Below are 57,671 nucleotides of genomic sequence, written 5' to 3' on the forward strand. Positions count from 1 at the left end.
TGGGGCTGGGACCCACCGGGGGGAGGGGGCCGGGGTCGCAGGAGGGGGGTGTCCGGACGTAAAGCGTGGGAGCGCTAGCGATCGAGCAGTCCGGACACCCCCCTCCGGAGGCCCCGGACACCGGAACCAGCCGGACGGGCCGCAACCCAGACCCCGCGGCCTCAACGGCCGTTAAACGCGTCCTTCAGGCGTGAGAAGAGCCCCTGTTGCCCCGGTTGAAACTGGCCTGTCGGCCGCTCCTCACCCCGGAGGACCGCTAGCTCCCTGAGCAACCTCTCCTGCTCGGGGTCCAGTTTCGACGGCGTCATGACCTCGACATGGACGATCAGGTCGCCGCGCCCGCCGCCGCGCAGGTGCGTGATGCCCCTGCCGTGCAGCGGGATCGACTGGCCCGACTGGGTGCCGGGGCGTACGTCGATCTCCTCGACCCCGTCCAGCGTCTCCAGCGGGCACTTCGTGCCCAGAGACGCCGCCGTCATCGGGATGGTGACCGTGCAGTGCAGATCGTCGCCGCGCCGCTGGAACACCGCGTGCGGCAGCTCGTGGATCTCCACGTACAGATCGCCCGCGGGGCCGCCGCCGGGGCCGACCTCGCCTTCGCCTGCGAGCTGGATGCGGGTGCCGTTGTCGACGCCGGCCGGGATCTTGACCGTGAGCGTACGGCGGGAGCGGATCCGCCCGTCGCCCGCGCACTCGGGGCACGGGGTCGGGACGACCGTGCCGAAGCCCTGGCACTGCGGGCACGGCCGCGACGTCATGACCTGGCCCAGGAACGACCGCGTCACCTGCGAGACCTCACCGCGGCCGCGGCACATGTCGCAGGTCTGCGCCGAGGTGCCGGGCGCCGCGCCCTCGCCGTTGCACGTGGTGCAGACGACGGCCGTGTCGACCTGGATGTCCTTCGTGGTGCCGAAGGCCGACTCGTTGAGGTCGATCTCCAGCCGGATCATCGCGTCCTGGCCGCGGCGCGTGCGCGACCGCGGGCCGCGCTGCGACGCCGTACCGAAGAACGCGTCCATGATGTCGGAGAAGTTGCCGAAGCCGCCCGCGCCGAAGCCGCCGGCGCCACCGCCGCCGCCCGCCGACAGCGGGTCGCCGCCGAGGTCGTAGACCTGCTTCTTCTGCGGGTCCGACAACACCTCGTACGCGGCGTTGATCTCCTTGAAGCGCTCTTGCGTCTTGGGATCGGGATTCACATCCGGATGCAGCTCGCGCGCGAGCCGCCGGAATGCCTTCTTGATCTCGTCCTGCGATGCGTCGCGGCGCACGCCGAGAACGGCGTAATAGTCCGTGGCCACTTACGACTCCGCCAGGATCTGTCCGACGTAACGTGCCACTGCGCGTACCGCTCCCATCGTTCCGGGGTAGTCCATGCGGGTCGGTCCGACCACGCCGAGTTTGGCGACTGCCTCGTCGCCCGAACCGTAGCCGACCGCGACGACGGACGTGGAGCTGAGGCCCTCATGGGCGTTCTCGTGCCCGATCCGTACGGTCATGCCCGGGTGTTCCGCCTCACCCAGCAGCTTGAGGAGCACCACCTGCTCTTCGAGCGCCTCCAGCACCGGCCGGATGGTCAGCGGAAAATCGTGTCCGAAGCGGGTGAGATTGGCGGTGCCGCCGATCATCAGCCGCTCCTCGGTCTCCTCGACCAGGGTTTCGAGGAGGGTCGCGAGCACCGTGGAGACGGTCCCGCGGTCCTCCAGCTCGAAGGAGTCCGGCAGGTCCTGCACGAGCTGCGGCACGTCGGCGAACCTGCGCCCCACGATCCGGCTGTTGAGCCGGGCCCGCAGATCGGCCAGCGAGGTCTCGCCGAACGGCGCCGGGCAGTCGATCATGCGCTGCTCGACCCGTCCGGTGTCCGTGATCAGCACGAGCATCAGCCGGGCGGCGGCGAGCGACAGCAGCTCCACATGACGCACCGTCGAGCGGGTCAGTGAGGGGTACTGGACGACGGCGACCTGCCGGGTGAGCTGCGCGAGCAGCCGGACCGTACGGCCCACGACGTCGTCGAGGTCGACGGCGCTGTCCAGGAAGTTCTGGATGGCGCGGCGCTCCGGCGACGACAGGGGTTTGACGCCCGCCAGCTTGTCCACGAAGAGCCGGTAGCCCTTGTCGGTGGGGATGCGGCCCGCGCTGGTGTGCGGCTGGGCGATGAAGCCCTCGTCCTCCAGCACCGCCATGTCGTTGCGGACCGTGGCCGGGGAGACCCCGAGCTGATGCCGCTCGGTGAGGGCCTTGGAGCCGACCGGCTCTTCCGTGCCCACATAGTCCTGGACGATGGCGCGCAGCACTTCAAGTCTGCGTTCACTGAGCATCGCGCACACCTCCAGCTCTCGTCCGTCGTACCCCGTCGGTCCTCGCTTGGCACTCGTTGCGGGGGAGTGCCAACATTCCCCGAGCCAGTGTACGGCCGTTCGGTACGGCCGTAGCAAGGCAGCCGCACACGCTGCCCGTGCCGCCCGTTCTGTCCCGGATCTTGCCCGGGTCATGTCCCGCGTGATGTCCCGGGCGGGGTTACCTCACCGCCGGGACCGGGATTAAGGTCGTCGGCATGATGCTCAAGCAGCTCTACGGCTGACACGACGGAAGTCCGAGGACCCGCCGCCCCGGGGACAAGCCTCCCCACGCGCCCGGTCCTGTATGCGGGTGTGGCGTCTCTTCGCCGACCCGGTCTCCGTCGTGTTTGTTTCCCGCGGCCTTCCTGACCGCCCGTAGAGCTGAAGTGAGTGATCTGCCATGTCACGCTTGCCCCGTCGCCATGTCGCGATGATCGGCGTCCCCGCCGTCAGCCACATCCTGCCCAGCCTGGAGATCTTCCGGGAGCTGGTGGCCCGCGGCCACCGGGTGTCGTACGCCAACGACCCGTCGGCCGAGGAGCTGGTCACCGGCGCGGGCGCGGAACTCGTCCCGTACGACTCGCTGCTGCCGGCCGACAACAAGTGGCCGGACGATCCGATCGCGGCGATGACGATCTTCCTGGACAACGGCATCCGGGCGCTGTCCGCGCTGCGCGCCGCGTACGACAGCGACCCCGCCGACCTGTACCTGTACGACATCGGCGGGTATCCCGCGCGTGTCATCGCCGAGGCGCAGGGCCGGCCGTTCATGCAGCTCTCGCCGACGTATGTGGCCTGGCGCGGCTACGAGCGCGAGGTGGCGGCGCAGTTGTGGGAGCTGCCGGGCGCCGACGCGTACCGGGCGAAGTTCCGTACCTGGCTGGCGGGGTCGGGGGCGACGACCACCGACCCCGACGTGTTCGGCGGCCGGCCGGCGAACACGCTGGCGCTGATCCCCCGGGCCATGCAGCCGTTCGCCGACGACGTCGACGAGGAGACGGTGACGTTCGTCGGGTCCTGCTTCGGGCCGCGCACCGGGCAGGAGGAGTGGGTGCGGCCCGTCGGCGCCGAGAAGGTCCTGCTGGTCTCGCTGGGGTCGGCGTACACGGGGCAGCCGGAGTTCTACCGCGCGTGCCTGGCCGCGTACGGGGATCTGCCGGGCTGGCACGTGGTGCTCCAGATCGGCCGGCGGACCGATCCGGGTGAGCTGGGTCCGGTGCCCGGCAATGTCGAGGTGCGGCCTTGGGTGCCGCAGCTCGCGATCCTGGAGCAGGCGGACGCGTTCGTGACGCACGCGGGGATGGGCGGCAGCAGCGAGGGGCTGTTCACGGGTACGCCGATGATCGCCGTACCGCAGGCGGTCGACCAGTTCACCAACGCCGACCGGCTGGTGGAGCTGGGGGTCGCGGTACGGATCGACACGGCGGACGCCACGCCGGAGCGGCTGCGCGCCGCCCTGACCGGGTTCGCGACGGCGCCGGCCACGCTCGGGCGCGCGGCGGAGCTGCGGGCACGGGCGCGGGCGGAGGGCGGTACGACGCGGGCGGCCGACCTCATCGAGAAGTTGCTCGACTGACCGCTATCGTCGGCGGATGCGCAGCTACAGTCCCGATCTGACGCCGCCGTGGAAGAAGCCCACGCCCGCGCCCGAGGTCCCCGCCGAACCGGATCTGGTGGTCGAGGAGGTGTCGACGGGCTTCTGCGGCGCGGTGATCCGCTGCGAGAAGACGGCCGAGGGGCCGACGGTGACCCTGGAGGACCGCTTCGGCAAGCACCGGGTCTTCCCACTGGTACCGCGCGGCTTCCTGCTGGAGGGCCGGGTGGTGACGCTCGTCCGCCCGTCGGCGGCGACCCCGCACCACCCGGCCCGCACCGCCTCGGGCTCGCTCGCGGTGCCGGGGGCGCGGGCGCGGGTGGCGCGGGCGGGCCGCATCTATGTGGAGGGCCGGCACGACGCCGAACTGGTCGAGAAGGTGTGGGGCGACGACCTGCGCATCGAGGGCGTGGTCGTGGAGTACCTCGGCGGCATCGACGACCTCCCGTCGATCGTCGCCGACTTCGCCCCGGCCGAGGACGCGCGGCTGGGCGTCCTGGTCGACCACCTGGTGCCGGGCTCGAAGGAGTCGCGGATCGCGGCGGAGGTGACGGGCGCGAACGTCCTGATCGTCGGCCACCCGTACATCGACGTGTGGGAGGCGGTGAAGCCGTCGTCGGTCGGCATCCCGGCATGGCCGACGGTCCCGCGCGGCCAGGACTGGAAGACGGGCGTGTGCCGGGCCCTGGGCTGGCCGGAGAACACGGGCGCGGCGTGGCAGCGGATCCTGTCGCACGTCAGGTCGTACCGGGACCTGGAACCGGCGCTGCTGGGGCGGGTGGAGGAGCTGATCGACTTCGTCACGGTCGGCGGTGCCGTTTGACCGGGGGCAGGGTCTGGAACTCAGAGGTGTCAAGCGTGACGTCCAGCAGGTCCAACGGGACGGACAGGCCGAACTTCACGGTGTTCTCCACCTGGTAGTCGGCCGCCTCGCCCTCGCCTGTCGGCTCCGTGAGCAGTATGCAGTGGGCTGCCATGGGGTCGATGACGAGGTAGGCGGGGACCTTGCCCGCCGCGTAGATGGACCGCTTCTCGCCGTAGTCCCGGTCGACGCTGGTCTTGGAGACGACTTCGACGACCAGGGTGAGCACGTCGGAGGGCAACAGCCGCCCGGACTCGGGACCGCCGCCGCGTTCGAGCACGACGAGGTCGGGCTGGGGCTCGCTCTGCTCGCCGGGGATCGCGATGTCCTGGGTCTGAAGACGCTCGAAGCGGCTGTACGGAATCTGGTCCTGGACGGACTGCACGATTCGGTTGTGGACCAGATCCGGCCCGGCCATCATCACGATTTCCCCCCGCAGGAGCTCCGCCACGTATCCCTCGGGGACCTCGAGGGCCTCGAAGAATTCGACGACGTCGTCAGTGATGGGTCGGTCATCCACAGCGGTCATCTCCGTGGCCCTCCGCTTTCGCCATCGCCGGGTACGACGGCAGCCTAGGGACAGCGTAGGCAGGTCCCGCCCCCTCCTGCACTGATTCACCCGTCCGGGTGATCAGTTGTGTGATCAGTCGACCAGGTCCCTGACCACTGCGTCGGCCAGCAGTCTGCCGCGCAGGGTCAGGACCGCGCGGCCCTCGGCGTGCGGGGCCGGGGCCAGGAGGCCGTCGTCCACCGCGCGGGACGCCGCCGCCAGGCCCGTGGGGGCCAGCAGGGAGAGCGGGACGCCTTCGGCGAGGCGCAGCTCCAGGAGGACGCGTTCGACGCGGCGGTCCTCGTCGGTCAGCAGCTCGCGGCCCGCGCCCGGGGAGCGGCCCTCAGCCAGCGCCGCCGCGTACGCGCCCGGGTGCTTCACGTTCCACCAGCGGACGCCGCCCATGTGGCTGTGCGCGCCGGGGCCGGCGCCCCACCAGTCGGCGCCGCGCCAGTACAGCTCGTTGTGCAGGCAGCGGGCGGCCTCCGAGGTCGCCCAGTTGGACACCTCGTACCAGCCGAAGCCGGCCGCCGCCAGCACCTCGTCGGCGATCAGGTAGCGGTCGGCGTGCTCGTCGTCGTCCGTCATGGGGACCTCGCCGCGCCGGATGCGCCGGGCGAGCTGGGTGCCCTCCTCCACGATCAGGGCGTACGCGGAGATGTGGTCGGGCCCGGCGCCGACGGCCGCCGCGAGTGAGGCGCGCCAGTCGTCGTCGGTCTCGCCGGGGGTGCCGTAGATCAGGTCCAGGTTGACGTGGTCGAAGCCCGCCGCGTGCGCTTCCGCCACGCAGGCCTCGGGGCGGCCGGGGGTGTGGTTGCGGTCGAGGACCTTCAGCACGTGCTGCTTGGCGCTCTGCATGCCGAACGAGATCCGGTTGAAGCCGCCCTCGCGCAGCGCCGCGAGATACGCCGGGTCGACGGACTCCGGATTCGCCTCGGTGGTGATCTCGGCGTCGTCGGCGAGCCCGAACTCGTCGCGGATCGTGCCCAGCATCCGCACCAGGTCACCGGCGGCCAGCAGGGTCGGCGTCCCGCCGCCGACGAAGACGGTACGCACCGGCCTGGGGTCGTCCCCCAGCACCTTCCTGGCCAGCCGTACCTCGTCGGCGAGGGTGTCGGCGTAGTTGTCACGCGAGGCGAGCACCCCGCCCGAGCCGCGCAGCTCGGTCGCGGTGTAGGTGTTGAAGTCGCAGTAGCCGCAGCGGGTCGCGCAGTACGGAACGTGCAGATAGAACCCCAGAGGCCGCTCGCCCGCCCCCACGAGGGCATGCGCGGGCAACGCGCCGGTCTCGGGCATGGGCTCACCGTCGGGCAGTGCGGAAGGCATGCCCCCATTGTCCCGTACGGCGGAGGTGACCCGTACGGGCCGAGGACGCGCCGCACGGGACGGCCCGCCGCGCCCGCGCGCGGGGCCGGGTGGCGTCGGCTGGGTCATTCCGCCTGGAAGACCAGGAGTGCCAGGTCGTCGCCCGGTGGGGTGCCGTCGAAGTCGTGTACCGCGCTTCGTATCCGGTCGGCGACCTGCTGGGCCGGTAGGCCCACGCAGGACGCCAGGACCCTTGCGAGGCCGTCGCAGTCGTCCAGGAGGTGCTGGCCCGAGCGGCGTTCGGTGACGCCGTCCGTGACGCAGAGGAGGGTGTCGCCGGGCTGGAGGTCGAAGGTGTGGCTCTCGTACGCGACGTTCTCGACCACCCCCAGCAGCAACTGCGGTTCGGCGGCCGGGCGGACCGAGCCGTCGGGGCGCAGCAGCAGCGGCAGTGGGTGGCCCGCGCTGGCCAGCGTGCAGCGGACGCCGCCGACCGGGCCCGGCAGGGGCATCAGCTCGCCGTAGAGCAGCGACAGGAAGCGGGGCTGGCTGCCGTCGGGCAGCGTCTGCGTCCCGTCCGCCGGGCCTGCCGCCGAGGCGACCATCAGGGACGCGGCCTCCGCGGCCTCCGTCGCGTCGTCCAGCAGCAGCCGGTTGAGCCGGTCGAGCACCTCGCCGACGCGGTAGCCCTCGCGGGCCAGCAGCCGCAGCCAGGGGCGGGCCAGGCCGGTGACGACGGCGGCCTCGGGGCCGCTGCCCTGGACGTCGCCGAGCATGAAGCACCAGCGGCCGCCGGGCGGGCAGGGGAAGACGTCGTAGAAGTCCCCGCCCGCGAGGCCGTCGTCGCTCGGCTCGTACACCAGGGAGCTGGCGACGCCGGGGATCCTCGCCACCTGGCTGGGCAGCAGTCCGCGCTGGAGCACCCGGCTGATGGTGGCCTGCCGGGTGTAGCGGCGGGCCGCGCCGATCGCGAGCGCGACGCGGCGGGCGAAGTCCTCGACCAGCGAGCTGACTTCGTCGGGCACCCGGGCCCGGCCGTCGAGCCTGCCGAGCATCAGCGTGCCGATGGCGCGGCCGTTGGCGACGAGCCGGTAGACGAAGGCCGTCCCGTGGGCGGTGTCCCCGGGGTTCGAAGGGTGCGAGGCGTTCTCGTCGCCGGTACCGCCCGGGTCGCCCGCCGGCGACACCGCTCCCCCGACCCGGACCGACACACCCGGCCGCGCCGCCTCTGGCGGCCGTGGCATCTCCTGCTCCAGCACCGCCCGGAGCTGGTCGATCCGGGACTCGTCCAAGTGCCAGACGCGGGCGAGCCGGGGCGGCGCGCCCGCGGCGCCGCCTTCGGCGTCCAGCCAGACGGCGCACCAGTCCGCGAGGCGCGGCACCAGGAGCTGGCAGGCGAGCGCCGCCACGAGGTCTTCGTCGAGCTGTCCCGCCAGCAGGTCGGACGCTTCGGCGAGGAACGCCAGGGCGCCCCTGCTGACCCAGTCGGGATCGTCGCGCACGGTGCGCCGCGACGCGGGCGCGAGGATCTCCGCCGCGCGCAGCTCGCGCCGCAGCGCCGGCCCCGTCGCCTCCGACTGCGCGGCGCCCGACACCGCTCCCCCGCCCGGCACGGCCGGTTCCCTGCCGTCGAGCGGCAGCCGGGCCCAGACGGTCTTGAGGCCCGAGCGGTACGTGATGCCCCAGCGTTCGGCGAGCGAGCCGACGACCTGCAGCCCGCGGCCGTACTCGGGCGCACCGGCGGCGGATCGTTCCTGCACACCGCCGCGCACCGCCCGCGTGGGGTGGTGGTCGGAGACCTCGACCAGCAGCCCCGCCGGGTCGCCGTCCGGCTGGGAGGGGTCGTCGGGTTCCGTGGCGTCCTCCAGCCGGCACAGCACCTCGACGGTCGTGCCGGCGTGGACGACGGCGTTGGTGACGAGTTCGTTGAGGACCACGACGGCGTCGTCGGCGAGCAGGTCCGTGCTGTGCTGCCCGGTGAGGCAGCCGCCCGCGCCCGCCGCGCTGCCCTGGCAGAACGCGCACGTGGCGAGCAGCCCGAGGCTCGTCCAGTCCGCCAGCGCCGCGCGGGCGAACCGGCGCGCGGCCGCGGGTGCGAGCGGATTGCCGGGCAGGCTGGTCCGTGCGGCCGATCGGGCGTCCTTCCGTAACGGCCCCTGGAGTGCGGGGCGTTGGGCAGTCTCTCGCGGGATCGGAATGGGCCCCACTCGGCGGCTCCTGGTCCGGTTGTGGCATTGCGCCGCTTGCGACCCCGACAGAGTGACAGACTGGGCTCGCCCATACGCACCGAGTTAGCAAAATGGGCGGGAATGCACCAAGGACAGCGCCTGAGTGGGCGTTTCGAGCCGCCCGCTGTCTGCCGCCCGGCCTTCCAGGTCCCCGAGGGCGCAACCCCCCGATGCGACCACGAACGATCACGTGAGGCATTCACCATGGGCACTCAGGCAGCCGCCACGGACCGGGCGAGCATCCTCCTGGTAGACGACATGGAAGACAATCTCGTCGCGCTGGAGGCCGTACTGGCCTCCCTGGACGAGCCGCTCGTCCGGGCCAGATCGGGCGAGGAGGCGCTGCGCGAGCTGCTGCGGCAGCAGTTCGCCGTCGTGCTGCTCGACGTGCGGATGCCGGGCATGGACGGCTTCGAGACGGCGGCCAACATCAAGCGCATCGAGCGGACGAAGGACACCCCGATCATCTTTCTGACCGGGGCCGAGCCCGACAGCGGGTACGCCTTCCGCGGTTACGCGACGGGCGCGGCCGACTTCCTGACCAAGCCGTTCGACCCGTGGGTGCTGCGCGCCAAGGTCAGCGTCTTCATCGATCTGCACCGCAAGAACCGGCAGTTGGAGCGGCTGCTGGCGAAGGAGCACGAGCAGCTCGACGCGATAGCGGACCGGCTGACGTCGATAGAGGACGAGCTGCACCGCACCGACCCGAACGACGCCGCCGTCCTGCGCCACCAACTGGCCCGGATAGAGGATGCTTTGGGCGAGCTGCGGCGCGGACGGGGACGCTGAGCGGGCAGTGCGGGCCCCGCGCGTGCGTCAGGGCTTGCGTGAAGGCCCGTCAGGCTTCGCGTGAGCCCGCGTACATGTCCTCGATCAGGTTCTTGTACTCCCGCTCGACCACCGGCCGCTTGAGCTTGAGGCTCGGCGTCAGCTCGCCGTGCTCGATGTCGAGGTCGCGGGGCAGCAGCCGGAACTTCTTGATGGTCTGCCAGCGCTGCAGCCCCTCGTTGAGCCGGCTCACGTACCCGTCGATGAGCCGTACCGTACGCGGGTCGGCGACGACGTCCGCGTACGACTTGCCCGCCAGGCCGTGCTCGGCGGCCCAGTCCAGGATGGACGGCTCGTCGAGCGCGATGAGCGCGGTGCAGAAGTTCCGGTCGGCGCCGTGCACAAGGATGTTGGAGACGAACGGGCAGACCGCCTTGAACTGGCCCTCGACCTCGGCCGGCGCGATGTACTTGCCGCCGGACGTCTTGATCAGGTCCTTCTTGCGGTCGGTGATCCGCAGATAGCCGTCGGGGGACAGCTCGCCGATGTCGCCGGTGTGGAACCAGCCGTCGGCCTCCAGCACCTCGGCGGTCTTCTCCGGCTGCCCGTGGTAGCCCGCCATGATGCCGGGGCCGCGCAGCAGGATCTCGCCGTCGTCCGCGATCCGCACCTCCGTGCCGGGCAGCGGCTTGCCGACCGTACCGGTGCGGTACGCCTCGCCGGGGTTGACGAAGCTGGCGGCGCTGGACTCCGTCAGGCCGTAGCCCTCCAGGATGTGGATGCCGGCGCCGGAGAAGAAGAAGCCGATGTCGGGCGCGAGGGAGGCGGAGCCGGAGACGGCGGCGCGCAGATTGCCGCCGAACGCCTCGCGGAGCTTGGCGTAGACGAGCCGGTCGGCGACCTTGTGCTTGGCGCCGAGGCCCAGCGGCAGCGAAGCGGTGCCGGTGCGCCGGAAGTTGTCCTGGGAGACCTTGGCCGATTCGCGGGCGACCTCGGCCGCCCACAGGAAGATCTTGTACTTGGCACCGCCGCCGGCCCGCGCCTTCGCCGCGACGCCGTTGTAGACCTTCTCGAAGATCCGGGGCACCGCTGCCATGTACGTCGGCCGCACGACCGGCAGATTCTCGATGATCTTGTCGACCCGGCCGTCGACCGCCGTGACATGGCCGACCTCGATCTGGCCCGAGGTCAGCACCTTGCCGAAGACATGGGCGAGCGGCAGCCACAGGTACTGGACGTCGTCCTTGGTGATCAGTCCGGTCGACACGGTGGCCTTCGCCATGTAGGACCAACTGTCGTGCAGCAGCCGTACGCCCTTGGGGCGCCCCGTCGTACCGGAGGTGTAGATCAGGGTGGCGAGCTGACCTGAGGTGATCGCGCCGACCCGCTCCTTGACGGCGGCCGGGTTCGCCGCGAGGTGGTCGGCGCCGCGCGCCTCCAGGTCGGCGAGGGAGAGCACCCAGCCGTCGGGGTCGCCTTCGGCGGCCAGCGCGTCGGCGGCCTCGATCACCACGACATGCGCGAGATGCGGCAGCTCGGCGCGGCGCTCGCGCGCCTTGGCGAGCTGCGCGGCGTCCTCGGCGATCAGCACCCGGCTGTCGGAGTCCGCGAGGATGAAGGCGGACTCCTCGACGTTGGTGGAGGGGTAGATCGTGGTGGTCGCGGCGCCCGCGCACATCACGCCGAGGTCGGCGAGGATCCAGTCGACCCGGGTGGCGGAGGCGAGCGCGACCCGCTCCTCGGGGCGCACACCGAGGCTGATCAGTCCCGCCGCGATGGCGTACACCCGCTCGGCGGCCTGGCCCCAGGTCAGCGAGGACCAGTCGTCAGGGCCCTCGCCCGACGAAGGGGGGACCGGATAGCGATACGCCTCGGCGTCGGGTGTGGCTGTCACGCGCTCAACGAAGAGGGTCGCCACGGAGGACGGCCGGTTCTCGATCAAGTTCTGTGTGTCGCTCACGACATCCTCCGGGCCCACGGCTGTGCTGCGTGACTGACTGACCAGATGACTGTACAACTAAGTGACTCGCGAGTAACTAACTGACGAGTAACTACCGAGCAGTGATCAGGGTAGAGGCCGCCCGTCGCCCGCGTAAGAGGCCGTACGGGGCCGCTTCATAACGAACGGTCCCGGCCCGCCCCGCCGTCCTCACCCGCCACGCCCCGCCCGCCGGGTCCCTGCGCCGCGGCGCAGGGACCCCAGGGGCGGTCCGACGGGCCCGGCGCGGGCGCCGGACGGCTACTTCTTGCCCACCGGACCGCTACTTCTTGCCCTTGCCGGCGGATTCGTCGCTCGACAGCACCGCGATGAAGGCTTCCTGCGGAACCTCCACGCTGCCGACCATCTTCATCCGCTTCTTGCCTTCCTTCTGCTTCTCCAGCAGCTTCCGCTTACGGGAGATGTCACCGCCGTAGCACTTGGCGAGGACGTCCTTGCGGATGGCCCTGATCGTCTCGCGCGCGATGACCCGCGAGCCGATGGCCGCCTGGATCGGCACCTCGAACGCCTGGCGCGGGATCAGCTCGCGCAGCTTGGCGACCAGCCGTACGCCGTACGCGTACGCCTGGTCCCGGTGGGTGACGGCCGAGAAGGCGTCGACCTTGTCGCCGTGCAGCAGGATGTCGACCTTCACCAACTGGGCCGACTGCTCGCCCGTGGGCTCGTAGTCCAGCGAGGCGTAGCCGCGGGTCTTGGACTTCAACTGGTCGAAGAAGTCGAAGACGATTTCCGCGAGCGGCAGCGTGTAGCGGATCTCCACCCGGTCGGCCGAGAGGTAGTCCATGCCGAGCAGGGTGCCGCGCCGGGTCTGGCACAGCTCCATGATCGAGCCGATGAACTCGCTCGGCGCGAGGATCGTGGCCCGTACGACCGGCTCGTGCACCGAGTCGATCTTGCCTTCGGGGAACTCGCTCGGGTTGGTGACGGTGTGTTCCTTGCCGTCCTCCATGACCACCCGGTAGACCACGTTGGGGGCGGTGGCGATCAGGTCGAGGTTGAACTCGCGCTCCAGCCGCTCCCTGATCACGTCGAGGTGCAGCAGCCCGAGGAAGCCGACCCGGAAGCCGAAGCCGAGCGCCGCCGAGGTCTCCGGCTCGTAGACCAGCGCCGCGTCGTTGAGCTGGAGCTTGTCGAGGGCGTCGCGCAGCTCCGGGTAGTCGGAGCCGTCCAGCGGATAGAGGCCGGAGAAGACCATCGGGCGGGGGTCCTTGTAGCCGCCGAGCGCCACGGTCGCCCCCTTGTTGAGGGTGGTGATCGTGTCACCGACCTTGGACTGCCTGACGTCCTTCACCCCGGTGATGATGTAGCCGACCTCGCCGACGCCGAGCCCGTCCGCCGCGGTCATCTCCGGGGACGAGACCCCGATCTCCAGCAGCTCGTGGGTGGCGCCGGTGGACATCATCCGGATCCGCTCACGCTTGTTGAGGCTGCCGTCGATGACTCGTACGTACGTCACGACGCCCCGGTACGAGTCATAGACCGAGTCGAAGATCATCGCGCGCGCCGCCGCGTCCGCGTCGCCGACCGGCGGCGGTACGTCCAGGACGACCTTGTCCAGCAGCGCGTCGACGCCGATACCGGTCTTGGCCGAGACCCGCAGGACGTCCTCCGGCTGGCAGCCGATGAGGTTCGCCAGCTCCTCGGAGAACTTCTCGGGCTGGGCGGCCGGCAGGTCGATCTTGTTCAGCACCGGGACGATGGTGAGGTCGTTCTCCATCGCCAGATACAGGTTGGCGAGCGTCTGCGCCTCGATGCCCTGGGCGGCGTCCACCAGCAGCACCGTGCCCTCGCAGGCGGCGAGCGAGCGGGACACCTCGTACGTGAAGTCCACGTGGCCCGGTGTGTCGATCATGTTCAGGACATGCGTCCTGCCCTTCTCGTCACCCGTGGTGGGCGCCCAGGGCAGCCGGACGGCCTGGGACTTGATGGTGATGCCGCGCTCGCGCTCGATGTCCATCCGGTCGAGATACTGGGCGCGCATCTGCCGCTGGTCGACCACTCCCGTGAGCTGGAGCATCCGGTCGGCAAGCGTCGACTTGCCGTGGTCGATGTGCGCGATGATGCAGAAGTTGCGGAGCAGCGCCGGGTCCGTACGGCTGGGCTCGGGCACGTGGATAGGGGTCGCGGGCACGCAGGGTCCTGATTCTTGAGACGCGCGGCGTCTCGTCTCGGGTCGACATCGGATCGATACGTAGCCTCCATCGTCCCACGGGCGCGGGGCTGCGCCCGGTTTGGGCCGGTCGGACGGTGACTGGTAGCCTGAATAGCTGTGTCTTGACACGGCACTGTCGTAGATCATCCAGTTTCATCGAACCTGAAAAGGCTCTTTCGTGGCGAACATCAAGTCCCAGATCAAGCGGAACAAGACCAACGAGAAGGCGCGCCTGCGCAACAAGGCCGTCAAGTCGTCGCTCAAGACCGCGATCCGCAAGGCCCGTGAGGCCGCTGCCGCCGGTGACGTCGAGCAGGCCACGGTGGCCGCGCGCGAGGCGTCCCGCAAGCTCGACAAGGCTGCCTCGAAGGGTGTCATCCACAAGAACGCGGCCGCCAACAAGAAGTCGGCGATCGCCGCCCGGGTTGCCTCCCTCCAGGGCTGAGCGCTTCCCGCTCTCCGCTCTATTGATTTGAACCAGTGATTTGATCGCCGGAAGGGACCCAGCGGGCCCTCTCTACCGCTCCTGACCGGCATCACCGGAGCCGCACACCGAACTGCGTTCGCCACGCGGGTGCGGATCCACAGGGTTTTACGCCGAAGGCCCCGGCACCGTCCTCCCCAGGACGGCGCCGGGGCCTTCGGCGTGTCCGGCCGGGGCCTCCGGCGTGCGCCGTCGTCTAACGGCCGGCGCCCGAGCGCGCGGCTGCCGCGATGGCGACGACCGCCTTCTCCAGCGCGTACTCGGGGTCGTCACCGCCGCCCTTGACCCCGGCGTCGGCCGCTGCCACGGCGCGCAGGGCTGCGGCGACCCCGTCCGGGGTCCAGCCGCGCATCTGCTGCCTGACCCGGTCGATCTTCCACGGCGGCATCCCCAGCTCCCGCGCGAGGTCGGCGGGCCGGCCGCCGCGGGCCGACGAGAGCTTGCCGATGGCCCGTACGCCCTGGGCCAGCGCGCTGGTGATCAGTACGGGCGCCACTCCTGTCGACAGCGACCAGCGCAGCGCTTCGAGCGCGTCGGCGGCCCTGCCCTCCACGGCCCGGTCGGCGACGGTGAAGCTGGACGCCTCGGCGCGGCCCGTGTAGTACCGGGCGACCACCGCCTCGTCGACCGTGCCCTCGACGTCCGATGCGAGCTGGGAGACGGCGCTCGCCAGCTCCCGCAGGTCGCTGCCGATCGCGTCCACCAGGGACTGGCACGCCTCGGGCGTCGCCGACCGGCCCAGCGCCCGGAACTCCGACCTGACGAAGGAGAGCCGCTCGGCCGGCTTGGTCGTCTTCGGGCAGGCGACCTCGCGGGCGCCGGCCTTGCGGGCGGCGTCCAGCAGGCCCTTGCCCTTGGCACCGCCCGCATGCAGCAGGACGAGGGTGATCTCCTCGGCCGGATTGTCGAGATAGGACTTGACGTCCTTGATCGTGTCGGCGGGCAGATCCTGCGCGTTCCGTACGATGACGACCTTGCGCTCGGCGAACAGCGACGGGCTCGTCAGCTCGGCGAGGGTGCCCGGCTGGAGCTGGTCGGGCATCAGATCGCGTACGTCGGTGTCGGCGTCGGAGACGCGGGCAGCCGCCACCACCTGCTGAACGGCGCGGTCGAGCAGCAGATCTTCCTGGCCCACGGCGAGCGTGAGGGGGGCGAGGAGGTCGTCGGGGGAAGTCTTCCTGGTGGCCATCGGGATCCAGGATGGCACGCCCCACTGACAGCGCGGCCCGCGGTGGGGGGACGGAAGTGCGGACGCACGGACCTGGGGACGTACGGCCTACGGCGCTTCCCGCCAGCCGTCCAGCTCGGCCGCGAACGCGTCGAGCGCCGCGGCGTCCAGCCGCTCCTGCGGGTCCTCCACGACGACGAGCCACTGGGCGTCCTCGGCGTCGTCCTCGCCGGCCAGCGCGTCCCGTACGAGCTGCGGCTCGTCGCTGACGCCGAAGCGGTCACCCAGCTCACGCGCCACCTCTTCGGCGGCGTCGCGGTCGGGCAGCACCAGTACGTGTCTCATGGGTCGGCAGGATATCCGCGGCTCAGGATCCGGCGGCTCGGGGGCGCGGCGGGCTCAGGCTTCGCCGGTCTTGGGGACGATCTGGATGTCGAGGTCGATCCTGATGCTGGAGCCCACGACGGCGATGCCGCGCGCCAGCATGGACTGCCAGTTGACGGTGTAGTCCTCGCGGTGCAGCTCGGTCGACGCGCGGATGGCGGCGCGGGTCTCGCCCTCCATGCCGCTGCCGAGCCCGAGGTACTGGGCTTCGAGGGTGACCGTGCGGGTGACGCCGTGCAGGGTGAGGGCGCCGTTGATCGCCCAGTTGTTGCCGCCGCGGTGCGTGATGCGGTCGCTGTAGAACTCCAGCGTGGGGTAGTTCGCCACGTCGAGGAAGTCCGCCGAGCGCAGGTGGTCGTCGCGCATCTGCACGTTGGTGTCGATGGAGGCGGCGCCGATGACGACGTGCATCGCGGACTGGTCCATCGTCGGGCCGATCCGGATCGCGCCTGCGAAGTTGTCGAAGCGGCCGTGGACCCGGGCGAGACCGATGTGACGGGCGATGAAACCGATCCGGGAGTGGGCCGGTTCGATCTCCCACTCGCCGGGAGCAGGCAGCGGGAGCGAGGGCGCTATCTGGAGCGTGATGTCGCCGAGTCCGACGAACTGCCCGCTCTCCGCGACCGACACACTGCCCCGGTGCGGGCTGAAGCTCTCCGCCGAGACGGCCAGCCGGTACTCCCCGACGGGGACCATCGCCACGATCGTGCCGAAGGGGTCGGTCTCGCCGCTGACGATCTTACGGCCGTTCTGATCACTCAGCGTGAATTCGGCGTTCCTGACCGGCTCCCCGACGGGATCGATCACCCGGCAGGTGAAGAGTCCCGCGCCGTTCGGTACGGACAGCCCGGCGAGCGGGTTGTTCTTCTGACTCGCGGCCGTCTGTCGGCCGAGCAAGCGGCTGATCATGGTGTGCGTACCCCTGTGCTGTTGGCCCTGCGAGGCCGCACCGGGCTCTCGACGTCGTCGTCGGGGCGGCGGCCCTTGACGAATAGGCATTCGATCACTCTTGCGTTGTTCGAGGCAAACGTACCGCCAAGTAGAGATCCCGACCGTTACGAGGTGTTACCTGTCCGTGGCCGTACGACGGGCACCCGGTCGAGCCGCAGCCCGAAGTGGTCGCGGTAGGCGGCCAGCACCGCCGCGTCGTCGGGCAGCTCCCGCTCCCGGCGCTCACCGCGCACGGTTGTGACGAGCTTGCCGCCGCTGAGCGTCACCCGGCCGTCCCCGGTGAGCAGCGAGCAGACCAGCGAGCCGGTGAAATGCGACTGCGGCGAGGTGCGGTGGTACCAGGCCCCGGCCGCGAAGTCCGCGAGGACGCGGGGCCGTTGTTCGATCCGGTACTGCGGCACCCCGTCCCTGACGATGTCCAGATCCCCCTTCGCGGCTGCCTCCGCGCGGTCGGCGATCCGGAACGTCCCTGCGGGGTCGCTCTGTTCGTCGCGCCGGTCCGCTTCGAGGGGATACTGGCTGTGGTCTCCGAAGCCGACGTCAGCGAACAGCCGGCGGCTGCCGCCGTCCTGCTCGGTGGTCTCCACGAGGAGCACGAGATGGTCGTACGGAATGCCGGGCCTGCCGTCGGCGTCCAGCACCCGCGCCTGGAGCAGCGTCACCCCGAACCCGAGGTCACGCAGCAGCGCGCCGAACGCCCCGTTGAGTTCGTAGCAGAAGCCGCCACGGCCGCGCTCCACGATCTTCGCGACGAGCGCGCCCTCTTCGAGCACGATGTCCTCGCCGAGATGCACCGAAAGGTTCTCGAACGGCACGGATCTCAGATGCCGTAGCTGAAGCTCCCGCAGGGCCGCCGCGTCGGGCCGCGTCGGGACCGTGGCGCCGATCCGGTGCAGATAGGCGGTGGTGCGCTGCGAAAGGTCCATCGTCCAAGTCTCCTTCAGCCGACTGACAGGTCCTCTCCCCGGGGCACCGCCCGCAGGTCGCGGCCCGCGCCCGTGACCGCGATCGGACCGTTCTTGTCCGTGCGCAGCACGGCCGCTCCCCCGGTGGTGAGTGCGGCGAGCGTCCTGGGCGACGGATGGCCGTACACGTTGTGCCTCCCCGAGGAGATGAGTGCCAGCCGGGGGCGGAGCTGGCGGAGCAGGCCCGGGTCCTGGTGTGCGGAGCCGTGGTGGGCGACCTTGAGGACGTCCACCGGCGGCAGCCCCGGGTTGTCCCGCAACAGGCTCTGCTGGGCGGTCGGTTCGAGGTCGCCGGGGAGCAGCAGCGTGGGGCCGCCGGTGATTCGTACGAACAGCGCGACGCTGGAGTCGTTCGGCTCGCCCGTCACGGGTCCCGGCCCCGCGCGCGGCCACAGCACCCGCCAGGAGAGCGGCCCGATGCGGCGCTGCTCGCCCGGCGCGACCGGCACGACGGGTACGCGCGCCGCCGCCGCGGTCCTGCGGACGAAGGCGGTCTGCTCCCGGGGCTCGGCGAAGGTGGTCGTCTCGACGGCGCCGACCGCCCGCCCCCGCAACACCCCGGGCAGCCCGGTGACATGGTCGGCGTGGAAGTGCGTGAGCAGCAGCAGCGGGACGCGCGTGACACCGAGGTCCCGCAGGCACCTGTCGACGAGGGCGGGCTCGGGCCCCGCGTCCACCACCACCGCCGTGCCCTCGCCTGCGGCGAGCACGGTGGCGTCGCCCTGGCCGACGTCGCACATCGCGAACGTCCAGCCGGGCGGCGGCCAGCCGGTGACGATCCGGGTGAGCGGTGGGGGCCGCACCACGGCGAGCAGCAGCAGCACCGTGCACCCGGCTGTCGCCCAGGGGTGGCGGGGCACATACCGCGCGCCGTACACGGCAAGCACCGTCAGTACGGCGAGCAGTGCGCCGCCTGGCCAGCCCTTGGGCCAGTCGAGCCGCGCGCCGGGCAGCCCGGCCCCGGCGCGCGCGACGGCGGCGATCCACCCGGCCGGCCAGCCGGCGCACCGGGCAAGCACCTCGGCCACGGGCAGGGCCACCGGCGCGAGCCCCAGCGCCGCGAAGCCGAGAACGGTGGCCGGGGCGACGGCCAACTCGGCGAAGAGATTGCACGGGACGGCCACCAGACTCACCCGCGCGGCGAAGACCACCACCACGGGAGCGCACACGGCCTGCGCGGCCCCGGCCGCCGCCAGCACCTCGGCGAGCCGCACCGGCACCCCGCGCCCGCGCAGCGCCGCACTCCACCGGGGTGCGATCGTGAGCAGGGAGCCGGTGGCCAGTACGGACAGCAGGAACCCGTAGCCCCGCGCCAGCCAGGGGTCGTGGAGCACCAGCAGCAGAACGGCTGCGGCGAGGGCGGGGAGCAGGGATCTGCGGCGCCCGGTGCCGATGGCGAGCAGCGTGATCAGTCCGCAGGCCGCGGCGCGCAGCACGCTCGGCTCCGGGCGGCAGACCACCACGAAGGCCAGCGTGAGCACCCCGCCGAGCAGCGCGGTCGCCCGCAGCGGGATCCCCAGCCGGGCGGCGAGCCCGCGCCGCTCGGCCCGCAGCGCCAGCCCCGGCGGTCCGATCAGCAGCGCGAGGACGATCGCCAGATTGGCTCCGCTGACGGCCGTCAGATGGGCGAGGTCGGTCGCCTTGAACGCCTCGTCCAGCTCCGGCGAGATCCGCGAGGTGTCACCGACGACCAGCCCCGGCAGCAGGGCGCGTGCGTCGGACGGCAGCCCGTCGGTCGCTTCCCGCAGTCCGGCGCGCAGCGCACCGGCCCGGCGCTGGAGCCCGGTCGGCGGCCCGCTGACCGCCGGCGGTCCCGCCCCCTCGGCACGGAGCACCGCCGCATAGCGCACATCGCCGTCCATGGGTGGCTCCAGCCGTCCGGTCACCCGCAGCCGGGTGGAGGGCAGCAGCCCCTGCCAGGACGCGAGATGGTCGCCGGGCGTGGCGAAGACCTGGAGCGGGGTACGGCCGGCCGTGGCGCGCCCGTCGGGCGCCGTCACCAGGACGGCGTCGGCGTCGAGCATCACCCCGCCGTCGGAGAGCTGGTCCCCGCGCACCTTCGGCCGGGCGAGCCGGGGGTCCGAGGTGACGGTCAGCTCGACGGTCACCCGGGCGTACCGCTCGGCCAGCCCCGGCACGGGCCCCCGGCGCAGATCGGCGCCGTGCAGCCCGGCGCAGGCCGCGCCGGCCGCCGCGCACAGCAGTGCGGTCGCCACCGCCACCCGGCCGGGCCGCCGCCCCCGTACCAGCAGGAGCGCCGCCGCCGCCAGCAGGCAGAGCGCCACGCCCGCGCCGGTCCAGCTTCCCGGCGCGCCGATGGCGAGGGCGGCGGCGCCCCAGGCCGCCAGCGCGGGCGGCACCAGCCGCAGATCCGCCGGGGCCTCCTGCCTCGGGTCGGCGTCGCCGAGCCGTCCGTCGGCCGCCGCATGGACCACGGGTCGGTTCATGGCCGTACGAGCGGTTGAAGGTCGGCGAACCTGCGGTCACCGATGCCGTTGACCTCGCGGAGCTGATCGACGGAGCGGAAGCCGCCGTTCTGGGTGCGGTAGTCCACGATGTGCTGGGCGAGCACGGGGCCGACCCCGGGCAGCGTGTCCAACTGGTCCACCGTGGCGGAGCCGAGGCTCACCGGGCTCGCCGGCCGCGCCGCGCCCCCGCCGCCGGGCGCTCCCGGCACCGCGCCGCCGGCGGCCGGGGGCGCGGGGGCGCCCACGACGACCTGCTCGCCGTCGAGCAGCACCCGGGCCCGGTTCAGCGCGGTGAGATCCGTACCGGCCTTGACGCCCCCGGCGGCCCGCAGGGCGTCGGAGACCCGGGACCCCGCGGGCAGCCGCAGCACACCGGGGCTGCGGACCTTGCCGCTCACATCGACGACGACCCGCGCGGACGATGCGGCGGGGGCTGCCGCCGGTAGCGGCGAAGGTGACGGCGTGGGGAAGGGCATCGCCTTACCGACCGCCTGCGGCGCACTGACGGCCTGCGGCCGCGCCGACCAGAAATGCTGAACCGCCAGGACCACCGCCACGACAAGGACCACGGCGAGAGCCGCCAGCGTCCGGGGCTCCAGACCGCAGCGGAGCTGGAGCCACAGCGACAGCCGGGCCCGCCGCCGCGCACCGACCCGCACGGGAGGGTCGGCCGTGCCGGGCGTGTCGGGCGTGTCGGGTACGGGGGCATCGAGGACAGGAGTATCGGCGGCCGGCGGCGCCGGCATCCCGCCGAAGAGGGCGTCGGCGCGCGTGCGCTGCGGCGCTTCGCCCGGCCGGTACCGGGCGCGGCCATGACGTCCGCGCGCGCCGGCCCGGCCGTCGGAAGCGGGGGCGCGCCCCGGGCCGCTGGTGGCGGCGCGGGTGCGCGGGCGGATACGGGAGGGGGTCCGGAGAGGAGCGCGAGAAGGAGTACGAAGAGCCATGTCACAGGACGTTAGGCGGATCGGCGGAACGCCGATGATCAAGCTCAATTCCTGTGGAAAACCGGCCAGTTGTGGATAAGTGCGTCACCCGAAAGCGCCACCCGACGGCCCCGTCGACGCCGCTCAGCGCGGCGAGACCACAGCTCCCAGCAGCCCCGGCCCGGTGTGTGCCCCGATCACCGCACCCACCTCGCTCACATGCAGATCCACCAGCCCCGGCACCCGCGTCCGCAGCCGGTCGGCGAGCGTCGCCGCCCGCTCGTGCGCCGCCAGATGGTGCACGGCGATGTCCACGGCATGCTCGCCCGCCCGCTCGATCACCAGCTCTTCCAGCCGGGCGATCGCCTTCGACGCCGTCCGCACCTTCTCCAGCAGCTCGATCCGGCCGTCGTCCAACTGGAGCAGCGGCTTCACCGAGAGCGCCGAGCCGAGCAGCGCCTGCGTCGCGCCGATCCGGCCGCCCCTGCGCAGATAGTCCAGCGTGTCGACGTAGAAGTAGGCGGCCGTCCCCGCGGCGCGTTTCTCCGCAGCGGCCACCGCCTCGTCCAGGCTGCCGTCCGCGTCGGCGGACTCGGCCGCCGCGAGCGCGCAGAATCCGAGGGCCATCGCCACCATGCCGGTGTCCACCACCCTCACCGGTACGGGTGCTTCCTTCGCCGCGAGCAGCGCCGCGTCGTACGTCCCGGAGAATTCGGCCGACAGGTGCAGCGACACGATTCCGGTCGCGCCCGCCTCCGCCGCCTTGCGGTACGTGGCGGCGAAGACGTCGGGGCTGGGCCGCGACGTGGTGACCGAGTGGCGCTTCTGGAGTGCCAGGGCCAGCGAGCGGGCCGAGATCTCCGTGCCCTCCTCCAGCGCGCGGTCGCCGAGCACGACGGTCAGCGGCACCGCTGTGATGCCGTGCCGCTCCATCGTCTGGGGCGGCAGGTAGGCCGTTGAATCGGTGACGATCGCGACATGGCGGGACATGAGCGGGAGGTTACCCGTCAGCGCCCCCGGTCGGCAGCTCGGCCCCGCATCGATGATCGATTCGACCGGACCCATGATCGATTCGGTCAGTTCCCGGTCTCCGGCTTGGCGGAGCGTGGCGACTTCTGCCGTGCCTGCTTCCGCAGTGATTGCTTCTGTCCCGGCTGCTCCCGCACCGGTTCCTTCTCCCGGGCCGGCCGCTGCCACGGGTAGCCCGTGCCGCGCGTGGCGTCCGTCGGTCCGATCGCCTGCGGCCCCTCGACGGGCGGCGGCTCCGGCCAGGTCTGGTCGACCACCGTGGGATTCTCGTCCTGCGGCACGTCCGAGCCCTGAGGCACGTTCGAGCCCTGCGGCGGTTCGGCCACCGTCCAGTGCCGCAGCGCGCCCGACTCCACGTCGATCTGGCTGGTCAGCGTCGACAAGTCATCGTCGGCGAACCTCCTGGCCCGGTCCCGCGCCGCCCAGCGCAGCGAGTCCGCCGAGTGCGTGATGCTGTCCGTGCGCTCGCGCAGCTCCTGGAGGCGGTCGGCGATCCTCTTGCGGTCCGGGTCGCGTTCGAGCTGCTTCAGCTCGGCGTCCAGCTCATGGCCATGGACGCTGAGCCGCTTGAAGAGGTCGACCGACTCCGAGAGCGAGGCGTCGTCGGGGGCGCCGGCCCGCAGCGCTTCCTGCGTGGCCCGCATGGATGTGCGCAGCCGCAGCCGCAACTGGGCCAGCTCGCCCTGCACCCCCGGCTGCCCGAAGCTCTTGGCCCGCAGGGCGGTGTCCTCGACCGTACGGCGCGCCTGCGTGACCGTACGGTCCACGCTGCGCCTGGCCGCTCCGACGGCCTTGACGGTCACATATGCCCCGGCGGCGACGAAGGCGACGAAGAGCAGCACCAGGATCAGGATGACGGCTTCCATGGGCGGCCCTCCGCAGTCGGTGTCGTCCTACCACCGTAAACGGACGGGGCAGGCCGGGGGTTCCATCCGAACCCCCAACCTGCCCCTAAGGGACGTCCCTATACCTGCGGGACGGCTCTTACGCGGTAACGATGTTGACCAGCTTCGGTGCCCGCACGACCACCTTGCGGATATCCGCCCCGCCCAGCGCCGCCACCACGTCCGCGTGGCCCAGCGCCAGCGTCTCCAGCTCCGCGTCCGAGATCGCGGGGGAGACCTCCAGCCGCGCCTTGACCTTGCCCTTGATCTGCACCACGCAGATCACCGTCTCGTCCACGACGTACGCCGGGTCGGCCACGGGATAGTCGTGGTGGACCACCGAATCCGTGTGCCCCAGCTTGCGCCACAGCTCCTCGGAGATGTGCGGCGCCAGCGGCGCGACCAGCAGCACCAGCCGCTCGGCCACGGACCTCGGCACCGGGCCCCGCGTCTTCGTCAGGTGGTTGTTCAGCTCGGTGACCTTGGCGATGGCCGTGTTGAAGCGCAGCCCCGCCATGTCGTGCGAGACCCCGTCGATCGCCTTGTGCAGCGCGCGCAGCGTCGGCACGTCGGGCTCCGTGTCGGCGACGTTGACCTCGCCCGTCGCCTCGTCGACGACATTGCGCCACAGCCGCTGCAGCAGCCGGTACTGGCCGACGACGGCCCGGGTGTCCCACGGCCGCGCGACGTCCAGGGGGCCCATCGCCATCTCGTACAGCCGCAGCGTGTCGGCGCCGTAGTCGGCGAAGATCTCGTCGGGCGTGACCGCGTTCTTCAGGGACTTGCCCATCTTGCCCAGCACCCGGCTGACCTGCCGGCCCTCGTACCAGTAGCTGCCGTCCCGCTCCTCGACCTCGGCGGCCGGCACCGCGATACCGCGGGCGTCGCGGTAGACGTACGCCTGGATCATGCCCTGGTTGTACAGCTTGTGGAACGGCTCGACCGACGAGACGTGCCCCAGGTCGAACAGCACCTTCGACCAGAACCGCGCGTACAGCAGGTGCAGTACGGCGTGCTCCTGGCCGCCCACGTACAGGTCGACGCCGCCGTGCGGCATGCCCTCGCGCGGGCCCATCCAGTACTGCTCGACGGCCGGGTCGACCAGCTTCTCGTCGTTGTGCGGGTCCAGGTAGCGCAGCTCGTACCAGCACGAACCGGCCCAGTTCGGCATGGTGTTGGTCTCGCGGCGGTAGCGCTTGACGCCGTCGCCGCGACCCAGGTCCAGCTCGACGTCGACCCAGTCCTCGTTGCGCGACAGCGGGGTCTCGGGCTTGGTGTCCGCGTCGTCGGGGTCGAAGGTGCGTGGCGAGTAGTCGTCAACTTCGGGCAGTTCCAGGGGCAGCATCGACTCGGGCAGCGAGTGCGCGATGCCGTCCTCGTCGTAGACGATCGGGAACGGCTCGCCCCAGTAGCGCTGCCGGCTGAACAGCCAGTCGCGCAGCCGGAAGTTGACGGTCCCCTCACCGATACCGCGCTCGGCCAGCCACTCCGTGATCCGCGCCTTGGCCTCGACCACACCCAGACCGTCCAGGGTGATGTCGGTGCCCGTCGAGTTGACGATGCGGGCGTCGTACGAGACGAACGCGTCGTCCCACTCCCCCGCGTCGGTCGACCGGCCGTCGGTCGGCTCGACCACGCAGCGCACGGGCAGTTCGAAGGCGCGCGCGAAGGCGAAGTCCCGGCTGTCGTGCGCGGGGACGGCCATGATCGCGCCCGTGCCGTACCCCATCAGGACGTAGTCGGCGATGAAGACCGGGATCTGCTCGCCGCTGACCGGGTTGGTCGCGTAGGCGCCGGTGAAGACACCGGTCTTGTCCTTGGCCTCGGCCTGCCGCTCGACGTCGGACTTGGCCGCCGCCTGCTTGCGGTACGCGTCGACGGCGTCCACGGGCGTGGCGTGACCGCCGGTCCACACCTGGTGCGTGTCGGCGGGCCAGGCGGCGGGCACGATTTTCTCGACCAGCTCGTGCTCCGGCGCCAGCACCATGTAGGTGGCCCCGAACAGGGTGTCCTGACGGGTCGTGAAGACCGTGACGGCGTCCGTGCCGCCCGCCGCGTCCACGACGGGGAAGTCGACGCGCGCGCCCTCGCTGCGCCCGATCCAGTTGCGCTGCTGCAGCTTGATCGCCTCGGGCCAGTCCAGCTCGTCCAGGTCGTCCAGCAGCCGGTCGGCGTAGGCGGTGATGCGCATGTTCCACTGACGCAGCTTGGACTTGAACACGGGGAAGTTGCCGCGCTCGGAGCGGCCGTCGGCGGTCACTTCCTCGTTGGCCAGGACGGTGCCCAGGCCCGGCGCCCAGTTGACGGGCGCGTCCGAGGCGTACGCCAGCCGGTACTCGCCCAGGACGTCGGCGCGCTCACGCTCCGTCAGCCCGTTCCAGGGGCGGCCGTCGGGGGTCTCCCGCTGTCCGCTCTCGAACTGCGCGACCAGCTCGTCGATGGGGCGCGCCTTGTCGGCGTCCTTGTCGTACCAGGAGTTGAAGATCTGGACGAAGATCCACTGCGTCCACCGGTAGAAGTCGGGGTCGATCGTGGCGACCGACCGCCGCTTGTCGTGGCCCAGGCCCAGCCGGCGGAGCTGGCGCTTCATGTTCTCCATGGCGGCCTCGGTCGACACCCGGGGGTGCGTACCGGTGGCGACGGCGTGCTGCTCGGCGGGCAGGCCGAAGGCGTCGAAGCCCAGCGTGTGCAGGACGTTGTAGCCGGTCATGCGCTGGTGCCTGGCGAAGACGTCGGTGGCGATGTAGCCCAGCGGGTGGCCGACGTGCAGGCCGACACCGGACGGGTACGGGAACATGTCCATGATGAACTTCTTGGGCCTGGCCACCAGGGCGGGGTCGCCCGCCAGCTCCCCGGTCGGGTTCGGCGCCTCGTACGTGCCGTCCGCATCCCAGACGTCCTGCCAGCGCGCCTCGATGTCGGCGGCCATGGCGGCCGTGTAGCGGTGGGGCGCTGCCGCCTCTGCGGCGGCCGAAGTGGTCTCACTCATGATCGTCCGAACTCCATCGATCGTCTCTGCCAGCGGTTTCCGCGATGCCGTTCAGCAAATGAAAAAGCCCCTCGCACAGGAGGGGCGCCGCGCTGGTTCCACCCGGTACGAGATCCGGTGGGACTGGTCAGCGCGGCTCGCTAAGCAGAAGGCGTACGGCACACATGGCTTCAGGTTACCGCAGGGCGCGGACCGCCCGCACAGGACTGGTCGGCGGCCCCGGGCGGTACGGATCACCGCGTACCGCCCCCGGCCCACCCCGCCGCCGGGCCGCCGCCCAACTCGCTTACGGGCCGCGCTTACCCCGCGTATCGGCGCTATACGGGGCAACCGCAACGTTGGTTGGCTCACGTTCCCCGGGTTAAACCCGCAAATGGCGTACTGGCCGGAAAGGCGCGACCTAGCATGCCGCAACGGGACCGCTTTCCCGAGCCATTCGGAGTCGACCCCCATGAACCCTCATCGTATGAACAGTTCGTCACTCCCCACGGAGCGCGGCATGAGCCGTCAGGTCCGGGGCGGACTGACCGTTGCCGCACTGGTACTGGTACCGCTGCTGGCCATCGCCTCGGGCGACGCCTTCCGCGCCGCGCTGGACTTCACCAGCGGCGTGCTCTCCCTGCTCTCGCTGACCTCCGCGGTCGCCTGGGGCCTGATAGCCACCGACCGCTTCCTGCTGTCCTCGCGCCACCGGCTGCTCGCCCAGGGCGTCCACCGGGCGACGGCAGTGGCCTCGCTCGGGTTCCTGCTGCTCCACATCACCGTCAAGGTCTACCTCGGGCATGTGGCGCTGATCGGCGCCGTGGTGCCCTTCGGCCTCGGCGTGACCGGCACCGGCGGCCTCATCGGCCTCGGCTCGCTCGCCGCCATCCTGATGGTTGTCACGGCCATGACCGGCGCCATGCGCAGCGCGTTCGCCCTCCCCGGGCGGTTCGCCGGGCGCTGGCGCACGATGCACATGCTGGCCTACCCGGCCTGGTGCTTCGCCCTGATGCACGGCCTCTACGCGGGTCGCGCCCCGGCGACCTACGTCGTCGTCCTGTACTGCCTGTCCCTCCTCGGGGTGGGCGGCGCCGTCTCCCTTCGGCTGCTGCCGAAGCCGGTCCAGCGGCGCATCGCCCAGCGGCTCCTCGCACTCGCCGGCACCCGCGGTCCCGCCGAGCCCGAGCCCGCCAGGCGCGACCCGGCCGAGTCGCCGCTGCCCGGTGCCACGACGGTCACCGGATCGTCCGCGTACGAGCGCGGGCCCCAGCGCGGGCCCGAGCGCGGATCCGAGTACGAGCGGCAGTTCCAGCGGCCGTCCGCACCCGCGGCGCAGTCGCTGGGCGCGTCCTCCCCGCAGACGCTGGGGGCGTCGTCGGCGCAGCCGCTGGGCTCCCCGCTCGGCAGGGGGTTCACCGCGCCGCAGCTCTCCGCACCGGCCCAGCCGGTGTACGAGTACGGGTACGAGTCGCTGCGGCCCGAGCCGCTGCCGCCCCTACCCCCCTTGCCCGACCCGCTGACGGACCCCTTCCCCGCCCCTCTGGCGGGCAGCGGCGCCGGTACCGGTACCGGGACCAGTACCAGCACCGGTACGAGCACGGGCCTGGCGGCCGGATACGCGGCCTCCCGGGCCGGCGGATCGCCGTCGACCGGATCGCCGTCGAACGGTTCGCCGTCGAACGGGGAGATACCGCTCGCCGAGCGCATCCCCATGACCGAGGAGCTGCCCGTCATCTCCGGTGTCTCCGACATCACCAGCCTCTCGGACGGCCACTCCGGCAGGCAGGGCCCCTGGCCCGCACCGCACCCGGCGCCGCCGGGGCAGTCCTTCGCACCATCCCCTCCGTCCCCGTACTCCCCGTACCCCGGCCCTTCCGATCCTTCAGGCACCTCCCCGTACGGCCCCGGCGCGCCGTCCCCGTACGACACGGGCTCGATCCCGCCGTACGACCCGGGCATCAGCGCCGGGTACGACACGGGCTCGCTGCCCCCGTACAACGGCCAGGCACCGGCGTCCCCCGTCGGGCCGATGCCCGAGGCGCCCGAGCCGGCGCCGGGGCCGATGTATCCGCCCCCGGCCGGGGAACCCTGGAACGCACCCGCAGGAGACCGACCGTGAACGTCCCGCTCCCCGATGTCCCCGAAGTCCGGGTTGTCGGCCTTCCCCAGCTCACCCAGGGCTTCGACCTGGTCGAGCGGCTCGATCTCTCCCTGCATCTGAAGGTGCACGGCCCCCTCCAGCCGGTGACGGGCGAGCGCCTCGCCCAGCTCGCCGAGCACATATCCCTGCGCGGCAGAGGCGGCGCGGGCTTCCCGTTCGGCACGAAGCTGCGGGCCGTCGCCCAGTCCTCGATACGCCGCGGGGTGCGCCCCGTCGTCGTCATCAACGGCAGTGAGGGCGAACCCGCCTGCCGCAAGGACACCGTGCTGCTCAACCGCGCGCCGCACCTCATCCTCGACGGCGCGCTGCTGGCGGCCGAGGCGCTGGGCGCCAGGACCCTGATCATCGCCGTGACCCGCAACTCGACCGAGATGTCGATGCGCGACGCGCTCGCCGAGCGCGGACTCACCGACCGGCGCGGGCGCCAGCTCAGGGCCCGGATCGTCCGTACGCCCGAGCGCATGGTCTCCGGCGAGGCGTCCTCCGTGATCCGCGCCATCGGCGGCGGTCCCGCACTGCCCGCGGGCCGGCGCGAGCGGGCCGCCGAGTCGGGCGTCAACGGCGCCCCGACACTGCTGTCCAACGCCGAGACCTTCGCCCAACTCGCGGTCGCGGCCAGGATCGGCGCCCGCCGGTACGCCCACACCGGCCTGGAGTCCGAGCCCGGCACGGTCATGCTCACGGTCTCCGGCGCCGTCGCCCGGCCGCTGGTCATCGAGGTCCCGACGGGCGTGCCGCTGCGGTACGTCCTCCAGATGGCGGGCGCGCCGCCGCTCCCCCAGGGCGTGCTGACCGGCGGCTACCACGGCAACTGGATCGACGCGGTCGCCGCGCACGACGCCGCCGTCTCGCGCGACTCCCTTGCCGCCGTGGGCGGTTCGCTGGGCGCGGGCGCGATCCTGCCGATCGGCCCCGAGACCTGCCCGCTCGGCGAGGCGCTGCGCGTGGCCAACTGGCTGGCCGCCGAGACCGCGGGACAGTGCGGCCCCTGCCGCCTCGGCCTGCCGGCCGCGGCGGGCGGTCTGTCCGACGTCATCAACGGCGGCGGCCCGGCCGCCCTGGAGGCGCTGCGCGCGGTCACCCAGGCCGTCAAGGGCCGCGGCGCGTGCAAGCACCCCGACGGCTCGGCGCGGTTCTTCGCCTCCACGCTCTCGGCGTTCACCGACGACCTGGCCGCGCACGTCCTGGACGGCGGCTGCGGACGCGAGACGACCGGCGTGCTCCCGCTGCCGGGCCCCGGCTACCAGGACGCGGTGGAGTCCATCCCGAGCGGCGAGAAGATCGCCGTCGACTGGACGCTGTGCCAGGGCCACGGCCTGTGCGCCGACATCATCCCCGAGCTGATCCGGCTCGGCCCCGACGGCTTCCCCGCCCTCGCCGACGCCGACGTCCCCATGCATCTGCGGGGCCGCGCCCAGCGCGCCGTACGCCGCTGCCCGGCCCTGGCCCTGCGCATCGAACAGCCGGCCCCCCAGCGCCGCCCGGCCCGCGCCGCCCTCCCCCCGGCGACCGGCGGCCGCAAGGCCCTGGGCCCCGGCCGCGGTTAGCCGACCCCGGCAGTACAACAAGAAGCGGGCCACCCGATCCGGGTGGCCCGCTTCTCTGTGACGCTGTGGGTGGTGGAGCTAAGGAGAATTGAACTCCTGACCTCCTGCATGCCATGCAGGCGCTCTACCAACTGAGCTATAGCCCCTTGCGACATCGAGAACATTACACGGTGCCGTCAGGCCGTGGCGAACGAGTAGAACCGCTTGAGCGTGCAGTGCTCGTCGAGGAGGCGGCCGTAGATCGGTTCGCCCTCCAATTCGCGGTAGGTCTCGATGGGGTCACCTTTTATGATCAGCGCCCGCGCGCACTCCTCGCACCAGTACTGAAAGTCGTGATTGAGGGGATCCATGTCCCTGACGATGGGCGTACCACTGCCGCACCAGTCGCATTTACGCCTGTGGGCACCCATCAATCAGCTCCAGATGTGGCCGCAGGCCGTGCACACGTAAGAAACTCCACCGTTGTCGCCGAGCACTTGGGCCACATGGGACGAACCGCACGTAGGACATCTGAGGCGGGAGTGGTCGTCCGCCGTGGTGAGCAGGGCATCGGCCTCTTCGATGCTGCTCGCGGACATCGTGCACTCCCTCCCTGACCGCGCCGGCGTCCCCCTCCGGCCGTCCGATTCTGCCACGGCCTGGCAAGGGGGTCAGCCGGAAATCGCAGCTACGCGCGTCGCTGTCGTCCGAGACCGGCCAGCGCGCCGAGGATCGCGGCGCCCGCGAGGGCCAGGGTCGTCGCCCAGAGGGCGTCGGCTGCGGCGTCGGGACCGGGTGCGTCGAGGCGGTTCAGGAAGAGGGTGCCGAACGCCGCGACGCCCAGGAGCTGGCCGAGTTGGGTGACGGTCGCCAGCAGTCCGCTGGCGTCCGCCGCGTCCTCCTGGCGTACGGTCGCCAGCGCGCCGGTCAGCGCCGGGCTGAAGCCGAGCGCGAGACCCGCGCCCATCCCGACGAACGCGGCGTACATCGGGAATCCGCCGTCGCCGATGTCCCGCAGCACCCGGCCGACGGCCGCGGCGGAGACAGCGGCCAGCACGAACCCGCCCGGGATAAGCGCCTTTTGCATCCGCCGGGGCCAGTTGCGCCAGGTCATCCCGACCGCGCCGAAGACCAGTGCGGTCGGCGCGAAGGTCAGCCCGGCGCGCAGCGCGCTGTAGCCGAGGGCGCCCTGGATGTAGAGGGTGAGGGCGAAGAGGAAGCCAGAGTTGACCGCCATCATCAGGCCGATCCGTACGGCGGCCACGCCCATGCCGGGGATACGGAGCACCCGCGGCGCGACGAGCGGGGCGCCGCCGCGTGCGGCGAGCCGGGCCTCGTAGCCGAGGAAGCAGCCGAAGAGGACCACGGACGCGGCGAGGGAGACCCAGGACCAGACCGGCCAGTCCTCTTCCTGGCCGAGGACGAGCGGCACGGTGAGCAGCGAGACGGCCGCGCCGAGCAGGACGAGTCCTGGCAGGTCGAGGGCGCGCCTGCGCTCGGGCTCCGCCGCTCGGTCCTTGGGCAGCACCCGCACGCCCGCGGCCAGCAGGACGATCCCGACGGGCACGTTCACCAGGAAGATCGGCCGCCAGCCCGCCCCGAAGAGGTCGGCGGTGACGAGCACCCCGCCGAGCACCTGCCCGGCGGCGGCGCCGGTGGAGAGCACGGCGGCGTAGGCGCCGAGCGCCTTGCCGCGCGCCTCGCCGGTGAAGTTGCGCTGGATCAGGCTGAGCACCTGGGGGATCATCAGCGCCGCCCCCGCGCCCTGGACCAGCCGGAAGCCGATCAACTGGCCGGTGTTCGCGGCGAGTCCGCAGGCGAGCGAGGCGGCGGTGAAGACGAGCAGGCCGCCGAGGTACAGCCGGCGGTGGCCCAGCAGGTCGCCGAGCCGGGCGCCGGTGATCAGCAGGACCGCGTACGCGATGGTGTAGCCCGCGATGACGAGCTGCAACGAGGCGCCGGACGCGTGGAGTTCGACGCGGATCGTCGGGGCGGCCACATTGACGATGAAGACGTCGAGCAGCGCCATGAACTGGGCGGCGAGCACCACAGCCAGCAGCGGGCCTCTGCCGGGGCCGCTGTCAGTGGTGGGGGCTTTACTTGGATGGGTGGCGGTCGTCATGGAACCGAGCCTGCGGCCGGAGGGATACGGGTAACGAGAGCCCGCTGATGCTGGTACTGACAGCACCTGGCAAGGACCGGCCGGGCGGCGGAGCATGGGGGGTGTGACGGCAGTGGCAGTGGACCAGCAGCAGCGGCTAGAGCAGACGCGGCAGGCGACGGGCAGACGGCGCAGGACCGAGCTGGCGGCCTTCCTGCGCAGCAGACGGGCGCGGGTGACTCCGGCCGACGTGGGGATGGCGCCGGGGCTGCGCCGCCGTACGCCGGGGCTGCGGCGCGAGGAGGTCGCGCAGCTCTCCGGGGTCGGCGTGACCTGGTACACCTGGCTGGAACAGGGGCGCCCCATCAACGCGTCGGCGCAGGTGCTGGACGCCATCGCGCGCACCCTGCGGCTGGACGGCGCCGAGCGGGAGCATCTCTACCAACTGGCGGAGGTGCCGCGCACCCCCGATCCGCAGGCCGACGCCGACGGCATCAGCACCGAGATCCAGGGCATCCTGGACTCCCTCGACCCGCTGCCCGCCGTCGTGTACAACTCGCGCTACGACCTCATCGGGGCGAACGCGGCGTACGGCGACCTGTTCGACGTCGGGACGATGAGCCGGTACCGCAGGGTCAACGTGCTGTGGATCCTGTTCACCGTGTCGCCGGACGCCTGCCCGCTGGTCTATCCGGAGGCCGAGCTGCCGGTGATGGTGGCGACGCTGCGCAGCGCGTACGGCCGGCATGTGGGCGAGCCCGTCTGGGAGTCCTTCATCGCCGATCTCGCGGCAGCCAGCCCGTACTTCGCCGAGCTGTGGACCGGTGGGAACGTGGCGCAGCCGGGCCCCAGGGTGAAGACGTTCCGGCACGAAGCGGTGGGGCGGATACGGATGACCTCGGTCTCGCTGTCGGTCAACGGAATGCCGGAATGCCGGATCGTGGTCTACACACCGAGCGACGAGGAGAGCAAGGAGCGGGCGGCCGTGCTGCGGTCCTTGCGGGAAACGCAGGATCCCGCCCTCTGAGACAGAGGACGGGACCGGGGTTGTGGAGCTAAGGAGAATTGAACTCCTGACCTCCTGCATGCCATGCAGGCGCTCTACCAACTGAGCTATAGCCCCGCGTGTTCTTCGCGCTCCGCGCTGCGAACAAGAAGAACTTTAGCGTGGGACCAGCCGGAAAGTGAAATCCGGTCCCTTCGCAGCCCAGAACCGTGCGGACGACCGTTCGGCCGCCGTGTCAGTCGTCGTCGCCGAGGACCGGTTCGGGCAGCGTGCCGGCGTTGTGCTCCAGCAGCCGCCAGCCGCGCGCGCCCTCGCCGAGCACGGACCAGCAGCAGTTGGACAGCCCGCCCAACCCCTCCCAGTGGTGCGACTCGAGACCGAGCAGCCGGCCGATCGTGGTGCGGATCGCGCCGCCGTGGCTCACCACGACGAGCGTGCCGCCGTCGGGCAGCTTCTCGGCGTGCCGGAGCACGACGGGCGCCGCCCGGTCGGCCACCTCGGTCTCCAGCTCGCCGCCGCCGCGCCGCACGGACTCGCCGCGCTTCCAGGCGGTGTACTGCTCGCCGTAGCCGGCCAGGATCTCCTGGTGGGTCAGCCCCTGCCAGGCCCCGGCGTACGTCTCGCGGAGCCCGGCGTCGTACGAGACGCCGAGCCCGGTGAGCGCCGCCAGCTCGGCAGCGGTGGCCGAGGCCCGCCGAAGGTCGGAGGCGACGATCGCGTCCGGCTTCAGCGAGGCCAGCAGCCGGGCGGCCCTGCGCGCCTGGGCGACGCCGGTGGCGGTCAGCTCGATGTCCGTGGAGCCCTGGAACCGGCCCTCGACGTTCCAGGCGGTCTGGCCGTGCCGCCACAGGACGATCTTGCGGCCCTTGCCGCTCCCGCTGCCGTTCAGCTCAGGTCTCCGTCCGCGTCACCCGCGACCCCCGCGGGCTCCTGTCCTGCCTGCTGCTGGTCCTTGCCGCGGGTCTTGACGGCGTCCTCGGGCAGCGCGATCTCGGGGCAGTCCTTCCACAGCCGCTCAAGGGCGTAGAAGACACGCTCCTCGCTGTGCTGGACGTGCACGACGATGTCGACGTAGTCGAGGAGGATCCAGCGCGCGTCCCGGTCGCCCTCGCGGCGCACCGGCTTGGCGCCCAGCTCCTTCTGGAGCCGCTCCTCGATCTCGTCCACGATCGACTTGACCTGGCGGTCGTTGGGCGCGGAGGCGAGCAGGAAGGCATCGGTGATGGAGAGCACATCGCTGACGTCGTACGCGATGATGTCGTTGCCGAGCCGGTCGGCCGCCGCCTGGGCGGCGGCGTTGACGAGCTCGATGGAGCGATCAGTAGCGGTCACAAGCAGGCTTTCGTCGACGGTCGTGGAAAACCCCAGGATCTCACGGACCGCCGACGGCCCGCACAACAAAACCGCGGCGGGCCCGGTCAGGGCCCCGCCGCGGCTGTCGTCGAGCGGTACGGGGGCTACTCGGCCTGCGGGGCCTTGTAGTCCGTGCCGAGGACGATCGAGACGTCAGCCGTGGGCACCGCTGTGCCCTTCTTGACCGCGCTCGTCGGCAGTCCGAGCGTCTTGGCGGCCTCGACCGCCTGCGCCTTGTTCTTCTCGTCGCCGTACGTGACCTGCGACGACGTCACCGCGCTGCCCTTGCCGGCGTCCACGTAGCCGTAGCCCGCGTTGATCAGCGCGATCCGTGCCGAGTCCACGGCCGCCTGCTTCCCCGTGGCGTTCTTCACCCCGATCCGCAGGGCCGAGCCCTGCTCGGGAGCGCTGACCGTGCCGCCGAGGATGTCCTTCACCACACCCTTGGACGCCTGCTCGCTGAGGGTGCCGTCCGGCTGGACCGGCAGCACCGTCGTCTTGTAGTCGCCTTCCTTGGCGTGCTTGGCGAGCTTGGCCAGCGACGCGCCCAGATCCGCCTCCGTCATGGACGGGTCGAGGATCTGCGCCAGGGTCTGCACGGTGATGGTGGCCGCGTGCGGATCGTCGGACATCTTGCGCAGCACGGCCTGGAGCACCTGCCCGAAGCGCTGCAACTGCTTGTCCTCGGTCTCGCCCGGCGCCCGGTACGTGGCGTAGGCGACGGCCGTCGCACCGCTGAGCGTGCGGTTCTCGCCCTTCGTGACCAGCGGCGAGTCGCCCTTCTTGGCGCCGGGCACGGTCACGTCGGTCGTCATGTCGATGTTGCCGACGAGTTCGACGAGGTTGTCCAGGTACGGGGTGTCGAGCCGCCAGGTGCCGGTGACCTTCGTGCCGAGCAGCGTGCCGATGGCCTCGCGGGTACCGTCGGAGCCGTCGTCGTCCACGGACTTGGCGAGCGTGGTGCTCGTACCGTCGTCGTTGGCGACGGCGAGGGAGTTCGGCAGCAGCACGGTGGTGCCCTGGCCGGTCGTGGTGTTGTTGACCAGCAGGGCCGTCGACGTGGCCTTGTCCTTCGTGTTGTGCAGATGGACGACGATCACGTCGCGCTTCTGCGCGCCCACGGCCACGTTCGCCTTCTTGTCCGGCGCGTCGACGCCCGGCAGCTTGCCCGCGTACCAGAGGTAGCCGACACCGCCGGCGACCACCAGGACGACGGCGACGACGAGCGCGACGACGCGGTTGCGGCCGCGGCGCTTGACCTCCTCGCGCCGCTCGGAGCGGCTCTCGCTGAACTTGAGCCAGTCGATGACGTCCTCGGAGTCCTCGTCGGGCTCCTCGATGAACGAGAACTGCTCGGTCCGGTAGTCGCGGTCCTGGTCGGGCCTGCGCTGTCCGGGGACGGCGGCGGGCGGCTGCGGCTCTTCGGGAGCGGGCGCCTGCCGTTGCTGCGGCTGTTGCTGCTGCGGCTGTTGCTGGGACTGTTGCTGGGACTGTTGCTGGGACTGTTGCTGGGACTGTTGCTGCTGCTGGGGGATGTCCCACTGCTGCGTGGTGTCGACCGCCGCCGGCTGCTGGCCCGTGTCGTAGCCGTAGCCGCCGTACCCCTGCTGCTGCGGCTGCGGCTGCTGTTGCTGCTGGGCGTACGGGTCGTACTGCTGCGGAGCCTGCGGCTGCTGGCCGTGCTGCTGCGTGTGCTGCTGCTGCTGGTACACCGGCTGCCCGTAGGCGTCGTACTGCTGCTGGGGCTGCTGTGGCTGTTCGTACACAGCCTGCCCGTACTCGTCGTACCCGACGATCCGGGGCTGTCCGTAATACGGGTCGTACGGGTCGTACGGCTGCTGCTGGTCGTTCACCGGTGCCCCTCTCCGTGGCTCACTCGCCGCGGTACAACTGGCGCTTGTCGATGTAGCGCACCACACCGTCCGGAACCAGATACCAGACAGGATCGCCCTTCGCGACCCGCCCCCGGCAGTCGGTCGACGAGATCGCCAGCGCCGGCACCTCCACCAGGGAGACACCGCCCTTGGGCAGCCCGTCGTCGGTCAGGTCGTGGCCCGGCCGGGTCACCCCGATGAAGTGGGAGAGCGAGAACAGCTCTTCGTGGTCCCGCCAGGTGAGGATCTGCGACAGCGCGTCGGCGCCGGTGATGAAGAACAGGTCCGCCTCGTCGTTGGCGGACCGCAGATCCCGCAGGGTGTCGATCGTGTACGTCGGTCCGCCCCGGTCGATGTCGATACGGCTGACGGAGAACTGCGGGTTGGAGGCGGTCGCGATCACCGTCATCAGGTAGCGGTCCTCGGCCGGCGAGACCGCGTTCTTGCTCTTCTGCCACGGCTGGCCGGTCGGTACGAACATCACCTCGTCGAGGTGGAACAGGGCGGCCACTTCACTGGCCGCCACCAGGTGTCCGTGATGGATCGGATCGAACGTGCCGCCCATGACGCCGAGTCGGCGCCTGCCCCGGCCGGAGCCGGCGGCGGAACCGGAATCAGAAGCGGAACCCGGGTCGGCGGGCGGTTGCTGCTCTCCCATGCGTGCAGAGCCTACTGGCACGGAGGTTCGACCCGGCCTCAGCGGTCGCGGTTGAAGCGGGTGGTGACCCACAGCAGGAGGAGCAGCGCGAACAGCGCGCCTCCGCCGGTGAGATACGGGCTGAGGCTTTCGTGGTTGCCGCCGTGCTCTCCCTCGGCGAGAGTGACCAGGTTGGCTGCGGTGCCGGTGAGGCTCATCTTCAACAGGACCTTTTCGTCAGGGGTCGGTCGGGGGCTTCGCGCACATCGTATGCGGGCGCCCCGGGCACGCTTGTGCCGACTCAGTCGTTGGGGTCCTTGTCGGTGTCCTTGTCGCGGTATCCGCGCAGCAGGAACCACGCGAGCAGGACTGCCCCGACCATGGAGACGAGCAGCACGATCCGCAGCGTATCGCCAGGACCATGGCTGTCCGATGCGGCGGCGGCCAGCAGTACGGCGGTTTCCGGCATGTCGGGTGTGCTCCTCGGTCTTTTTCAGCCCCCCGCCACACGGTAGTCCCAGCACCTAGGGTGGGATCCGGCAGGGGGACGGGCGTCGGAGCCGTACACACGGCTCGTAAGAAACCTCGTAAGAAACAGGGGGCATTCCATGGCAGAGAACGGTCACGAGGCAGCTCGCGAGAACGTGCCGATGCGCAAGCGCAAGCGCTTCCCCGGCATTTCCTCCCGGGCCTACGAACATCCCGCCGACCGCTCGGCGCTGGTCGCGCTGCGCAAGCTCACCGGTTTCGACACGGTGTTCAAGGCGTTGAGCGGACTGCTGCCCGAGCGCAGTCTGCGGCTGCTGTTCCTCTCCGACTCCGTACGGGTCAGCGAGGCGCAGTTCGCGCATCTGCACGCGATGCTGCGGGACGCCAGCTACATCCTGGACCTGGAGAAGGTCCCGGTGATGTACGTGGCGCAGGACCCGAAGCCCAACGCGATGTGCATCGGTCTCGACGAGCCGATCATCGTGCTGACGACGGGGCTCGTCGAGCTGCTGGACGAGGAGGAGATGCGGGCGGTCATCGGCCATGAGACGGGCCATGCGCTTTCCGGCCATTCTGTGTACCGCACGATCCTGCTCTTCCTCACCGGGCTCGCGCTCAAGGTCGCCTGGATCCCGCTCGGCAATGTCGCGATCATGGCGATCGTGACGGCGCTGCGCGAGTGGTTCCGCAAGTCGGAGCTGTCGGCCGACCGGGCCGGGCTGCTGGTCGGCCAGGACCTGCGGGCCTCGATGCGGGGGCTGATGAAGATCGCGGGCGGCAACCATCTGCATGAGATGAATGTGGACGCGTTCCTGGCGCAGGCCGAGGAGTACGAGCGCGGCGGCGACCTCCGGGACTCCGTGCTGAAGATCCTCAACGTGCTGCCCCGCTCGCACCCGTTCACCACGGTGCGCGCCGCCGAGCTGAAGAAGTGGGCGGAGAGCCGCGACTACCAGCGGATCATGGACGGCCACTACCCGCGCCGCGACGAGGACAAGGAAGCGTCGGTCACCGACTCGTTCCGCGACTCGGCCGCGCATTACGCGGGCACGGTGCGCGACAGCAAGGACCCGCTGATGAAGCTGGTCGGTGACATCGCGGGCGGCGCGGGGGATCTGGGCGGCAAGCTGCGCGGCCGGTTCACCGGTGGCAACGGCAGCGGGCCCGGCACGAAGACGGACGGGCCGAAGGCGGACGGCGCGGAGGGTGCCGAAGGCACCGCGTAACACCGCTCACGGACGGCGCCCCGGCCCGGGGCGCTCCCCGGCCCGGGGCGCTCAGGAGGCCGCCGGGCTCGGCTCCGCCGCCGGGGCCAGTACGCCGCACAGGGACGCGTTCATCGCGCCTGTCGCGTACGGGTCGGTACCGGCGGCGGGCGCGGTGGGCGCGGGATCGCCGGCGAGCAGCGGCGTCATCCTGCTCGGCACGGCGGCCGCACAGGACTGCGGCCCTGCCTGGACCTCGCTGAGCAGCAGTTCCGTACGGTGCTTCTGCAGGTCCTCCGAGTCGAAGCCGAAGTGCAGTTCGCGGCGGACGGTGAAGAGCGAGGCGTCCGGCACTGCGGTGTCCGGCGCGACGGCGCTCGCCGGTGCCACCGGACGCAGCGCGTAGACGAAGGTGTGGTTGGACGTCACCTGGAGCCGCTGGTCCGGTGTCTCGGCGTACTGGAGCGTGCCTTGGACCCGGATCGGGGCGGCCGTCGGCACGACCTTGGCCGCGTCGAACCGTACGAGCCAGCCGAGCGCCGCGTGCAGACCGTCGTTGGCGGGTGAGGCGATGCTCTGGTCGAACTGGGCCGTCTGGTCCGGGTCGAGCAGCACCCGCACCGGCCGCACGGACTGCCCGGTGAGCACGTCGGGGTCGAGCGACGACGCCACGAGAAAGTCCTTGGCTGTCGTCAGCGCCGCCACGATCTGGCTCGCCGAGTAGTGCGTCGTGCGCCGTACGTCGGGCAGCGTGATGCCGGAGGCGCCGGGGCGGAACTGGGCTGCGGGGCTGTGCGCGAGGAGATCCGCCGGGGTGCCGCCGGGGACGGTCCTGCGCGGTGCGAGCGGGACCACCGTCATCCGGAGCTGGCTGATGGCGCGGTTGCCCGAGCCGGTGGCCCGGTAGGGGTGGCGGACACCCAGATAGATCGCGGTGCCGAAGGCCAGCGAGATCAGGACGAGCAGGGTGAAGATCTGCCGGGGGCCGCTCCTGACGACCCGCGACGGCAGGCTGCGCACGGCGTGGCCGCGCTCGCGCATGCGCTCCTGGGCCGAGAACTCCTGGAGTCGGGCAGCGCGAACAAACGATTCATCGAAAACGATCGAACGGTATTCGTCGTCGCCGCCGGGGAGCCCTTCGGGGGCGCCGTCGGGCGTTCCATCCGGCGGGTCTCCGTGCCCTGTCATACTTTCAGGGTAGGTCAAGGTTGCTCATGGTAAACGCGCTGCTACCGGTCAAGTTCCGACAAGGACGCGCTTCCCCGCTCGCCCGGCCGGTCAGTGGGTGCGGGGTACGGCGGAGACCGCGGGGGTCGGAAATTCGGCGGAGGCCGATGGGCCGTCCGTGCGCGGCGCGTCTATCCCCGTCGTCGCGGGGCGCGGCACCCGGTCCTGCCGGCTGCCCGACGAGGCGCCGCGGTAGACGGCGGTGAAGGCGAGCGCGACCATCCCGATGCCCATGATCACGGCGAGCAGCCACGCGACGGGCCGGTGCCAGCGCGCCTGGCCGCGGTAGGGGCGCAGCGCGCCGCCGTGCCGCCCGTAAGGGCCTGAGGGCGCATCCGGGTCGTCCGGGTCGTACCCGTCGTCGTACGCCCTGCTGTACTCCCGCCCGGGGCCGTACAGCTCCTCGTAGAGTTCGTCGTCGAGCGGGCCGCCGCCCGAGCGGGCCCTGGCGGCCTCCGCCTCGGCGCGGGCCTGAGCCGCCGCCAGCAGGCGCTCGACGGCGCTCGGTTCATGGACGGTCGCCGAACGGATGAAGTCCTCGTCGAACACCACGGAGGCGAAGTCCTCGTCCGCGCCTCCGCGGTCGTCGTCAGGCTCCCAGCCGTCCGGGAACGGCTTGCCCCCCACGTCGTCCGGCACCGTTCCAGAGTAAACCTGCGGAGTCGCTTTGGGCAGGGAGAGTCCGAAGTCTCACCCCGCCCCGCACGTCCGTACGGGGCCACCGTCCCGCGGCCCCGGCTACCGGGTGTGACCGTCGCCGGTGACGATGTACTTGGTCGACGTCAGCTCCGGAAGCCCCATGGGCCCACGGGCGTGCAGCTTCTGGGTGGAGATGCCGATCTCGGCGCCGAAGCCGAACTGGCCGCCGTCGGTGAACCGGGTGGACGCGTTCACGGCGACCGTGGTCGAGTCGACCAACTGGGTGAACCGGCGGGCCGCCGCCTGGGACGTGGTGACGATCGCCTCGGTGTGGCCGGAGGACCAGAGCCGGATGTGGCCCACGGCCGCGTCCAGCGAGTCGACCACCGCCGCCGCGATGTCGTACGACAGGTACTCGGTCTCCCAGTCGTCCGCGGTGGCGGGGACGACCTTCGCCTTCGTCGCTTCGGCGTACGCCAGCACCCGCTCGTCGGCGTGCACGGTCACCCCGGCGTCACCGAGCGCGTCGAGGGCGCGCGGCAGGAAGTCGGCTGCGACGTCCTGGTGGACCAGCAGGGTCTCCGCCGCGTTGCAGACGCTGGGGCGCTGCGCCTTGGAGTTGATCAGGATGTCGACGGCCATGGCGAGGTCGGTCTCGGCGTCCACGTACACATGGCAGTTGCCCGTCCCGGTCTCGATGACGGGCACGGTCGACTCCTCGACGACCGTACGGATCAACGAGGCACCGCCGCGCGGGATCAGTACGTCGACCAGGCCGCGCGCCCGCATCAGCTCCCGTACGGCGTCCCTGCCCTCGCCGGGCACGAGCTGGACGGCGTCGGCGGGCAGCCCCGCGCCGCCGACGGCGTCGCGCAGGACCCGTACCAGCGCGGTGTTGGAGGCGATGGCCGACGACGAGCCGCGCAGCAGGACCGCGTTCCCGGACTTCAGGCAGAGCGCCGCGGCGTCCACGGTGACGTTGGGGCGGGCCTCGTAGATGATCCCGACGACTCCGAGCGGCACCCTGACCTGCCGCAGGTCGATCCCGTTGGGGAGCGTCGAGCCCCGGACGACCTCGCCGACCGGGTCGGGCAGCGCCGCCACGTCCCGTACGTCTCCCGCGATGGCCCGGATCCGCTCGGGGGTCAGCGTCAGCCGGTCGACGATCGCCTCGCTGGTGCCGGCCTCCCTGGCGCGCTCCACGTCCTCGGCGTTGGCCGTGACGATCTCGTGCGTCCGCACCTCCAGCGCGTCCGCGATCGCGAGCAGCGCGTCGTCCTTGGCCGCACGCGGCAGTGGGGCGATGTCGGCGGCGGCCGACCTGGACCGGTAGGCGGCCCTGACGACAGGTGAGAGGTTGTCGTACGGCGAGAGCGAGGTCATGTCCCGCAGGGTAGTGCGACTCCTGCGGGCGTTCCGCACATATCCCGTACTCCGAGACGCCGACGGAGGGGGTCCTGGCCTGCCGCGCTCGGCAGGACGGCTCAGAAGGGGTGCACCCCCACCGGCGCCGCCGGCGGCGGACCGTACCCCTCCGCTATCCGCAGGTGATACGTCTCACGGTCGATGACCTCCAGCCCGACGATCTCCCAGGGCGGCAGTTTCGCCGTGGAGCGGTGCTCGCCCCACAGCCGCAGCGCGACGGCGGCGGCGTCGTGCAGGTCCCTGGCCTCTTCCCAATAGCGGATCTCCGCGTGGTCGTTGGCGTACCGGCTGGTCAGCAGGAACGGATGGTCGTGGGCGAGCTGTTCGAGCGCGCGCCTGACCTCGGTGAGCGGCGCCTCGCCGCCGGAGACGCTGAGGGTGATGTGCCACAGCTTCGACATCTGGCGCTCCTCCCCCCGGGCGTCGGGCGCCGGCCGCGCTTCGGACATCCGCTCGTCGTCGAAGTCGTCCCCCGCCTGGACGCTGGTCAGCGCTCGTTCCTGGCCGGCCGCTCCCGGGCGGACTCGTCTCACCGGCGGCCTCCTGTTGCTGCTCATCGTGCTACCCCGTTCGGTACCCCCAGGACTTCCCTACCCCCGAGACAAAGTTGACCAGTCCTTTGGTGGACGCGGGGTGGTTTTGCTAAAGCTCCGACGGAGAAGACCGGAGTTTCAGCCGAACCGGGGGCGCTCCAGGGGCGCTTCACGGGCGGAGGATCACCAGATCGTCCCTGTGTACGACCTCGCGCTCGTAGGCGGGCCCCAGTTCGCGCGCCAGGTCGCGGGTGGAGCGGCCGAGGAGCTGCGGGATCTCCTTGGCGTCGAAGTTGACGAGGCCGCGCGCCACGGCACCGCCCGAGGGGTCGCGCAGTTCGACGGGGTCGCCCGCGCTGAACTCCCCCTCGACGGCGGCGATCCCGGCGGCCAGCAGGGAGCTGTGCCGCTCCACGACGGCCCGTACGGCGCCTTCGTCGAGGGTGAGCGCGCCGCGCGGCGCCGAGGCGTGCGCGAGCCACAGCAGCCGGCCGGCCGAGCGGCGCCCCGTGGCGTGGAAGTACGTGCCGGTGTCGCGGCCCGCGAGCCCGTCGGCGGCGTGGCTCGCCGAGGTCAGCACGACGGGCACGCCCGCGGCTGCCGCGATCCTGGCGGCCTCGACCTTGGTGACCATGCCGCCGGTGCCGAGCCCGGCCTTGCCCGAGCTGCCGATGGAGATGCCGGCCAGGTCGGCGGGGCCGTGCACCTCGGCGATCCGGGAGGTGCCGGCCGTGCTCGGGTCGCCGTCGTACAGCCCGTCCACGTCGGAGAGCAGGACGAGCAGGTCGGCCCGGACGAGATGGGCGACGAGCGCGGCGAGCCGGTCGTTGTCGCCGAAGCGGATCTCGTCGGTCGCGACGGTGTCGTTCTCGTTGACGACGGGCACGACGCCCATGCCGAGGAGCTGGTCGAAGGTGGCGTAGGCGTTGCGGTAGTGGGCGCGCCTGCTGGTGTCGTCGGAGGTCAGCAGCACCTGCCCGACCCGTACGCCGTAGCGCGCGAACGACGCGGTGTAGCGGGCCACCAGCAGTCCCTGGCCGACGCTGGCGGCGGCCTGCTGGCGGGCCAGGTCCCTCGGGCGCTTGGGGAAGCCGAGCGGGGCGAGTCCCGCGGCGATGGCGCCGCTGGAGACGAGCACGATCTCCTTCTCGCCGCCGCCCCGCACGGCGGCCAGCGCGTCCACGAGCGCGTCGACCCGGTCGGCGTCGAGGCCGCCCGCCGCGGTGGTGAGTGACGAGGAGCCGACCTTGACGACGATCCGGTGGGCCCCCGCCACCACGTCCTGCCGTGCCACTGCGTCCTGTCGTGCCGCTGCCACGTGCGCTGCCTCTGCTCTCGCTGTCCGGTCCGCGTCCCGGCTGAGCAGCGTACGCGCACCTCGGTGGGCGGCGGCGCGGCTTTTCAGCGGGTGGACAGTCCGGTCCTGAAGGCGACGCAGTCCTCGTAGCGGGGCAGCAGGCCCTGCCGCTCGGCCTCGGCGAGCGTGGGCGCCTCGGCGTCCTTCGGCGACAGGAGCGGGGTGATGTCCTGCGGCCAGTCGATCGCGAGGTCGGGGTCGAGCGGGTCGATGCCGTGCTCGCGGGTGGGGGCGTAGCCCTCGGAGCAGAGGTAGACCACGGTCGCGTCGTCGGTCAGCGCGAGGAACGCGTGGCCGAGCCCCTCGGAGAGGTAGACCGCGTGATGCGTCTCGCTGTCCAGCCGGACGATCTCCCACTGCCGGTACGTCGGTGAGCCGACCCGGATGTCCACGATCAGGTCGAGGACCGCGCCGCTCACGCATTTCACGTACTTGGCCTGGCTGGGCGGCACATCGGCGTAGTGGATGCCGCGGAGCGTGCCGCGCCGGGAGACGGAGCAGTTGGCCTGGGCGAGGTTCAGGTCGTGTCCGGTGGCCTCGCGGAAGCCGGGCGCCTGGAACCACTCGTGGAAGGAGCCCCGGTCGTCGGGGAAGACCTTCGGCTCGTGTACCCAGGCGCCTTCGATGGACAGGGGTCGCATAGTGCGTGCTTTCCTCGGTTCGGTTTTCTGGCGTACGGGATGTGCCGTCGTGCGGGATGTGCCGTCGTGCGAGATGTGCCGTCGTGCGGGATGTGCCGTCGTGCGGTCAGGACTTGACGAGCGCGCGGCGGATACGGCCGAGCACCCGGCGCGGCAGCGAGCGGGCCGTGGCCCGCTTGCGGCCGGTGCCGGCGAGCTGGGCGGCGGGCAGCGCCGTCGCCCGGCCGTGCTTGGCGACCCGCAGGCCGACCGGCAGCAGGGTGAACCGAGGGGCGCCGCGCTTCGCGGACGGCAGGCCCAGCTCCATCTCCCAGTCCCGCCCGGCGAGCAGGGTCGCGGGCAGTCCCGCGGTGAGGACGGCGCCGTGCTCCGCCGGGGCGACCACGGCCGTGACCTGCACGTCGTCCGAGCGGGCCGGTGCCTTGAACCGCAGCGCGACGTCGGTGTCGGCGGTCACCCGCAGCGGCAGCGGGAAGGACAGCCGCGGGCCCGAGCCGCGTTCGGTCTTCACGGTGACGGCGTCGGCGGTCAGCGCCGCGAGGTCGACGCTGTACCGGTTGGTCGCGTGGTCGATGTCGAGCGACAGGTTGTTGTACGGGTCGGTCCAGTACGGCAGGACGAGCCGCCCCGGCGTCCCGCTGAGCGCTCCCTGCCGCGCGGCGTCGACGGAGTCGGCGCGCAGCGAGCCGAGCCGGGCCGTCTTGCCCCAGCCGCAGGCGTTGACCCGTACGTAGAAGTCCCAGATGCCGGGGGCGAGCGGCGAGCCGCCCGCCGCGGTCTCCGGGTCGACGTGCGACGTGGCGCGCAGCAGCAGCCGGAAGTGGGTGTCGTCGGCGCCGTCCGGCGCGGGTACCCGCTCGCGGACCAGTTCGGCGGGCAGGTAGAACTCGGCGGCCGTGGTGCGCTCCCGTACGACGATGCTGGCGTCGGCCTGGTCCACCGTGGCGCGGGTGCTGGCCCCGGCCGCGCGTACCGCTTCGAGCGTCGCCGCGTCGAAGGGGAGGATGAGCTGGTCCTCGCCGTCCTCGGTGCGGAAGGTGATCGGGGCGTGCGCGACCTCGAACTCTGCGGTGACGCGGAGGTTGAGCCTGCCGCCGTCCCAGGTCATCTCCTCCAGCCGCCCGGTGGGCCTGATCTCCCCTTCCCAGCGGGCGAGTTCCTCGGTCTCGGCGAACTTGCCGGCGGCGACGAGCGCGGCGACGATCTGCTGCGTGGGCTGCATGCCGGCGGCGATGGCGGGGCTGGTCATGCGCTCGTTGACCACGGCGCTGATCTCGTCGAACAGCTCTTTGCGGTAGTCGTCGGGCAGGGTCGTCAGGCGGGTGCCGCGGAGCCGTTCCACCATCTCGTTGCGCAGCCAGCGGCGGTAGAGCTTGTCGCGCAGCGGGCCCGGCTGGGTGTTGCGTTCGACGACGTCGAGCGCCTCCCGCAGATTGGTGAAGTAACCCACCGGATCGAATCGCTGGAAGCCCGCGTTGGACGCGTCCTCGCGCTTTACATGGTAATAACACACGTAATCGCTGAGCACCGCGATGCTGGAGGCGAGCAGATAGGTCTCGGCGACGAAGACATGGTCCTCCAGCCGCCTGCGGCCCTCCTTGAAACGAATCGCGTGCTTGTCGAGGAACTCTTTGCGAAACATTTTGTGCGGCGTGAGACTGTCGATCAGCGGCGCATTGTCGACGGTGGCACGCGGCCGATTGACCCGGAAGAGCTGGAGGGGAACGGGCCTGCCTTTCCCTGCCATCTTTCCGATGATCACATCTGCCTCGTTGGCGACGCCGTACTCGTACATGCGCTCAAGCGCCTCGTCGCCGAGCCAGTCGTCGTTGTCGACGAACATGACGAACTCGCCGCGAGCGGCGGCGATTCCGACATTGCGGGGCTTGCCGGACCAGCCGGACGGCTCCTGATGGATGACCTGCACGTGCGCGTGCTCGGCGGCCAGTTGGTCGAGCCGCGCGGGGGTCTCGTCAGTGGAGCCGTCGTTCACGAAGATCGCTTCGTATTCGTCGTCCGGCAGGCTCTGGCGCAGAAGGGACTCGATGCAGTCCTCGATGTACCGGCCCGGGTTGTACACCGGAATGACCACACTGACCTTGACCGACATTGAACAAGCCCCAACTCGTCAGAAGGCGCCCCGACGTCTGACTCCGGGATCACGTTCGGTCAGAATATCCCGCGGATCGCGGGCGGACTAATTCCGCCCTCACTCCGGCACACTTCCGCCACGCGGCGATCAAGCCCAACGGGCCGCGGGGCGAGCAGAACTGAAAGACCGCCGGGGCCGAGGTGTAAATCGGCCCCGGCGGTCTGTTACGTCGCGACGGACACCGCTCAGTGTCCGACGGACTCGATCTGCCGGCGGAGCTGCGTGAACGTCGAGCGGGGGCGGCGCAGGTCGCGTGCGCGCGAGAGCTGGCGCCAGAAGCTCGCGCCGAGCAGGGTCTCGGGAGCGACGGCGTTCTTGCGGACGAGCGTCTCGTCGGGGACCGCCTGCGGGTCCGGGACGACGTACTCCTTGATGATGTCGTCGTAGTTGTCCTTGAGGACCGTGTTCGTCGGGTCCATCCCGAAGATCACCACGACACCGGTGGGCGCCGTGTCGACCTCGACCACCAGCAGGTCGGGGCGGAAGCGGCGGAGCACCTGGGCGACCTTGTAGACGTCGCCGGTCCAGGCGTCGGTGTGCCGGTCGCGCGCGGCCTCGTCGATGTTGCGGGGCAGCATGTCGTCGAGCACGACGACGCTGGTCCAGCGGGCGTGCTTCTCGACGTTCATGAAGTCGCGCAGGGCGAACTCGAACAGGTGCATGCCGTCGATGAACGACAGCTCGAGCGACGGGTCGCCGCCGAGGAGCGCGAGCGGGTCCTTGCGGGCCAGCGCGCGGAACGGGTTGCGGCCGGGACGCAGGTGCAGCAGCGGGTCCTTGCGGGCGAAGAAGTCGTCACTCGTCGCACGCACCAGATGGACGTCGCAACTGAGCGCCTTCACGACCTTGAAGGCGGGGTCCACTGCGACGGAGGGGACGCGGGAGAGCGCCAGGCTGCGCCCGTCGTTGACCCCGATCTCCAGGTAGTTGCGGGGTTTGTAGACGCGGTGCAGTTGGCGCAGGAAGCCGTGGCGGTCCACTGAGGTGCCCTTCACTGAGAATCAAACATGGGAGCCTTGATTCTGAGCGAAGTTAGCCCCTCGGCGGACAGCACGTAAACTTCTACTGGCCAGTAACCGTACATCTGCCCTCGGCGGCGAGCAGCGCGGGGAACGCTTCCCCCAGCGCGACCTGCCAGTTCCGCATCGGAATGAGATCAGCCTCACGCCAGCGATCGTGTCCGAGAACGCTGTACGCCGGGCGAGGCGCGGGGCGTACGAACTCCGCACTGGTGGTCGGCCGCACCCGGCCGGGGTCGGCGCCGAGCAACCGGAAGATCTCCTGGGTCAGCCCGAACCAGGTGGTCTCGCCGCCGCTGGTGCCGTGGTACACCCCGGCGGGCGCGGTGCCCGCGAGGGCCGCGTCGCCGAGGTCGCTCAGCCGCTCGGCCAGATCCACCGTCCAAGTGGGCTGACCGCGCTGGTCATTCACCACATCGAGTGTGTCCTTGACTGCTTCGAGCCGCAGCATCGTTCGGACGAAATTGCCGCCGCCCGCGCCGTACAGCCATGCCGTGCGGACGACGTAGCCGGTCTGCGGCAGCACGTCGAGCACGGCGCGCTCCCCGGCCTCCTTCGTACGGCCGTAGGCGCTGCGCGGGTCCGTCGGCGCGTCCTCCGCGTACGGCGTGTCGGCGTCGCCGGCGAACACGTAGTCCGTGGAGACCTGGAGCAGGACGGCGCCGGAGGCGCGGCACGCCTCGGCGAGCACCCGCGGCCCTGTCCCGTTCACGGCGAGCGCCTGGTCCTCCTTGGCCTCCGCGTCGTCAACGGCCGTCCAGGCGGCGCAGTTGACGACGAGAGCGGGGCTGTGCGCCGCCAGGGCGGCCGCTACGGCGGCCGGGTCGGTGATGTCCAGGGCCGTGCGGTCCAGACCGACGGCGGGCGCTCCGACGGCCGCTCTGCGGGCCAGCAGGTCCTGGCCCAGCATGCCGCCGGCTCCGGTGATCAGCCAGCCGCCGCTCATGCCCGTACCGCTGCGGCCGGGGCGAGCGCCGCGCGCTCCTTCAGCGGTTCCCACCAGTCCCGGTTGTCGCGGTACCAGCGGACGGTCTCGGCGAGGCCGGTGGCGAAGTCCTTGCGGGGCTCGTAGCCCAGCTCGGTACGGATCTTGGCGCAGTCGACGGAGTAGCGGCGGTCGTGGCCCTTGCGGTCGGTCACGTACTCGACGCTGGTGTCCCAGTCGGCGCCGCACGCCTCCAGCAGGAGGCCCGTCAGCTCCTTGTTGGACATCTCCGTGCCGCCGCCGATGTTGTAGACCTCACCGGCCTTCCCCTTCGTACGGACCAGCTCGATGCCCTGCACGTGGTCGTCGATGTGCAGCCAGTCCCGCACGTTCCCGCCGTCGCCGTACAGCGGGACCTTCTTGCCGTCCAGCAGGTTCGTGATGAACAGCGGGATGACCTTCTCGGGGAAGTGGTGGTGCCCGTAGTTGTTGGAGCAGCGGGTCACCCGCACGTCGAGGCCGTGGGTGCGGTGATACGAGAGGGCGATCAGATCGCTGGACGCCTTCGCCGCCGAGTAGGGCGAGTTGGGCGCCAGCGGGTCCGTCTCGGGCCAGGAGCCCTCGTCGATCGAGCCGTAGACCTCGTCGGTGGAGATGTGCACGAAGGTCTTGATCCCGGCGCGGTGCGCGGCGTCGATCAGGGTGTGCGTGCCCACCACGTTCGTCCGGACGAACTCGGCGCCGCCGTCGATGGACCGGTCCACGTGCGACTCGGCGGCGAAGTGCACCACCTGGTCGTGGTCGGCCATCAGCTTGCCGACCAGCTCGGGGTCGCAGATGTCGCCCTCGACGAAGGAGAAGCCGGGGTGCGCGCGCACCTCGTCGAGATTGGCGGGATTGCCGGCGTACGTGAGCTTGTCCAGGACGGTGACGGCGACATCGCCGGGCCCCTGCGGGCCGAGGACCGTACGGACGTAGTGCGAGCCGATGAAGCCGGCGCCGCCGGTCACCAGGATGCGGGTGGGCGTGGCGGAAGTCGTCATGAAGAGATCTGCACCTTGCTGTGGTCGCCGAGGACGAGTCGGTGGACGGACGGGTTGCGGGGGGCGGGGGTCACCTCGACGTTGCGGCCGATCAGGGAGGTCTCGACGCGGCGCACACCGACGATGGAGGAGTCCCGCAGCACGATCGAGTACTCGATCTCGCTGTCGTTGATGGTGCATCCCTCGGAGACCGAGGTGAAGGGGCCGACATACGCGTCGCAGACGACCGTGCCGGCGCCGATGATCGCGGGTCCCACGATCCGGCTGCCGGTGACCTTGGCGCCCTTCTCGATCCTGACCCGGCCCACGATCTCGCTGGCCTCGTCGACCGTGCCCTCGCAGCTCGGCTCGAGCCGCTCCAGCACCGAGCGGTTGACCTCCAGCATGTCCGTGACGTTCCCGGTGTCCTTCCAGTACCCGGAGATCGTCGTGGACCGCACGTCCCGCCGCTGGTCGATCAGCCACTGGATGGCGTGGGTGATCTCCAGCTCGCCGCGCCAGGACGGCTCGATGGAGCGCACCGCCTCGTGGACGGCGGGGGTGAAGAGGTAGACACCGACGAGCGCCAGATCGCTCTTGGGCTTCTCCGGCTTCTCCTCCAGGGCCACGACCCGGCCGTCGGCGTCGAGCTCCGCGACACCGAAGGAGGTCGGGTTGGGCACCCGGGTCAGCAGGATCTGCGCCTCGGGGCGCTCCTCGCGGAAGCCGTCCACCAGACCGGTGATGCCGCCGACGATGAAGTTGTCACCGAGGTACATGACGAAGTCGTCGTCGCCCAGGAAGTCGCGGGCGATCAGGACGGCGTGGGCGAGGCCCAGCGGCGCCTCCTGCTGGAGGTAGGTGACCTTGATCCCGAACTGCGAGCCGTCGCCGACCGCCTCCTGGATCTCCTCGGCCGTGTCGCCGACGATCACCCCCACTTCGGTGATGCCCGCCTCGGCGATGGCCTCCAGGCCGTAGAAGAGCACCGGCTTGTTCGCCACGGGGACGAGCTGTTTGGCCGAGGTGTGCGTGATCGGGCGCAGGCGGGTACCCGCTCCACCGGAAAGTACGAGAGCCTTCACTATGCGTATCCCCTGCCGAGAATGACGTTGCGGTCCGGGCGTCGCCCGGCAGTCCGACTTTACCCACGATTTCCGGTGCGGCCATGAGCCGTACCCCCGGCAGTGGGTCTTCCGGCCGCCCCGTACGGTCGATTGCTGACGTCAACTCATGCTGCACCAGGCCGACTTGGCTCGCCGAACCGACTCTCCGTCAGCCGGCTGGCGAGCACTCGCCACGCGTCAAGCGGACGCGGACACGCCCCGTAGCCGGGTACGGAGCCGGCGGGCCACTCTGCGCGCCACCGAGGTGCGTCCGGCGATCCCCTTCGACGGCTCCACCCGCTCCGTGCCCACCTTCTCGGCCACGGTCACCTCGTACGCCGAGTCGGGGATGCCCGCCTTGCGGCTCCTGAAGTGCGGATAGGCGAGGTACGGCGTGCGCTCGCGGCCCCTGCGCACCACCTCGGGCACCTTCTCCGCCGTCATGAACCGTACGACGTCCATCAGCACGTCGAGCCGGCCCCGCGCGACGCATTCGAGTCTCAGCCGGTCGGCGACCCGCAGCCGCTTCGCGACCCCCGGGGTCCAGTAGCGCTCCATCAACGGGGCGGCCAGCTCCATCTTCTGCTGCCTGACCTCGTCGGACTCGCGCAGCAGTTGGTGCTTGAACTGCTGGACCAGTGTCACGGTGAAGGGCCTGACCAGCAGCTTCTCCGTCTTCGACCCGGGCGCGGCGTGCTCGGTGATCAGCTTCATCAGGGCGGCGGCCGACTCGAACCGGTCGACGTGGCTGCCGCTCTGCGTCGCGTGCTTGCCGTCCGTGCGGCCGACCAGGTAGTAGCAGGTGTAGTCGGCGACCACCGACACACCGTTGCCGCACAGGAACGCCTCCATGGTGAACACGGCGTCCTCGCCGGTGCGCAGCGTCTCGTCGAAGCGCATGCCGCGGCGGACGAGCAGCTCGCGCCGGAAGAGCTTCTGGGCGCTCAGCGCGTACATGATCCGGGAGTTGTAGATGTTGACGCGTTCGGCCGTACGGGTCCACATCGACCGGGGAGCCACCCGGTTGACGCCTTCCGCCTTGCCGGCCACCACGTCCGTACCGGCCTTCTCCGCCATGGCGACCAGCCGCTCCAGCGCCTCGGCCCCCAGGTAGTCGTCGGCGTCGAGGAAGAAGACGAACCGGCCGCGCGCCATGCCCAGGCCCACGTTGCGCGGTCCACTGGGGCCGCCCGAGTTGGCCTGGTGCAGCACCCTCGTCGGGATGGCCGAGTCGGCGGCGAAGCTGTCCAGGTACTCCGCGGTGCCGTCGGTCGAGCCGTCGTCCACGGCGACGATCTCGATGCGCTCGGCGTCCAGCGTCTGGGCCGCCACCGACTCCAGGCAGCGGGTCAGATAGGGCATCGCTTCGTATGCCCCAATGATCACGCTTACATCAGGAACTGACATGGTATTCATCAAATCTCAAGACAGGATGAGCGCAAAGTTGGTTGTCCTGTCACCTCGACAGCATCTGTGAGACCCGTCACAAGAGGCCGCGAGCACGCCCGTAAGGGCCCGTACCGTACGAAAAACCCGGCGGCGCCGTCCGAGGACGGCGCCGCCGGGTTCCGCGCTCAGCGGGACGCTCAGCCGCCTACGGGCGAGTCGTGCGAGTTGCGCTCGTTGTCCGCCGACGGGTCGTCCGAGTCCGCCGGGTCGGCCGCCTCCGGCGCCGAGTCGTCGAGACCCGCCGCCTCCTCGGGCTCCGCCAGCCGCTTGCGCACCCCCACGTTGCGCACCTCGGCCTTCTCGGCCAGGGCGGCCACGGCTGCGTCGAACTGCTCCATCGACGTCGGCTCGTCGGGACCGAGCAGATAGCGCTTCAGCTCGGCCCTGCGCTCCGTGAGCGGGTCGGCCGCCGGATCGGCGACCGCCGCCAGCAGCTCGTCCAGCTCCTGCGCGCTGTTGGAGAGGATCACCGCGGCCCGTACGGCGGTGTTCTGCCGCTTGAACTCCTCGGCGCCCAGCGCGGCCGAGTCGGTGACCGCGTACGGCTTGCCGCTCGCGATGAAGTCCGACACCACGCTGGAGATGTCCGAGACCATGCCGTCGGTCTCGTTGAAGCAGTCGTACAGCTTGGGCTCGGCGCCGGTGACGACCTTGTGCTCCCACCAGCCGAAGGAGCGCCAGTAGGCGGCGTTCCACTCGTCCCGCAGCCGCTTGGCCTCGTCGAGCCTGGCCTGGTCGGCGAGGGCGACCCGCGACCCCTCCGACTCGTCCCCGCCGGACCGGCCGGGCGCCGTCAGCTCGGCGAGCCGCGCCTCGATCCGCGCCAGGTCGGCGCGCGCCGCCTCCTGCTCGCCGCGCGCAGCCGCCGCCGCCTCGACCCAGCGCGGCTCGGCCGCCCTGGCCGCCGTCGCCTCGGTCACCATCTCCATCAGCCGCGCGTGGACGGCCTTGGCCTTCTTGTCGCGGATCCCGGTGAAGGGGTGCGGCTTGTAGATGACCCGAACGGGCTGCTCGGCGGTGAGCAGCCGCTTGACGATGTTCTCGCCGGCCAGCAGCAGCGAGGTGTTGCCGGGGTTGTCGTCCCAGCCCTCCCAGGTCGGCGCGTAGAGGATCGTCGGGATCGGCTTGCGCGTCGTACCGGTGCCCTGCTGGATCGGGGCGAGCTGCGGGCGGCCCACCTCGACGATGTCGTCGTCGCGCACCCCGACGTCGGCGAGCGCGTAGCGGTCGCGGCCCGCCCGGCCCGCCGTCCACACCTCGTCGTACACCTTGCTGTACGGGTTGACGCTGGCGATCTTGTCGCTGTCGCCGTGCCCGATGAAGACGTGCTGCATGGTCGGCACCCGCAGCAGGTGGATGTTCTTGCCCACGTTCGCCGCGTAGAGCGCGACCCGGACCGTCGACAGGTCCAGGTTCATCAGATGCGTACCGCCGGGGACGCAGATCACCGGCACCGAGGTGGCGGCGAGCTGGGTCGCGATGGCGCGCTCGCGCAGGATGATCAGCGGGCGCTCGGAGAGCTGCTCCATCGTTTCGAGCCACATGTTGACCTGGTACGCCGACTCCTTGGAGCCGGAGAAGTACAGCACCACCTGCGGCTGGTACTCGCGCAGCCAGCCGTCCACGGCTTCGAGCACGTCGGCGGCGGGCGGCACGAGCCGGCCGCGCCGCAGGTACGGCGCGATGGCCAGCACGTAGAGCAGCGCGAGGAGGAGCGTCAGGGCGACGCCCGCGTACCCGTAGTCGTACGTACCGGTCCACGCGGCGACGAACACCCCGACCATCATCGGCAGGTCGAGGTGGAGCATCTTCTCGCTGGCCCGGCGCACCAGCACGTTCGGCGGCGCGTTGGGGATCCTTATGGCGTGCAGGTCCACGTTGCGGGTGACGACCGGCATCGTGCGGCGCAGCCTGAGCAGCATCACCAGCGCGCCCTGCGCGGTGTGCAGCGCGTAGAAGATCAGGAAGCCGGCCACCGCCGCGTAGGTCAGCGCCTCCCCTGCCAGGTCCAGCCGCGCCAGCAGCAGCACCAGCAGGAGCTGGCGCGCCAGGAAGCGGATCGCGAGACCGGCCCGCACCTTGTCGAGCCGGTTTATCAAATAGCTGCCCCGGTGGTTGAGATACCGGTCGGCTGCGTAGGTCGCGATGACCGCGACGGCGAAGAACCAGATGTTCGGAATCAGCGCGGCGAGTATGGCGCACGGGAACCCAAGCCCCAGCAGGGCTGCCGCGGCCAGCTCTGACCGGCTGCCCACGCGGGCCAGTCGAATGGCGGTCGAAATCACGAAGAACCTGCTCCAGAGGGGGTGCCGGTTATTACACAGTTGGCGGGAATTGTGAAGGAGGGGCTTCACGCACTCGGGCCCCTGTGCACGCGAAATCGCATACACAAAGGCCCGAAAAGTACAACTTGTTACGGATTATTACACATCTCCCTGACGGTCCAGCACGGCCGCCAGGGCCTGTTCGAAGCCGGACGCCTCGGAAGCCCCGCGGGTGGGGTCCTGTTGGCGTACGTCGATGACGTGCCCGGTCAGTTCGGAGAGGAGCACGTCGAGCGAGGTACGGGCGACAGCTTCGGAGGAGAGGAGCGAGCCCGCGGGCTCGGCACCGAACGCCTTCGTGCGCATGGGGGTCGCCGTACGCTCCGGATTGACGCAGTTCACCCGGATGCCCTCGCCCGCCCATTCGTCCGACAGAGCCTGGGTGAGATTCACCATGGCGGCCTTGGTGGACGAATAGAGGCTGTACTCGGCGCGGCCCCTGGTGTAGCTGCTGGAGGTGTAGAGCAGCAACTGGCCCTTGCTCTCGGCCAGGTACTTGTACGAGGCACGGGCGATCTGCACCGGCGCCAGGTAATTGACGTTCAGCGCTTCCTGGATCGTCGTGTTGTCCGTCTCGGCGAGCTTGCCGATGCGCAGCACGCCCGCCGTGTTGATGACGTAGTCGATACGGCCGGTCTCGGAGTACGCCTTCGACAGCGCGTCGTCGACATGCTCCGGATTCTCCACGTGCGTACCGGTGGTGGAGCGGCCCAGCGCGTAGACCGTCGCGCCGTACTGCTTTGCCAGCGCGGCGATGTCGGCGCCGATGCCGTACGAGCCGCCGAAGACGACGAGCGTGCGGCCCTGGAGCAGTTCGCGGTAGGCGGCCTCGTCGGCCTGGCGGGGCGCGGCGGTCGAGGCGAGCTGGAAGAGCTTGTCGGCGATGAAGACGTCGACCGGCTGGGTGACCTTCATGTTGAACTCGTCGCCCGCGACCACGTAGATCGGCACGTCGGGCAGATACTTCAGGACCACCGAACAGTCGTCGGTGGCCTGGAAGTTGGGGTCTCCGCCGGCGACCTCGTACGCCCTGCGGATGGTGGAGAGCTTGAACGCCTGCGGGGTCTGGCCGCGCCGCAGCCGGGACCGGTCCGGCACGTCGGTGATGAACTCGCCGTCCTCGCCGTGCGTGCGGGTCACGATGATCGTGTCGGCGGAGGGGATGGCGACGTCGACGGCCTGGTAGCGGTCGAGCGCGTCCACACAGCTCTTGATCACGTGCTGCGAGAGCAACGGCCGTACGGCGTCGTGGAAGAGGACGTTGCGGTCCTCCCCCTCGGCGAGCCCCTCGCTCAGCGCCTCGATGGCGCGCTCGGTGGTCTCGTTGCGTGTCGTGCCGCCCTCGATCACCCGGGAGACCTTGGTCAGTCCGGCCTTGGCGACGATCTTCTCCACGTCGGGCACGTATCCGGGCGCCATCAGCACGATCACGTCGTCGATGGACTCGGACTGCTCGAAGATCCAGAGGGTGTGCTCGATGACAGCCTTGCCCGCGATCTTCAGCAACTGCTTGGGAATCGACAGGCCCACGCGCTGGCCGGTACCACCGGCGAGGACGACTGCGGTGGTACGGGGCCGGACTTCATGGAGCACAGACACGGAACGACCTGCCTTGAGACGAGTGGAGGACAGAGCGATGGTCGCACTCTCCGTGACCGTCTCGCAAGGCGGACGCCCGGTGCAGGCCATGTGGCCGATACCGGCTGTTCACCCTCTGGCCAGGGATATTGCCCGGCAGCGCGACGATCAAGAGGGTGACCGACACCACACGTTGAGGCGTTCTCCCTGGTCCACGGGGTCCGCACGGCCGCCCGGCCGACGGGCGCCGCGCGTACGGCGCGCCGGGCGGCGGGGCCGCGCACGGTCGGTGACGAGACGGCGGGCGGGCCGGATCGTTACGGGAATGACCTCTGACCGGGGCGGGGCGTACAGATGAACACCGGGAGCTGGGGAGCTCCGGGGCGGAGGCGCGGCGGGACGCCCGGCCGCTCCGGGGGCGACGCGCGGCGGAGCGTCCCGGCGGACGCCCCGCGAACACGCCCCGCACGCCCCCGGAACGCCCCCGGGCTTCCTACTGGAACGGCCGGAAGTCGTCGTACTCCTTCTGCGGGTCGTCCCGTTCGGCGTCGCGGTCCCTGCGGCGCTGCGCGGCCGGCCGGGGCGCTTCGAGCCGGTGGTCCTCACCGCGGCGGCCGAGCATCTCGGCGCCGGCCATCATCGTCGGCTCCCAGTCGAAGACGACCGCGTCGTCGTCGGCACCGATCGCCACGCCGTCGCCCGCGCGGGCACCGGCCTTCCTGAGCTGGTCCTCGACCCCGAGCCTGCTGAGCCGGTCGGCGAGGTAGCCGACGGCCTCGTCATTGCTGAAGTCGGTCTGCCGCACCCAGCGTTCGGGCTTCTCGCCCCGTACGCGGTAGACGCCTTCCTCCTCGTCGAAGGCGACGGTGAAGCCCGCGTCGTCCACGGCCTTGGGCCGGATGACGATGCGGGTCGCCTCCTCGTGCGGCTTCTCGGCGCGGGACTTGGCGACGAACTCGGCGATGGCGAAGGAGAGTTCCTTCAGTCCGGTGTGCGCGACCGCCGACGCCTCGAAGACGCGGTAGCCGCGGCTCTCCAGCTCCGGGCGGATCATCTCGGCCAGTTCCTTGCCGTCCGGGATGTCGATCTTGTTGAGGACGACCATCCGCGGCCGGTCGTCGAGCCCGCCGTACTGCCGCAGCTCCTCCTCGATGACATCGAGGTCGGTGACCGGGTCGCGGTCGGACTCCAGGGTCGCCGTGTCCAGGACATGCACGAGCACGGAGCAGCGCTCGACATGGCGCAGGAACTCCAGGCCGAGCCCGCGGCCCTCGCTCGCGCCGGGGATCAGACCGGGCACGTCGGCGATGGTGTAGACGGTCGAACCCGCCGTGACCACACCGAGGTTGGGCACCAGGGTGGTGAACGGGTAGTCGGCGATCTTCGGACGGGCCGCGGAGAGCACGGAGATCAGCGAGGACTTGCCGGCGCTCGGGTAGCCGACGAGGGCCACGTCGGCGACGGTCTTCAGCTCCAGGACGATCTCACCGGCCGTACCGGGCACACCGAACAGCGCGAAGCCGGGCGCCTTGCGGCGCGCCGAAGCGAGCGCCGCGTTGCCGAGCCCGCCGCGGCCGCCCTCGGCCGCTACGTACGTGGTGCCCTGGCCGACCAGGTCGGCGAGGACGTTGCCCTTCTTGTCGAGGACGACCGTCCCGTCGGGCACCGGCAGGACCAGGTCCTGACCGTCCTTGCCGGAGCGGTTGGCGCCCTCGCCCGGCCTGCCGTTGGTGGCCTTGCGGTGCGGTGAGTGGTGGTATTCGAGCAGCGTCGTCACGTCCTGGTCGACGACCAGGACGACGTCGCCGCCGCGACCGCCGTTGCCGCCGTCGGGTCCGCCGAGCGGCTTGAACTTCTCACGGTGTACGGAGGCGCAGCCGTGGCCTCCGTTACCCGCGACG

The 57,671-nt window shown here is 71.1% G+C and carries 47 protein-coding genes and 2 tRNA genes (1 of these 49 running past the window's edge); 8 read left to right on the forward strand and 41 right to left on the reverse strand.

Annotated elements, in window-relative coordinates; genetic code table 11:
• Positions 1–161 precede the first annotated feature (161 nt).
• Together dnaJ and hrcA are read right to left on the reverse strand one after the other, a co-directional pair.
• Positions 162–1,298 carry a molecular chaperone DnaJ gene (dnaJ, locus tag ACZ63I_RS14435; RefSeq protein ID WP_041989933.1) on the reverse strand — a complete coding sequence of 379 codons (1,137 nt, stop codon included), beginning with the start codon at positions 1,296–1,298 and terminating at the stop codon, positions 162–164.
• Entirely contained in the window at positions 1,299–2,315 is a 1,017-nt protein-coding gene (gene hrcA, locus ACZ63I_RS14440; protein ID WP_469338624.1) for a heat-inducible transcriptional repressor HrcA, read from the reverse strand.
• Positions 2,316–2,736: 421 nt separating this feature from the next.
• Here hrcA and ACZ63I_RS14445 point away from each other — a divergent pair, with 421 nt between their 5' ends.
• Complete coding sequence (locus tag ACZ63I_RS14445; RefSeq protein ID WP_469338626.1) at positions 2,737–3,912, forward strand: macrolide family glycosyltransferase; 1,176 nt, start codon at positions 2,737–2,739, stop codon at positions 3,910–3,912.
• A gap of 16 nt (positions 3,913–3,928) precedes the next feature.
• A complete protein-coding gene (locus ACZ63I_RS14450) occupies positions 3,929–4,753 on the forward strand; it encodes a DUF3097 domain-containing protein (protein WP_469338628.1) in 825 nt (274 codons plus the stop codon).
• On the opposite strand, the gene ACZ63I_RS14455 is transcribed toward ACZ63I_RS14450, so the two are convergent.
• From ACZ63I_RS14455 to ACZ63I_RS14465, 3 genes are all read right to left on the reverse strand, one after another.
• Positions 4,731–5,321, reverse strand: a complete 591-nt coding sequence (locus ACZ63I_RS14455) for a Uma2 family endonuclease (protein ID WP_469338629.1) — start codon at positions 5,319–5,321, stop codon at positions 4,731–4,733. The genes ACZ63I_RS14450 and ACZ63I_RS14455 overlap by 23 nt on opposite strands.
• A gap of 114 nt (positions 5,322–5,435) precedes the next feature.
• Positions 5,436–6,668, reverse strand: a complete 1,233-nt coding sequence (gene hemW, locus ACZ63I_RS14460; RefSeq protein ID WP_469338631.1) for a radical SAM family heme chaperone HemW — start codon at positions 6,666–6,668, stop codon at positions 5,436–5,438.
• Between the two features lie 104 nt (positions 6,669–6,772).
• Complete coding sequence (locus tag ACZ63I_RS14465; protein ID WP_469338632.1) at positions 6,773–8,854, reverse strand: SpoIIE family protein phosphatase; 2,082 nt, start codon at positions 8,852–8,854, stop codon at positions 6,773–6,775.
• Positions 8,855–9,079: 225 nt separating this feature from the next.
• On the opposite strand from ACZ63I_RS14465, the gene ACZ63I_RS14470 reads away from it, so the two are divergent.
• The gene (locus tag ACZ63I_RS14470) at positions 9,080–9,664 is read left to right on the forward strand and encodes a response regulator (protein ID WP_469338634.1); all 585 of its coding nucleotides are present in this window, start codon (positions 9,080–9,082) and stop codon (positions 9,662–9,664) included.
• 49 nt (positions 9,665–9,713) lie between these two features.
• Here ACZ63I_RS14470 and ACZ63I_RS14475 read toward each other — a convergent pair whose 3' ends face one another.
• Together ACZ63I_RS14475 and lepA are read right to left on the reverse strand one after the other, a co-directional pair.
• The gene (locus ACZ63I_RS14475) at positions 9,714–11,603 is read right to left on the reverse strand and encodes an AMP-dependent synthetase/ligase (RefSeq protein ID WP_469338636.1); all 1,890 of its coding nucleotides are present in this window, start codon (positions 11,601–11,603) and stop codon (positions 9,714–9,716) included.
• Positions 11,604–11,904: 301 nt separating this feature from the next.
• Positions 11,905–13,773, reverse strand: coding sequence for a translation elongation factor 4 (gene lepA / locus ACZ63I_RS14480; protein ID WP_469338639.1), 1,869 nt, complete (start codon positions 13,771–13,773; stop codon positions 11,905–11,907).
• A gap of 199 nt (positions 13,774–13,972) precedes the next feature.
• On the opposite strand from lepA, the gene rpsT reads away from it, so the two are divergent.
• Positions 13,973–14,239, forward strand: coding sequence for a 30S ribosomal protein S20 (rpsT, locus tag ACZ63I_RS14485; protein ID WP_041989908.1), 267 nt, complete (start codon positions 13,973–13,975; stop codon positions 14,237–14,239).
• 235 nt (positions 14,240–14,474) lie between these two features.
• Here rpsT and holA read toward each other — a convergent pair whose 3' ends face one another.
• The 9 genes from holA to leuS all read right to left on the reverse strand — a co-directional run bounded on the left by holA (position 14,475) and on the right by leuS (position 26,039).
• The gene (gene holA / locus ACZ63I_RS14490; protein ID WP_469338641.1) at positions 14,475–15,467 is read right to left on the reverse strand and encodes a DNA polymerase III subunit delta; all 993 of its coding nucleotides are present in this window, start codon (positions 15,465–15,467) and stop codon (positions 14,475–14,477) included.
• Between the two features lie 87 nt (positions 15,468–15,554).
• Complete coding sequence (locus tag ACZ63I_RS14495; protein ID WP_469338643.1) at positions 15,555–15,791, reverse strand: hypothetical protein; 237 nt, start codon at positions 15,789–15,791, stop codon at positions 15,555–15,557.
• Positions 15,792–15,845: 54 nt separating this feature from the next.
• Entirely contained in the window at positions 15,846–16,739 is an 894-nt protein-coding gene (locus tag ACZ63I_RS14500) for a YceI family protein (protein WP_469338645.1), read from the reverse strand.
• 146 nt (positions 16,740–16,885) lie between these two features.
• Positions 16,886–17,707 carry an arylamine N-acetyltransferase family protein gene (locus ACZ63I_RS14505; protein ID WP_469338646.1) on the reverse strand — a complete coding sequence of 274 codons (822 nt, stop codon included), beginning with the start codon at positions 17,705–17,707 and terminating at the stop codon, positions 16,886–16,888.
• Between the two features lie 14 nt (positions 17,708–17,721).
• Positions 17,722–20,193, reverse strand: a complete 2,472-nt coding sequence (locus tag ACZ63I_RS14510) for a ComEC/Rec2 family competence protein (protein WP_469338648.1) — start codon at positions 20,191–20,193, stop codon at positions 17,722–17,724.
• The gene (locus ACZ63I_RS14515) at positions 20,190–21,158 is read right to left on the reverse strand and encodes a ComEA family DNA-binding protein (protein WP_469338650.1); all 969 of its coding nucleotides are present in this window, start codon (positions 21,156–21,158) and stop codon (positions 20,190–20,192) included. Before ACZ63I_RS14515 ends, ACZ63I_RS14510 begins: the two co-directional genes overlap by 4 nt.
• A 123-nt stretch (positions 21,159–21,281) precedes the next feature.
• The gene (locus ACZ63I_RS14520) at positions 21,282–22,127 is read right to left on the reverse strand and encodes a DegV family protein (RefSeq protein WP_041996401.1); all 846 of its coding nucleotides are present in this window, start codon (positions 22,125–22,127) and stop codon (positions 21,282–21,284) included.
• An 86-nt stretch (positions 22,128–22,213) separates the two neighbouring features.
• Positions 22,214–23,032, reverse strand: coding sequence for a hypothetical protein (locus tag ACZ63I_RS14525; RefSeq protein ID WP_469338652.1), 819 nt, complete (start codon positions 23,030–23,032; stop codon positions 22,214–22,216).
• A gap of 118 nt (positions 23,033–23,150) precedes the next feature.
• Complete coding sequence (gene leuS, locus ACZ63I_RS14530) at positions 23,151–26,039, reverse strand: leucine--tRNA ligase (protein WP_469338654.1); 2,889 nt, start codon at positions 26,037–26,039, stop codon at positions 23,151–23,153.
• Between the two features lie 499 nt (positions 26,040–26,538).
• Here leuS and ACZ63I_RS14535 point away from each other — a divergent pair, with 499 nt between their 5' ends.
• Both ACZ63I_RS14535 and ACZ63I_RS14540 read left to right on the forward strand, forming a co-directional pair.
• Positions 26,539–28,140 (forward strand): hypothetical protein, encoded by a 1,602-nt coding sequence (locus ACZ63I_RS14535; protein WP_469338656.1) that lies wholly within the window; start codon positions 26,539–26,541, stop codon positions 28,138–28,140.
• Complete coding sequence (locus ACZ63I_RS14540; protein WP_469338658.1) at positions 28,137–29,729, forward strand: ferredoxin; 1,593 nt, start codon at positions 28,137–28,139, stop codon at positions 29,727–29,729. The genes ACZ63I_RS14535 and ACZ63I_RS14540 overlap by 4 nt, the downstream gene beginning before the upstream one ends.
• Positions 29,730–29,799: 70 nt before the next feature.
• Here the strand turns inward: ACZ63I_RS14540 and ACZ63I_RS14545 are convergent.
• From ACZ63I_RS14545 to ACZ63I_RS14555, 3 genes are all read right to left on the reverse strand, one after another.
• Positions 29,800–29,875 (reverse strand) — tRNA-Ala (locus ACZ63I_RS14545).
• Positions 29,876–29,905: 30 nt separating this feature from the next.
• On the reverse strand, positions 29,906–30,139 hold the full coding sequence (locus ACZ63I_RS14550; protein WP_041989882.1) for a hypothetical protein: 234 nt from the start codon (positions 30,137–30,139) through the stop codon (positions 29,906–29,908).
• A gap of 257 nt (positions 30,140–30,396) precedes the next feature.
• Entirely contained in the window at positions 30,397–31,830 is a 1,434-nt protein-coding gene (locus ACZ63I_RS14555; RefSeq protein WP_469338660.1) for an MFS transporter, read from the reverse strand.
• Positions 31,831–31,924: 94 nt separating this feature from the next.
• Between ACZ63I_RS14555 and ACZ63I_RS14560 the strand changes: the two genes are divergently transcribed.
• Complete coding sequence (locus ACZ63I_RS14560) at positions 31,925–32,836, forward strand: helix-turn-helix transcriptional regulator (protein WP_469338662.1); 912 nt, start codon at positions 31,925–31,927, stop codon at positions 32,834–32,836.
• Between the two features lie 23 nt (positions 32,837–32,859).
• Here ACZ63I_RS14560 and ACZ63I_RS14565 read toward each other — a convergent pair.
• The 7 genes from ACZ63I_RS14565 to ACZ63I_RS14595 all read right to left on the reverse strand — a co-directional run bounded on the left by ACZ63I_RS14565 (position 32,860) and on the right by ACZ63I_RS14595 (position 37,148).
• A tRNA-Ala gene (locus ACZ63I_RS14565) sits at positions 32,860–32,932 on the reverse strand.
• Between the two features lie 118 nt (positions 32,933–33,050).
• The gene (locus ACZ63I_RS14570; protein WP_469339230.1) at positions 33,051–33,704 is read right to left on the reverse strand and encodes a histidine phosphatase family protein; all 654 of its coding nucleotides are present in this window, start codon (positions 33,702–33,704) and stop codon (positions 33,051–33,053) included.
• On the reverse strand, positions 33,701–34,147 hold the full coding sequence (gene rsfS / locus ACZ63I_RS14575; protein WP_328581950.1) for a ribosome silencing factor: 447 nt from the start codon (positions 34,145–34,147) through the stop codon (positions 33,701–33,703). Before rsfS ends, ACZ63I_RS14570 begins: the two co-directional genes overlap by 4 nt.
• A 125-nt stretch (positions 34,148–34,272) precedes the next feature.
• Complete coding sequence (locus ACZ63I_RS14580; RefSeq protein ID WP_469338664.1) at positions 34,273–36,021, reverse strand: LCP family protein; 1,749 nt, start codon at positions 36,019–36,021, stop codon at positions 34,273–34,275.
• 19 nt (positions 36,022–36,040) lie between these two features.
• Positions 36,041–36,700 (reverse strand): nicotinate-nucleotide adenylyltransferase, encoded by a 660-nt coding sequence (gene nadD / locus ACZ63I_RS14585; RefSeq protein ID WP_469338666.1) that lies wholly within the window; start codon positions 36,698–36,700, stop codon positions 36,041–36,043.
• 38 nt (positions 36,701–36,738) lie between these two features.
• The gene (locus ACZ63I_RS14590; RefSeq protein WP_469338668.1) at positions 36,739–36,897 is read right to left on the reverse strand and encodes a hypothetical protein; all 159 of its coding nucleotides are present in this window, start codon (positions 36,895–36,897) and stop codon (positions 36,739–36,741) included.
• An 83-nt stretch (positions 36,898–36,980) separates the two neighbouring features.
• Positions 36,981–37,148: a hypothetical protein gene (locus tag ACZ63I_RS14595; RefSeq protein ID WP_469338670.1), complete on the reverse strand. Its 168-nt coding sequence runs from the start codon at positions 37,146–37,148 to the stop codon at positions 36,981–36,983.
• Positions 37,149–37,287: 139 nt separating this feature from the next.
• On the opposite strand from ACZ63I_RS14595, the gene ACZ63I_RS14600 reads away from it, so the two are divergent.
• Positions 37,288–38,394 carry a M48 family metallopeptidase gene (locus tag ACZ63I_RS14600; RefSeq protein WP_469338672.1) on the forward strand — a complete coding sequence of 369 codons (1,107 nt, stop codon included), beginning with the start codon at positions 37,288–37,290 and terminating at the stop codon, positions 38,392–38,394.
• Positions 38,395–38,445: 51 nt separating this feature from the next.
• On the opposite strand, the gene ACZ63I_RS14605 is transcribed toward ACZ63I_RS14600, so the two are convergent.
• From ACZ63I_RS14605 to obgE, 15 genes are all read right to left on the reverse strand, one after another.
• Positions 38,446–39,561: an SCO2583 family membrane protein gene (locus ACZ63I_RS14605; protein ID WP_469338674.1), complete on the reverse strand. Its 1,116-nt coding sequence runs from the start codon at positions 39,559–39,561 to the stop codon at positions 38,446–38,448.
• Between the two features lie 90 nt (positions 39,562–39,651).
• Positions 39,652–40,239, reverse strand: a complete 588-nt coding sequence (locus tag ACZ63I_RS14610) for an SCO2584 family spore wall biosynthesis protein (RefSeq protein WP_469338676.1) — start codon at positions 40,237–40,239, stop codon at positions 39,652–39,654.
• Positions 40,240–40,338: 99 nt separating this feature from the next.
• A complete protein-coding gene (locus ACZ63I_RS14615) occupies positions 40,339–41,622 on the reverse strand; it encodes a glutamate-5-semialdehyde dehydrogenase (RefSeq protein WP_469338678.1) in 1,284 nt (427 codons plus the stop codon).
• 101 nt (positions 41,623–41,723) lie between these two features.
• The gene (locus tag ACZ63I_RS14620) at positions 41,724–42,197 is read right to left on the reverse strand and encodes a hypothetical protein (protein WP_469338680.1); all 474 of its coding nucleotides are present in this window, start codon (positions 42,195–42,197) and stop codon (positions 41,724–41,726) included.
• A gap of 169 nt (positions 42,198–42,366) precedes the next feature.
• Complete coding sequence (proB, locus tag ACZ63I_RS14625) at positions 42,367–43,473, reverse strand: glutamate 5-kinase (protein WP_469339232.1); 1,107 nt, start codon at positions 43,471–43,473, stop codon at positions 42,367–42,369.
• Between the two features lie 125 nt (positions 43,474–43,598).
• On the reverse strand, positions 43,599–44,195 hold the full coding sequence (gene rfbC, locus ACZ63I_RS14630) for a dTDP-4-dehydrorhamnose 3,5-epimerase (RefSeq protein ID WP_469338682.1): 597 nt from the start codon (positions 44,193–44,195) through the stop codon (positions 43,599–43,601).
• 106 nt (positions 44,196–44,301) lie between these two features.
• A complete protein-coding gene (locus ACZ63I_RS14635; RefSeq protein WP_469338683.1) occupies positions 44,302–46,305 on the reverse strand; it encodes a glycosyltransferase family 2 protein in 2,004 nt (667 codons plus the stop codon).
• A gap of 227 nt (positions 46,306–46,532) precedes the next feature.
• On the reverse strand, positions 46,533–47,327 hold the full coding sequence (locus ACZ63I_RS14640; RefSeq protein WP_469339234.1) for a class I SAM-dependent methyltransferase: 795 nt from the start codon (positions 47,325–47,327) through the stop codon (positions 46,533–46,535).
• An 82-nt stretch (positions 47,328–47,409) separates the two neighbouring features.
• Positions 47,410–48,312 carry a dTDP-4-dehydrorhamnose reductase gene (gene rfbD, locus ACZ63I_RS14645; RefSeq protein WP_469338685.1) on the reverse strand — a complete coding sequence of 301 codons (903 nt, stop codon included), beginning with the start codon at positions 48,310–48,312 and terminating at the stop codon, positions 47,410–47,412.
• On the reverse strand, positions 48,309–49,334 hold the full coding sequence (gene rfbB, locus ACZ63I_RS14650; RefSeq protein WP_469338686.1) for a dTDP-glucose 4,6-dehydratase: 1,026 nt from the start codon (positions 49,332–49,334) through the stop codon (positions 48,309–48,311). The genes rfbD and rfbB overlap by 4 nt, the downstream gene beginning before the upstream one ends.
• Positions 49,331–50,398: a glucose-1-phosphate thymidylyltransferase gene (locus tag ACZ63I_RS14655; RefSeq protein ID WP_469338687.1), complete on the reverse strand. Its 1,068-nt coding sequence runs from the start codon at positions 50,396–50,398 to the stop codon at positions 49,331–49,333. Before ACZ63I_RS14655 ends, rfbB begins: the two co-directional genes overlap by 4 nt.
• Positions 50,399–50,617: 219 nt before the next feature.
• A complete protein-coding gene (locus ACZ63I_RS14660; protein ID WP_469338689.1) occupies positions 50,618–51,835 on the reverse strand; it encodes a glycosyltransferase family 2 protein in 1,218 nt (405 codons plus the stop codon).
• A gap of 170 nt (positions 51,836–52,005) precedes the next feature.
• Positions 52,006–54,123: a hypothetical protein gene (locus ACZ63I_RS14665; RefSeq protein WP_469338691.1), complete on the reverse strand. Its 2,118-nt coding sequence runs from the start codon at positions 54,121–54,123 to the stop codon at positions 52,006–52,008.
• Positions 54,124–54,291: 168 nt separating this feature from the next.
• Positions 54,292–55,791: an SDR family NAD(P)-dependent oxidoreductase gene (locus ACZ63I_RS14670; protein WP_469338692.1), complete on the reverse strand. Its 1,500-nt coding sequence runs from the start codon at positions 55,789–55,791 to the stop codon at positions 54,292–54,294.
• A 472-nt stretch (positions 55,792–56,263) separates the two neighbouring features.
• Positions 56,264–57,671 carry the 3' portion of a GTPase ObgE gene (gene obgE / locus ACZ63I_RS14675; protein WP_469338693.1) on the reverse strand. The gene runs 35 nt beyond the window's last position, so the window shows 1,408 of its 1,443 coding nt (coding positions 36–1,443); the start codon falls outside the window, past its right edge — the gene reads right to left on this strand; its stop codon occupies positions 56,264–56,266.

It is taken from the genome of Streptomyces sp. NPDC087906 (assembly GCF_055584925.1).

What these genes read in the sequence shown, in the direction of transcription:
- ACZ63I_RS14595 (WP_469338670.1), bottom strand. Translation starts at nt 37,148, where the DNA reads ATGCCGGAAACCGCCGTACTGCTGGCCGCCGCCGCATCGGACAGCCAT.
- ACZ63I_RS14525 (WP_469338652.1), bottom strand. Translation starts at nt 23,032, where the DNA reads ATGGAAGCCGTCATCCTGATCCTGGTGCTGCTCTTCGTCGCCTTCGTC.
- ACZ63I_RS14500 (WP_469338645.1), bottom strand. Translation starts at nt 16,739, where the DNA reads ATGATCAGCCGCTTGCTCGGCCGACAGACGGCCGCGAGTCAGAAGAAC.
- holA (WP_469338641.1), bottom strand. Translation starts at nt 15,467, where the DNA reads ATGGCCACCAGGAAGACTTCCCCCGACGACCTCCTCGCCCCCCTCACG.
- rfbD (WP_469338685.1), bottom strand. Translation starts at nt 48,312, where the DNA reads ATGAGCGGCGGCTGGCTGATCACCGGAGCCGGCGGCATGCTGGGCCAG.
- ACZ63I_RS14535 (WP_469338656.1), top strand. Translation starts at nt 26,539, where the DNA reads ATGAGCCGTCAGGTCCGGGGCGGACTGACCGTTGCCGCACTGGTACTG.
- ACZ63I_RS14590 (WP_469338668.1), bottom strand. Translation starts at nt 36,897, where the DNA reads ATGAGCCTCACCGGCACCGCAGCCAACCTGGTCACTCTCGCCGAGGGA.
- ACZ63I_RS14550 (WP_041989882.1), bottom strand. Translation starts at nt 30,139, where the DNA reads ATGGGTGCCCACAGGCGTAAATGCGACTGGTGCGGCAGTGGTACGCCC.
- ACZ63I_RS14520 (WP_041996401.1), bottom strand. Translation starts at nt 22,127, where the DNA reads ATGTCCCGCCATGTCGCGATCGTCACCGATTCAACGGCCTACCTGCCG.
- ACZ63I_RS14560 (WP_469338662.1), top strand. Translation starts at nt 31,925, where the DNA reads ATGGGGGGTGTGACGGCAGTGGCAGTGGACCAGCAGCAGCGGCTAGAG.
- ACZ63I_RS14515 (WP_469338650.1), bottom strand. Translation starts at nt 21,158, where the DNA reads ATGGCTCTTCGTACTCCTTCTCGCGCTCCTCTCCGGACCCCCTCCCGT.
- hrcA (WP_469338624.1), bottom strand. Translation starts at nt 2,315, where the DNA reads ATGCTCAGTGAACGCAGACTTGAAGTGCTGCGCGCCATCGTCCAGGAC.
- ACZ63I_RS14455 (WP_469338629.1), bottom strand. Translation starts at nt 5,321, where the DNA reads ATGACCGCTGTGGATGACCGACCCATCACTGACGACGTCGTCGAATTC.
- ACZ63I_RS14510 (WP_469338648.1), bottom strand. Translation starts at nt 20,193, where the DNA reads ATGAACCGACCCGTGGTCCATGCGGCGGCCGACGGACGGCTCGGCGAC.
- nadD (WP_469338666.1), bottom strand. Translation starts at nt 36,700, where the DNA reads ATGGGAGAGCAGCAACCGCCCGCCGACCCGGGTTCCGCTTCTGATTCC.
- ACZ63I_RS14660 (WP_469338689.1), bottom strand. Translation starts at nt 51,835, where the DNA reads ATGAATACCATGTCAGTTCCTGATGTAAGCGTGATCATTGGGGCATAC.
- ACZ63I_RS14445 (WP_469338626.1), top strand. Translation starts at nt 2,737, where the DNA reads ATGTCACGCTTGCCCCGTCGCCATGTCGCGATGATCGGCGTCCCCGCC.
- ACZ63I_RS14495 (WP_469338643.1), bottom strand. Translation starts at nt 15,791, where the DNA reads ATGAGACACGTACTGGTGCTGCCCGACCGCGACGCCGCCGAAGAGGTG.
- ACZ63I_RS14635 (WP_469338683.1), bottom strand. Translation starts at nt 46,305, where the DNA reads ATGTCGGTCAAGGTCAGTGTGGTCATTCCGGTGTACAACCCGGGCCGG.
- hemW (WP_469338631.1), bottom strand. Translation starts at nt 6,668, where the DNA reads ATGCCTTCCGCACTGCCCGACGGTGAGCCCATGCCCGAGACCGGCGCG.
- ACZ63I_RS14450 (WP_469338628.1), top strand. Translation starts at nt 3,929, where the DNA reads ATGCGCAGCTACAGTCCCGATCTGACGCCGCCGTGGAAGAAGCCCACG.
- ACZ63I_RS14555 (WP_469338660.1), bottom strand. Translation starts at nt 31,830, where the DNA reads ATGACGACCGCCACCCATCCAAGTAAAGCCCCCACCACTGACAGCGGC.
- leuS (WP_469338654.1), bottom strand. Translation starts at nt 26,039, where the DNA reads ATGAGTGAGACCACTTCGGCCGCCGCAGAGGCGGCAGCGCCCCACCGC.
- ACZ63I_RS14505 (WP_469338646.1), bottom strand. Translation starts at nt 17,707, where the DNA reads ATGGACCTTTCGCAGCGCACCACCGCCTATCTGCACCGGATCGGCGCC.
- ACZ63I_RS14615 (WP_469338678.1), bottom strand. Translation starts at nt 41,622, where the DNA reads ATGACCTCGCTCTCGCCGTACGACAACCTCTCACCTGTCGTCAGGGCC.
- ACZ63I_RS14600 (WP_469338672.1), top strand. Translation starts at nt 37,288, where the DNA reads ATGGCAGAGAACGGTCACGAGGCAGCTCGCGAGAACGTGCCGATGCGC.
- ACZ63I_RS14470 (WP_469338634.1), top strand. Translation starts at nt 9,080, where the DNA reads ATGGGCACTCAGGCAGCCGCCACGGACCGGGCGAGCATCCTCCTGGTA.
- ACZ63I_RS14605 (WP_469338674.1), bottom strand. Translation starts at nt 39,561, where the DNA reads ATGACAGGGCACGGAGACCCGCCGGATGGAACGCCCGACGGCGCCCCC.
- rfbC (WP_469338682.1), bottom strand. Translation starts at nt 44,195, where the DNA reads ATGCGACCCCTGTCCATCGAAGGCGCCTGGGTACACGAGCCGAAGGTC.
- rfbB (WP_469338686.1), bottom strand. Translation starts at nt 49,334, where the DNA reads ATGACGACTTCCGCCACGCCCACCCGCATCCTGGTGACCGGCGGCGCC.